The following is a 55404-nucleotide window of genomic DNA, read 5'->3' as shown; positions in this document are numbered from 1 at the left end:
AAGTCGGCTGCCTGGGCGTGCGCTCAATGCTCGCCGCCCTGGCGCAGCGCCCGCACAAGCCGCGGCTGTGCCTGATCGGCGAACCCACCGAACTCAAGCCGGTGCTTGGCCACAAGGGCAAGCTGGCCATGCGTTGCCAGGTACATGGCGCCGCTTGCCACTCGGCCTATGCCCCCTACGGCGTCAACGCCATCGAGTACGCGGCGCGGCTGATCGGCAAGCTGGGCGAGATCGGTGACGACCTGGCGCGTCCCGAGTACCACGACGAGCGCTTCGACCCGCCGTTCTCCACAGTACAGACCGGTGTGATCAAGGGCGGTCGTGCCCTGAACATTGTCCCCGCCGAATGCGAGTTCGATTTCGAGGTGCGTGCCTTGCCCGGCTTCGAGGCGCAGGTCGTGGCCGATCGGCTGCAGGCCTACGCCGAGACACAGTTGCTGCCGCGCATGCGCGCGGTGAGCGGAGCGAGCGATATCTGCCTGCGACCGTTGAGTGCCTACCCAGGCCTGGCCACGCCTGCCGACAGCGAGGCAGCGCGCCTGGTGGCCTTGATCAGTGGTTCGAGCGACTTTGGCACGGTGGCCTTCGGCACCGAGGGCGGCTTGTTCGACCAGGCCGGCATCCCCACCGTGGTCTGCGGGCCGGGAAGCATGGAGCAGGGGCACAAGCCCGACGAGTTTGTCAGTGTCGAGCAGCTAAAGGGATGCGATGCCATGTTGCGTCGGCTGGTGGATCATCTGCGACAGGACTGACTGCGCATGCCCGTCCGCTCCCACCCAAGGGCAGGAGCGGGCGTCGTTGGCGGCTTATGCCGGCACCATCGCAAAACCTACGCCGAATCGGTTCCAGGCATTGATGGTGGCGATGGCCAGGGTCAGGTTGGCGACCTCCTTGGCGCTGAAGTGCTCCAGCAGCGCCTGGTACTCGTCCTGCGGCGCGCCACGCTCGGCCAGGCGGGTCAGGCTCTCGACCCAGGCCAGGGCGGCCCGCTCGCGCTCGCTGAAGTAGCGTGTCTCGCGCCAGACGCTCAGGGTCTGCAGGCGCGCCTCGGTTTCGCCGGCCTTGCGCGCATCGTTGGCGTGCATGTTGACGCAATAGGCGCAGCCATTGATCTGCGAGGCGCGCAGGCGGATCAGCTCGAGCAGCGAGTGCTCCAGGCCCGAGGCGACCAGCGCCTGTTCGAGGCCGATCATGGCCTTGTAGGCTTCCGGCGAGTGTTTGGCCCATTCGATACGGTCGTGCATGGTGAGACTCCAGGTCGGCAAGAGGTAAGTGGCACTACCTTAGCGCCAGGCCGCGCCGCGCCGAATAGCCAATCCCGCGCTTTGCCAGGAGGCCAATCGGTCATTCGGATGAGCACTGACAGGCATCCAATCTCTTCATTTCTGCCAGGGCGGTCGAGTCGGGATAATGGGCGGGTCAACACCTGAGAACCGTTTCATGTCCGCAGATCGATTCATGCGCGAGGCCCTTGAGCTTGCCCGCGCCAATATCCAGGCCGGTGGCCGCCCCTTCGGCGCCGTGCTGGTCCATCAGGGGCAGGTGATCGCCCGTGCCGTCAACGAGATCCACGATACCCAGGACCCGACCAGCCACGCCGAGATGCAGGCCATCCGCCAGGCCGCCCAGGTGCTCGGCCGGGCGCGCCTGGACGGCGCCGAGATCTACGCCAGCGGCCATCCGTGCCCGATGTGCCTGGCCGCCATGCACCTATGTGGCATCGAACGCGCCTGGTTCGCCTACGACAACGACGAGGGCGAGCCCTATGGGTTGTCCACCGCCGCGGTGTATGCGCAGATGGCCCGCCCGCCTCAGCAGCAGAGCCTGCCCCTGCGCCCGCTGAAACCGGCGGGTGAAAGCGGCCTGTACCGTGAATGGCAGCAGGTCGGCGAAGCATGAGAGGCACGTTGAACCTGTTGCTGGTAGTGCTGCTGGCGTTGAACCTAAGGCCGATCCTCACCAGCATCGGCCCGCTGCTCGAACCGATGCGCCATAGCACTGGCCTGGGCTACCAGCAGGCGGCGCTGCTGACCGCGTTGCCGGTGCTGTGCATGGGCCTGGTGCCGCTCCTGCAACCCTGGCTGCGGCGCTGGTTGAGCGAGCATGGCGGCATGCTGGCGGGGCTGGCGGCCATCGCCCTGGCATGTCTGTGGCGCCTGCAACTGGACAGCGCCTGGGCGCTGATCGCAAGCGCGGTGGTCGCCGGGCTGGGCGTCGCCGTGGTGCAGGGCATGATGCCAGGCTTGGTCAACCGCTGGTTCCCCGGCCGCCTGGCAGCGACCATGGGGCTGTATTCGGCGGCGTTGATGAGTGGCGGTGGCCTGGCGGCGGTGTTGGGCCCATCGATCACCGCGCACTTTGGCCATTGGCAGTTCGGCCTTGGCCTGTGGGCGCTGCCGGCGCTGCTGGCTATCGTGGCGTGGGTCGCCCTGCGCCCGCGCCAGGACACGCCGTCCCTGGCCGGTGGCGGCGGCGGGCACTGGTTCGGCAACCGTCGGGCCTGGCTGCTGGCGCTCTACTTCGGGCTGATCAACGGCGGCTACACGAGCATGGTCGCCTGGTTGCCGGCCTATCACCTGGAGCACGGCGGCACGGCCCAGGGTGGCGGCGAGCTAGTCGGGTTGATGACCATCTTCCAGGTCTGCGGCGCCCTGGGCCTGCCGTTGCTGCTGCGGCGCCTGGCCGATCGCCGGCCGGGGCTGTGGCTGGCCTTGCTCATCCAGCTGGCGGGCTTTCTTGGCTTGCTGCTGGCGCCGACCAGCGCCATGGGCCTGTGGGTGGCGCTGATCGGCCTGGGCCTGGGCGCGTGCTTCAGCCTGAGCCTGACGCTGACCCTGGAGCACCTGCGCACGCCCGGTGAAGCCGGCAGCTTGGCGGCTTTTGTCCAGGGCGTGGGTTTCATCATCACCGGTATCGTGCCGTACATCACCGGCTGGCTGCGTGATGTCAGCGGCGACTTCCAGGCGTCCTGGACCCTGCTGACCTGCACGGTGCTGGCGATGCTGCTGGTGACCGTGCGTTTCGCCCCCAACGGTTATGCCCGGGCCATCGCCGGTGAGCGGCGAGCGCCTGCGGCGGCGCTCAACTGAGGCGTTGCAGGGTATCGCCGACCCGGTCCAGTGCCGGGTCGATGTCCAGCAGTTCGATGGCACCGAAGCCGAACAACAGGCCTGGCCTGACCGGCGCTTCGCTGAAGAATGGCGCCAGGGAGTAAATACCGACCTCCACCTTGCGCGCCAGGTTGATCAGCAGCTCGACGTCCACCCCGGGCTTGGCCAGCGCGCTCAGGTGAAAGCCGGCGCTGGCCGGCACCGCGTCGAACCACGGCGCCAGGTCGCCACCCAGGCGTGCCAGGATCCGTTCGCGGCGGGCGCTGTACACCTCGTGGCAACGGCGGATGTGCTTGTTCAGGTGACCTTCGCTGATGAACCGCGCCAGCGCCCACTGCTGCAGGCTAGGGCTGTGCCAGTCGCTCAGGTGCTTGGCCACGCAGGCGGCCTGCAGCACGGTCGGCGGCAGCACCGCGTAACCCAGGCGCAGTTCCGGCAGCAGGGTCTTGGAGAAGGTCCCGACATAGGCCACCAGGCCATGTCGATCCAGGCGCTGCAGGGCTTCGGCGGCCGGCCCCTGGTAGCGGAACTCGCAGTCGTAGTCGTCCTCGATGATCAGCGCGCCAAGCTCCGCGGCCCGCGCCAGCAGCGCCTGGCGCCGTGGCTCGGCCATGGGCATGCCCAGCGGGAACTGGTGCGAGGGTGTCACGTAGATCAGCCGGGTGCCGTCCTCGATCTGCTCGACGCACAGCCCCTGGTCGTCCACCGGCACCGACTGCAGGCGCGCGCCGAGGGCCAGGAATAGTTGGCGTGCCGGTGGGTAGCCCGGGTCCTCCATGGCCACCTTGCAGCCGGGTTCGACCAGTACCCGGACGATCAGGTCCAAGGCCTGCTGGGCGCCATTGCACACCAGCACATCGCTGGCCGCGCACTGGATGCCGCGGGTGAAGGCGATCTGGTGGGCGATGGCCTCGCGCAGCTCCGGCAGGCCCTGGGCGGAAAACTGCCGGTCGGGGTGGCGCTGGCTGCGGCGCAGGGCGTAGTTCATGCAACTGCGCCAGTGGTCGTAGGGGAACTGCGCCTTGCTCGAGGCGCCGCCGATGAAGTCATAGCGCGACGGTGCGTCCAGCGCCCGCCGGCCCAGCACCGTGGCGCGCTGGCGCCAGCGTTCGAGGGTGTCGGCGGCGGCCAGCGGGATGTTGTCGCAGTCGCTCTGGCGCGGCGTGTGGCGCGGGGTGATGAACGTGCCGCGACCGACCACGCCGCTGAGCAGGTTGTCATAGGTCAGGCGCGAATAGGCTTCGGCCACGGTCTTGCGCGAAACCCCCAGTTGTTCGGCCAAGAGACGCGTGGGTGGCAGCTGGGTGCCGGCGGCCAGGTGGCCGCTGTCAATACCGGCGCGCAGTTGCTGGTAGAGCTGTTCGGCCAGGCCTTTGCGGCCTTCGAGGCGGATGTGCAGTTCCATCGGGGGAGGGTGTCCGAAGCGCAGGGGGATAAAAGCTTCGGGGTTTATTGCGTTGGCTGCAAGGGGACCGCTCTGCGGCCCATCGCCGGCAAGTCGGCTCCCACAAGGACCGTGTTCACCCTGTGGGATCTGGCTTGTTGGCGACGAGGAGTCAAAGTCGGGCGGTACTGATGGTGATGTAGCCTTTTTCCGGCAGTGCGATGCGGATCACCGTCTCGTCTTCGCAGGCCTTGCGTTTCTGCTGGATGCACACGCCGTCCACCGCGGCTTCGCGCATGCGGGCTGGGATGGCGCGGCCCTTGGCATCGAAGAAGGCTTCGCTGGCGAGCAGCTCGACCCGCTCGATCAGCTGGCGGGTGTGCTCGTCGGTGGCACAGAAGAACCGCACCCCGGACAGGTGCGGATTGTCATCGGGGTTGCTGACCTCGTGGGCCAGCAGTTGGCGCAGGGTATGGCGCAGTTCACGGGTAGGGTGATCAGCGTTTGCGGGCATGGCATGGCCTCGTCTGGATGGGGTTGGCCGCGCCGGGGCGGCGGTCACGTCTCCAGGTCGGATGATGTTTTGCCGACGGTGTGGCAACAATCTAGAAGCTTCCGTGTTTTCGGTAGGAGGGTTCCGAAATTACAGGTGCCAGGTTGAACATCGCCTTGATCCGCGTCAGGGGCGGGGCACAATTTCCGTCGCCTCGACAGCGCCGGGCTCAAGCGCCGCCTCGACGATTTCGATCCAGTGCCGCACCGGCGTGCGCCCGGCACCGCCGAGGTGCAGCTGGCAGCCGATGTTGGCGGTGGCAATGAGCTGCGGGTTGCCGCTTTCCAGGGCGTTGAGGCGGTTGTCGCGTAGCTGGCGCGCCAACATCGGCTGGGTCAGCGAATAGGTGCCGGCCGAGCCGCAGCACAGGTGGCCATCGGGCACCTGGGTGAGGTGGAAGCCCAGGCGCTGCAGCAGGCCTTCCACCGCTCCGCCGAGCTTGAGGGCATGCTGTAGGGTGCAGGGGCAGTGGAACGCCAGGCGCTGCTCGGTGCAGACACCCAGTCGCTCCAGTGGCTCGGCCTGCAGCACCTGCACCAGGTCGCGGGACAGGGCACTGACCGTGGCGGCCTTGGCGGCGTAACGCGGGTCTTGTTCCAGCAGGTGGCCATAGTCGCGGACGAACGCACCGCAGCCGCTGGCGGTCTGCACAATGGCCTCGGCGCCGGCCTCGATGGCCGGCCACCAGGCGTCGATGTTGCGCCGGGCACGGTCGAGGCCACGCGCCTGGGCATCCAGATGATAGTCCACGGCGCCGCAGCAGCCGGCCTCATGGACCGGTTTGACGCTGATGCCGAGCCGGTCAAGCAGGCGCGTGGCGGCGGCGTTGGTGTTGGGTGAAAGGGCCTGCTGCACGCAGCCTTCGAGCAGCAGCACATGTCGGGCGTGGCGCGGTGTCGGGCGTTGGCGTGGGGCTACAACATGCGCCGGCAGCTTGTCCTTGAGGCTGGCCGGGAGCAGGGGGCGCAGGGCCTGGCCGGCGCGCACCAGGGCCTTGAATGCGCCAGGCCGTGGCACCACGGCGCGCAGGCCGACGCGCAGCAGGCGTTGCCCCGGTGGTCGGGGGACTTGCCGGTCGACCACGGCGCGGCCGATGTCGAGCAGGTTGTGGTACTCCACCCCCGACGGGCAGGTGGTCTCGCAGTTGCGACAGCTCAGGCAACGGTCCAGGTGCGCCTGGGTGCTGGTGCTCACCGGCTCGCCTTCGAGCACCTGCTTGATCAGGTAGATGCGCCCGCGAGGCCCGTCCAGTTCATCGCCGAGCAACTGGTAGGTGGGGCAGGTGGCGGTGCAGAACCCGCAGTGCACGCAGGCGCGCAGGATACGTTCGGCCTCGTCGGCGCGGGGCAGTTGGCGGGCGGATTCGCTCAGGTGTGTGTGCATGCCGTGGCCTCACAGGTCGGCGTACAGGCGGCCAGGGTTGAACACGCCCTGGGGATCGAGTTGGCGTTTGAGCGCCTGGTGATAGCGCAGCGTCAAAGGATCAAGCGGGGCGCTGCTGTCATCACCGGGCCGGTAGGCGGTGGCATGACCGCCGGCCTCGGCCGCCAACGCCCGGATGACGGACGCCGGGGCATCAGACTTTAGCCAGCGCTGGGCGCCGCCCCAGTCGAGCAACTGACGCCCCGGAAGGTCGAGGGCGCCGCAGGCAAGGGGCAGGGAAAGCCGCCACAGCGTCGCGGGTGCGGCGAAGAAGGCCAGGCGCTGCTCGCGCAGGTCGTGCCAGAAGTTCGTGTCGAGCGCTTCGCCACCCAGGCGCTCGCGGGCCGAGCGCACCGAGCCTTCGCCGCCTTCCAGGCGCAGATGCAGCGTCTCGCCGTCATGGCAGGCAGCGCTGATCGGCAGCGCTTGCCGGCCCCATTCGACGAGTTCGGCCAGGGCCTGGCCTACGTTCATCTCCAGGCGCAGGCCCAGGCACTGGCGTGGTCGCGGCAGTACCTTCAACGACACCTCGGTGAGCAGCCCCAGGCAGCCGAAGCTGCCCGCCATCAGCCGCGATACGTCGTAGCCGGCGACATTCTTCATCACCTCGCCGCCAAAGCGCAGGTGCTTGCCGTGGCCGGTGATCAGCCGGGTACCGAGGACGTAGTCACGCACCGACCCGGCCCAGGGTCGGCGTGGCCCCGACAGCCCGGCCGCGACCATGCCGCCCAGCGTTGCCTCGGGGCCCAGGTGTGGTGGTTCGCAGGCCAGCATCTGCCCGGCCTCGTGCAGCGTCGCCTCGACCTCCCGCAGGGGCGTGCCGGCGCGGGCGGTGAGTACCAGTTCGGTGGGGTCGTAGCCGACGATGCCCCGGTGGCCGCGGATGTCGATGACCTGCCCGGTTACCGGGCGACCGAGCATGGCCTTGCTGTTGCCGCCCTGGATGCGCAGCGGAGTGCGCATCTCCAGCGCCTGGTTGACCTGCTCTCGCAGGTCCTGGCTCAAGTCCCTGTCCATCAGAAACGCTCCAGGTCGGGGAAGGGCAGTTGCCCGTTGTGCACATGCAGCGCGCCGAACTCGGCGCAGCGCTGCAGGGTGGGGATGTTCTTGCCCGGGTTGAGCAGGCCCCGTGGGTCGAAGGCGGCCTTGACCGCGTGGAACAAGGTGATCTCGTCGCTGTTGAACTGCGCGCACATCTGGTTGATCTTCTCCCGGCCCACGCCGTGTTCGCCGGTGATGCTGCCGCCGACGGCCACGCACAGTTCGAGGATCTTGCCGCCGATGGCCTCGGCGCGCTCCAGTTCGCCGGGCAGGTTGGCATCGAACAGGATCAGCGGGTGCAGGTTGCCGTCGCCGGCATGGAACACGTTGGCCACCCGCAGGCCGTACTGCCGGGAAAGCTCGCTGATGCCCTTAAGCACTCGTGGCAACTCCCGGCGCGGGATGGTGCCATCCATGCAGTAGTAGTCCGGGGAAATGCGCCCCACCGCCGGGAAGGCATTCTTGCGCCCGGCCCAGAAGCGCGCGCGCTCGGCTTCGTCACAGGCCAGGCGCACCTCGCGGGCGCCGGCCCTGCGCAGCACGGCATCGACCCGTGCGCAGTCGTCCTGCACGTCGGCCTCGACACCGTCGAGCTCGCACAGCAGGATCGCCGCTGCGTCCAGCGGGTAGCCGGCATGGATGAAATCCTCGGCGGCGCGAATCGCCAGGTTGTCCATCATCTCTAGTCCAGCCGGGATGATCCCGGCGCCGATGATTTCGGCCACCGCGCCCCCGGCATCCTCGACGCTGTCGAAACTGGCCAGCAGTACCCGTGCCACCTGCGGTCTGGGCAGCAGCTTGACGGTGACTTCGGTGACGATACCGAGCATGCCTTCGGAACCGGTGAACAACGCCAGCAGGTCGAATCCGGGGCTGTCCAGGGCATCGCTGCCCAGCACCAGGCGTTCGCCTTCGACGGTGAGGATTTCCACCTTGAGCAGGTTATGCACGGTCAGGCCGTATTTCAGGCAATGCACGCCACCGGCATTCTCGGCGACATTGCCGCCGATCGAGCAGGCGATCTGCGAGGACGGATCGGGCGCGTAGTACAGCCCATGGGGCGCCGCCGCCTGGGAGATCGCCAGGTTGCGCACACCAGGCTGGACCCGGGCGAAGCGGCCCTGGGGGTTGACCTCGAGAATGCGCTTGAAGCGCGCCATTACCAGCAGGATGCCCTGGCTCAACGGCAGGGCGCCGCCGGACAGGCCGGTGCCGGCGCCGCGCGCCACCACCGGCACGCCGTGCTGGTGGCAGAGCCGCAGCAGCGCCTGCACCTGCTCGATGCGCTCGGGCAGCGCCACCAGCAGCGGTAGCGTGCGGTACGCCGAGAGGCCGTCGCACTCGTAGGGCCTGAGGTCTTCGCCGCGGTGCAGGATCTCCAGGTCGGGCAGGGCCTCGCGCAGGGCGGCCAGCAGTGCCGGCTTGTCCACGGCTGGCAACGGTCCGTCGACACGTTCGTCGTAAAGGATATTCATGAAGACTTACTGCGCCAGGTGCCGGATCATCGCCACCGTCAGGTACAAGCGTGGCGCCACGCTGGCGATCTCCATGTATTCGTCGTCGCCATGCAAGCCGGCGCCGACCACGCCGAGGGTCTCCAGCACCGCCGGCTTGTCGTTGTCGGGCACGTAGGCGTAGCCGGCGTCGGTGCCGAAGCGCATGGCGATCGGCTGCAACTGCCGGTCGATCTTGCTGTAGAGCTGCCGCGCCGTTTGCGCAAGTTCCGTGGAGGCGTCGTTCCTGGCCAGCGGCGGACGGCCTTTTTCCATGACCAGCTCGACCTGGGTATCGGCCACCAGCTGTTTCTTGATGATCCGCAGGGCATCCTCCTGCACCCGCTCGGTCTCGCTCAGGTCGGAGTAGCGCATGTCGGCCTCGGCGCTGGCCTGGGCGGGAATGATGTTGGCTTTTTCCCCGGCCTTGGCCAGGGTCCAGTTGACGGTGGTGCCCTTGCTCTTGTCGCCGAGGTTGTTCAATTGCAGCAACTGGTGCGCCAGCTCCAGCAGCGCGTTGCGCCCGGCCTCCGGTGCGGAGCCTGCGTGGGAGGCGCGGCCCTTGACCTCGAGCTTGAGGCGATTGATGCCGTTGGTGGCGACGGTGACCGCGTCCTTGTCGGGCGGCTCGTAGGAGAAGACGAAGTCATGCTTGCGCGCCAGTTCGGCAATCAGCTGCCGCGAGCCGGTCGAGCCCATTTCCTCGTCCGGGTTGAACAGCACGGTGAGGGTGCGGTATCCCTTGTACTGCTGGTCCTGCAGCAGTTTCAGCGCATGCAGGATCATCGCCACGCCGCCCTTGGCATCGGCCACGCCGGGGCCGTAAGCGCGGTCGCCGTCGATCCGAAACGGGCGCTTGGCCACGGTTCCGGGGCCGAACACCGTGTCGTAGTGGACCATCAGCAGGAAGTCCTTGTCGCCACTGCCCTTGAGCGTTCCAACGATGTTGTCGCCCACCGAAGGCGTGGCCGGCTGCGTCGTGACCTTGGCGCCGAGAGCCTCCAGTCGTTTCACCAGTTCGTTGCCAACCTGCTTCAGGCCGGGCTCGGTACCGGTGCCGGTGTCCACGGCCACCAGGGTCTTGAGGGTTTCCAGGTAGTGAGGCTGTTCGGCCTGGGCCTGGCTGAACAGGGCCTGGGGCGTCGGGTCGGCGGCCTGGGCGGTGGCGCAGGCCAGGGCAAGGGCCAAAGAGCAGAGTCGCAAGGGCATGGGCAGGGATCTCGTTGTCGTGAACCCTTTAGCGTAGACCCTGTCACGCAATCATCGCCAAGGCCAGACCGTGCCCCGTTGCTCAGAACCAGCGGTCGTTACGTTTGCGGCCACGGGTCAGCGCCGGCAGGATCAGCCCCGCCAGCAGCCCGGCGCCGGCGATGCTGCCGCCATACACCATGTAGCGCATCATCACCTGCTTGTTCTCGTCACCCAGGCGTGCCTGGGTGTCGCGCAGGGTCGACTGGCTCTGCTCGAGCTGTTCGTTGAGTGCCTTGTTGCGGCTTTCCAGCTCGTCGATCAGCGCCTTGCGCGAGTCGAGGGTCTCCTGCATGCCCTGCACGCGGTTCTTCCAGCTGTCGTCGATGGTCTTGAGCTGGCCGGACAGTTCGGCCACCTGGGCGTCGAGCTGCGGCAGGCGCTCGCTCTGGCCGGGCACCGCCTGCAAGTCGCTGGTGAGGATCCACACCAGGTCGCCGCTCTGCCCGCGTACCTGGCTGTAGTTGCCCTGGCTGGTGACCAGGGTGACCTTCTGCCCCGACTTGAGCGTGCCGACGATGCGGTGGCCGTCGGTGGGGCCGCTGCGGACATAGGTGCTCAGGCTGTCGCTGACCCAGCGCGCATCGCTGGCCGGCTCTTCGGCGTGGGCTGGGGCGGCAAGGGCGATCAGGGCGGCGATCAGGCCGCTGCGCAGGACGGTGAGGGCAGGAGGAACGGGCTGGATGTCTGGCATGCTGGTCTTCGCTGAAACAGGACGAATGAAGGCCCGATGACTGGGCCGGCGATCCGGTCGGGTGGATTGACCGTCAGCGAAAGACCGTTTTTTTGTAGGCAGGTTCACTGCCTGGCTTGGGAAATGTCTGCAGGATGTTGCGGGAAGTGGTGTGTAACTTGCCCCTGTGAGCGCCGGCATGCCAGCAAAGGGGCCGCAAGGCGGCCCCCCGAGGTCTCAGGCTACCACCTCATAGCACGGCACATACGCCGCCCCGCCGGGCAGCTTCATGCGGTGTTGGTCGACGAACGCCTGCAGCAGGCGCCCGAGCGGATCAAGGATCGCCGCGTCGCCACGGATCTGGTACGGCCCGTGCTCCTCGATCAGGCGAATGCCCTTGTCCTTGACGTTGCCGGCGACGATCCCGGAGAACGCCCGGCGCAGGTTGGCCGCCAGTTCGTGGGGCGGCAGGTTGCGGCGCAGGGCCAGGTTGGCCATGTTCTCGTGGGTCGGGTCGAACGGGTGCTGGAAGCCTTCGTCGATTTTCAGCAGCCAGTTGAAGTGGAAGGCGTCGTTACGCTCGCGGCGGAACTGCTTGACCGCCTTGAGCCCCTCGACCATCTGCCGGGCGACTTCGGCCGGATCGTCGATGATGATCTGGTAATGACGCTGGGCGGCCTCGCCGAGGGTGGCCCCGACGAAGGCGTGCAGTTGCAGCAGGAAGGCTTCGGCGCTACGCGGCCCGGTGAGTACGACCGGGAACGGCAGGTCCTGGTTTTCCGGGTGCATGAGGATGCCGAGCAGGTACAGGAACTCCTCGGCGGTGCCAGCGCCCCCGGGGAAGATGATGATGCCGTGGCCAACGCGGACGAAGGCTTCCAGGCGCTTCTCGATATCCGGCAGGATCACCAGTTCGTTGACGATCGGGTTGGGCGCCTCGGCGGCGATGATGCCCGGCTCGGTCAGGCCCAGGTAGCGGCTGCCGTGCATGCGCTGCTTGGCGTGGGCGATGGTGGCGCCCTTCATCGGGCCTTTCATCACGCCCGGGCCGCAGCCGGTGCAGACATCCAGCTTGCGCAGGCCCAGCTCGTGGCCGACCTTCTTGGTGTACTGGTATTCCTCGCTGCTGATCGAGTGACCGCCCCAGCACACCACCATCTTCGGCTCGACGCCCGGGCGCAGGGTGCGGGCGTTGCGCAGCAGGTGGAAGACGTAGTCGGTGAGGCCCTGGGAGCTCTCGAGGTCGATGCGCTGGCTGGCCAGCTCGCTCTCGGTGTAGACGATGTCACGCAGGGCGCTGAACAGCATCTCGCGGGTGCTGGCGATCATTTCGCCGTCGACGAAGGCGTCGGCCGGGGCGTTGAGCAGTTCCAGGCGCACGCCGCGGTCCTGCTGGTGGATGCGTACCTCGAAGTCCTTGTAGGCCTCGAGGATGGTCTTGGCGTTGTCGACATGGGCGCCGGTGTTGAGGATGGCCAGGGCGCACTGGCGGAACAGGGTGTAGAGGCTGCCGGTACCGACTTCGCTCAGTTGCTGGACTTCACGTTGCGACAGCGTCTCCAGGCTGCCCTTGGGGCTGACGGAGGCGTTGATGACATTGCGTTGGGGCATCTGGTCTTTCCTGTGCGGGTAAAACATCCTTCTTGGACAACACCATACAAGCAAATGTGCGTGGCAACGAGGGCCTTGGTGAAAAACCTTGGACGCAGTGCCTACCCCGTGGGAGCCGACTTGCCGGCCAAAGGGCTGCGTAGCAGCCCCGGGGTTATTGGACGTTGAACACATGCCGCAGGTACGCCACGAAATTCTCGTCCCGGCACTGGGTCTTGCCCGGACTGTCGGAGATCTTCGCCACCGGCGCGCCGTTGCAGGCGGTCATCTTGATCACCATGTTCATCGGCCTGACCCCGGGGATGTCGCAGGTCAGGTTGGTACCGATACCGAAGCTGACGTTGATCCGCCCGTGCAGGGCGCGATAGAGCATCAGCATCTTCTCGAAGTCCAGGCCGTCGGAGAAGATCAGCGTCTTGCCACGTGGGTCGATGCCCAGTCGCTGGTAGTGGGCGATGGCTTTCTCGGCCCAGGCCAGCGGCTCGCCCGAGTCATGCCGTAGGCCGTCGAAGAGCTTGGCGAAGTACAGGTCGAAGTCCTTCATGAATGCATCCATGCCGATGCAGTCGGTCAGGGCGATGCCCAGCTGGCCACGGTACTCACGTACCCAGCATTCCAGCGCGGCGGCCTGGCTGTCGACCAGGCGCGGGCCGAGCTGCTGGTGGGCCATGAACCATTCGTGGGCCATGGTGCCGATGGGCTTGATCTGGTATTCGCGGGCCAGGTGCACGTTGCTGGTGCCGACGAAACGCCCGGGGAAGTCGCGTTTGAGGATATGCACCACCTCTTCCTGTACCCGATAGGAGAATCGCCGGCGGGTACCGAAGTCGGCCAGTTGCAGACCGGCCAGTTCGTCGTCGCTGGCTTCTGCCCTGAGCCAGTCGAGCTTCTGGTACAGGCGCTCGCCGACCTGTTCGATCAGCACCTCGCGATAGCGGTAGCGGTTGCGTACCTCGCTGATGATCGCCAGCAGCGGGATCTCGAACAGGATCACGTGCAGCCACGGGCCGCGCACGCGGATCGCCAGTTGCCCGGCATCGTCCAGGCCGACCTGCACATAGCGCAGGTTGAAGCGGAACAGGCTGAGGAAGCGGATGAAGTCCGGCTTGATGAACGGGATCTTTTCCAGGTAGGCCAATTGGTCGTGGGTGACCGAGACATCGGCCAACTGCTCGACCTGGTAGCGGATCTCGGCGAGGTAGGGCGCCAAATCCTCGTCATTGCGGCAGCGGAACTCCCATTCCACTTCGGCGTTGGGGTAGTTGTGCAGCACCGCCTGCATCATGGTGATCTTGTAGAAGTCGGTGTCCAGCAGGTTCTGGATGATCCGTGGGCCGAAGACGCTGTCGCTCATGGGTGGTCCTCCTTGAGTAAGTCGAGCCGGGTATCGAGGGCCTGTTCGTCGGCACACAGATGGATGCCGGTGCTGGCCATTTCATCGCAGGCCGCCTGTGCGCCCTCGGTGCTCAGGGCGCGGCAGGCCGGCAGGTACAGCAGCACCTCGAAGCCGGCGCGGCGCAGCTGCAGGGCGGTGGTGCGCACGCAGTAGTCCAGTGCCAGGCCACCGACGATGATCGCCTGCACCTGTTGCACCTTGAGGAACTCGATGACGCCGGTAGAGCGGCGCTCGGCCAGGTCGTGGTAGCACGCCCCATAGGGGTGCAGGTCAGGCTCGACGCCTTTCCAGACAAAGTAGTCGTAGTCGATGGGAGCAGGCAGGCCGGGCAGCAGCTCGAAGCCCGGCGTACCGGGGACGCAGTGGCTGACCCAGGTCAGGTCGGCATTGGCCAGGGGCAATGCTTGCAGCATCTGGCCCGGCTCGGCGACCACCCAGGCGGCGTTGGCCGGGTGCGCGTCCTTGCTGCCCAGGCGCAGCGAGGCGCGTTGGGCCATGGCGTTGAGCGCAGGGGCGATCAGGTGGCCGCCGGGCACCGGCAGCTCCTGGGGGGCGTTGGCGGTGAAGCCGTTCTGCGCGTCGACATCGAAACTGGCGATTTTCATTGGAGGAAACTCCTCGGCTGGAATGGCTATATATTCCACCTGGTGAATTAAGTGTGTCAAGGTCATTTTATCCAGGGATTCAGGGTTGCTCTATTTAATCGCTCTGATGGAATATAGGCGTATGTTGATTAAGGATCCGTTCCGTGAGCACAGCTGAAGTCCTGGCCAGTGTCGATATCGTCACCCTGCGCCTGTCACCCCACAGCCAGCGCCTGGAGGTGTTGCTGTCCCCGCGCGAACGCGAGCCCTACAAGGGGCAGTGGGCCTTGCCGGGTGTCATCGTCAATGGCAGTTCCGCGGACAACAACCTGGATGCCGCCGCCTGCCGGGCGCTCTCGGAAAAGGCCAAGGTGCGCCCGCGCCACCTGGAGCAGGTCGGCACCGAGGGCAATGCTTCCCGCGACCCTCGGGGCTGGACCTTGAGCACTTACTACCTGGCGTTGCTCGATCCTGCGGTTGTGGTCGAGGAACCGCAGATTGCCTTTTTCGATCTGCAACGCGTCCTGGACAACGAACCGCCGTTGCCGTTCGATCATCGCCTGCTGGTCGAGCGTGCCCATGAACGGCTGGTGGCCAAGGCCGTGTACACCAACCTGCCGTTGTACCTGGCACCCGAGCGGTTCACCGTGCTGGATGCGCTGGCCGCCGCGCAGGCGTGCCTGGGGCAGCCGGTCAACAACACCTCGATGCGCAAACGTCTGGAGCGCATGAAGCGCGAAGGCTGGGTGCAGGACACCGGAGAAAAGAACCAGCCCAGGCTGGGGCGTCCACAGCAACTGTACCGGCATACCCCGCAGGGGAGCGGGGCGTTCATGTTCGACCGGAGTCTGCTGGCGGGAGGATAGTCAGGACCGATCGCGGCCTCTTCCTGCAGTTGTCGAGTAGCGACTATCCTTGCCCCCATGACCAACCTGCCTCCTTTACGCCATCCTTGTCCACCGGGCGCCTGCGACTGCGGCCGCGAACGCCTGGCCGACGGCCCCGAGCGACGCATCCTGCTGCTCACCCGCGAGGAGGAGAAGCGCCTGGTCGAACGCCTGGAGAACCTGAAGGATCTGGAGGACCTGCAGCGCCTGCAGTCACGCCTCTACGAGCAACTGGGCATCCGCGTGCATATCGCCCCGGGCTTCAACGAAGTGCGCACCATGCGCGGCATCGTCATCGAGCTTGCGGCGCAGCCGGGCCTGTGCCGCAAGACCCGCCAGTCGATCCCCGCCGCTATCCGCCGGGGACTGGAGCGCAATCCGCAGGTGGCCTTCCGCCTGCTCGACGCCCATGACCTGCTGCGTGATGCCTGAACATCAACGCATCGCCGCCAGCTTGATGCCGAAGCCTACCAGGCAGGCGCCGGCCAGGCGTTCGAGCAGGTTAGTGATGCGCGGGCTAGCGCGCATGCGCTCGGCCAAGCGGTGGGTGAGCAGCACCGCCACCAGGCCGTAGAGCAGGGTCAGGCCAGCCACGGTCAGCGCCATGAAAGCGAAGGTCACCACGCCTTGGTGGCGTACCGGGTCGATGAACAGCGGGAAGAACGCCATGTAGAACATGATCGCCTTGGGGTTGAGCAGGGTGATCATCATGGTCTGGCGCAGGTAGCGGCCGCTGGCCATGCCGCTGTCGCGCGGCGCGCCGCCGGGCTTGCTCAGCACCATGCGCAGGCCGAGCCAGGCCAGGTAGGCGGCGCCGGCCCACTGCACCACATGGAAGGCGGCCGGATAGGCGGCCAGCAGGGTGGCGACGCCCGCCACCGCCAGCCACATCAGCACCTGGTCGCCGAGGATCACTCCGAAAGTAGCGGCCAGGCCGCCCTTGATGCCGCCCTTGCCGGTGGCGGTGATCAGGGCGAAGTTGCCGGGCCCGGGGATCGCCAGGAGGATAAGGAACGCGATCACGAAAGCGCCGTAGTCGGTCACGCCGAGCATGGGTAGTCTCCTGGGGAGGGCGGGCTGATCAGGATATATGCCATTATTCGCAACACTTGCAAAGCCACGACGGCACAGGGAGGTGGAGATGGCGTTCAATGCGCATGAGCGGGCAGTGTTGCTGGCGGTCAAGGGCGTGGGGCCGACCGTGGTGCAGCGGCTCGAGCAGTTGGGTTATGACTCGCTGGCGCGACTGGCCGGGGCCGACGCCCTGCAGATCGTCAGCGAGGCGGCCGGTCTGGTGGGCAGCAGTTGCTGGAAGAACAGCCCCCAGGCGCGAGGGGCAATTCAGGCGGCGATTGCCCGGGCCAGGGAGCATGTCCTGCAGGGCACCTGTCCCGCCAATGGCACATAAAAAAGCCCCGAAGACCAAGGCCTTCGGGGCAAACGGTTGGGGAGGAACCAACCAAAGGAGTCTTCACATCAGGGGGCGGTCAGCGCGAGCTGGCCACCACGTCGGGTTGCCAGCCGCCGCCCAGCGCCTTGTAGATCGCGACGATGCCGCTGTACAGCTCGACCTCGCCCTGGGCCTGGGCGTCTTCGGCGCTCAGGCGCTCGCGTTCGGCGTCGAGCAGCACCAGGTAGTCCACCGTGCCTTCGCGATAGCGCACCGAAGCCAGTTCCGCCGCCTTGCGGCTGGCGTCGCTCTGGCGCATCAGCGCCAGCAGGCGCTGTTGGCGCTTGCCATAGTCGCTGAAGGCGTTGGAGGATTCCTCCAGGGCCAGCAGCACCTGCTGTTCGTAGTTGGCCAGGGCGCCCTCGGCATCGGCCTTGGCCCCGCGCAGGCGGGCGCGCACGCTGCCCAGGTCGAAGGCCGCCCAGGTGATGCTCGGGCCCAGCGCCCAGGCGTTGGCCGCTGAGGAGCCGATCTGCGAGCCGCGCGCGGCGGTGAAACCGAGGAAGCCGCTGAGGCTGACCCGCGGGAACAGGTCGGCGGTGGCCACGCCGACGTTGGCCGTGGCCGCAGCCAGCTGGCGTTCGGCGCTGCGGATGTCCGGGCGGCGACGCAGCAGCTCGCCGGGGTCGCCCACCGGCAAGGCCTTGGCGATGGCCGGCAGGGCCTTGGGCGCAAGATCGACGCTCAGGGCGTCCGGACGCTGGCCGAGCAGGGTGGCGATGCGATTCTTCGCCCGCACCTGTGCGGCCTGCAGCTGCGGCACGGTGGCTTCGACACCCGCCAGGCGGGCGTCGGCGCGGACCACATCGAGTTCATTGCCGACACCGGTGTCGCGCAGGGTCACGGTGATGTCCCGCGACTGCTGCTGGGTCTTGAGGTTGGCCACGGCGATCTGCTCGCGCAGCTGGGCGCCGCGCAACTGGCCGTAAGCGTCGACCAGCTCGGCGATCAGGCTGACCTGCAGTTGTTGCAGGTCGGCTTCGGCGGCGGCTTCCTGGGCTTCGCTGGCCTCGATCTGGCGCTGGATGCGGCCAAACAGGTCGAGCTCCCAGGCCATGTCCAGGCCCAGGTCATAACGCTCGCTGTTGACCCGGCGTTCAGTTTGGCCGGGCACCTGGCCCTTGCCCAGATCGCTGCTGGCGCGGCTGGTGACCACGGGGATCTGGTCATTGGACACGTCCTCGCGAATCGACCGCGCCGCTTTCAGGCGGGCAAAGGCCACGCGCAGGTCGCGGTTGCCGTCCAGCGACGCCTGCACCAGTTGGTTGAGCACCGGGTCGTCGAACTGCTTCCACCACACGCTTTCGAAGCGGCTGCGGTCGAAGGCCTTGGCCTCCAGACCGCTGTCCAGCTTGGCCGGCGCGGTGTCCGGCGTCTTGTAGTCCGGGCCCACGGCGCAGGCCGCCAGGGCCAGTGCCAGCAGGCTCGGGGTCAGGTGTTTGAGCAACTTCATGCGTGGGTCTCCAGCGCGACGGCGTGCTCGGCCTTGCGGGCCTGGCGACGCTCGACGAAACGGCGGATCAGGAAGAAGAACACTGGGGTCAGGAACAGGCCGAACACGGTCACCCCGATCATCCCCGAGAACACCGCCACACCCATGGCGTGACGCATTTCCGAGCCGGCGCCGGAGCTGAACACCAGCGGCACCACGCCCATGATGAAGGCGATCGAGGTCATCAGGATCGGCCGCAGGCGCAGGCGGCAGGCTTCCAGTACCGCAGCCAGCGGGTCGAGGCCCTTGGCCTGTTCATCCTTGGCGAACTCGACGATCAGGATCGCGTTCTTGCACGCCAGGCCCACCAGTACGATCAAGCCGATCTGGGTGAAGATGTTGTTGTCGCCACCGGAGACGATCACCCCGGTGATGGCCGACAGCAGGGTCATCGGCACGATCAGGATCACCGCCAGCGGCAGGCTCCAGCTCTCGTACTGGGCGGCCAGCACCAGGAAGGCCAGCAGCACGCAGAGCGGGAACACGAACAGCGCGGTGTTGCCTGAGAGGATCTGCTGGTAGGTCAGGTCGGTCCATTCGAAGGTCATGCCGTTGGGCAGTTCCTCCTTGAGCAGTTTCTCGATCGCCGCCTCGGCCTGGCCGGAGCTGTAGCCGGGGGCCGCGGCACCGTTGATCTCGGCGGTGATGAAGCCGTTGTAGTGCATGACCCGGTCAGGCCCGGAGGTGTCGCTGACCTTGAGGAACGTCGCCAGCGGGATCATCTCGCCCAGGTTGTTGCGCACCTTCAACTGGCCGATCTGCTCGGCGTCGAGGCGGAACTGCTGCTCGGCCTGGACGTTGACCTGGTAGGTGCGGCCAAAGCGGTTGAAGTCGTTGGTGTACAGCGAGCCCAGGTAGACCTGCAGGGTGTCGAAGATGTCATTGATCGCCACGCCGTGGGTCTTGGCCTTTTCCCGGTCGATGGCGGCATCGACCTGCGGCACGTTGACCTGGTAGCTGGTGAACAGGCCCGCCAGTTCCGGCACGTTGTGGCTCTTGGCGATGATGTTCTGGGTCTCTTTGTACAGCGCTTCATAGCCCAGGTTGCCGCGGTCCTCGATCTGCAGGCGGAAGCCGCCGATGGTGCCCAGGCCTTGAACCGGCGGAGGCGGGAAGATTGCGATGTAGGCGTCCTGGATATCGGCGAACTGGGCGTTCAGGGCTGCCGCGATGGCCGCCGCCGACTGACTCGGGTCCTTGCGCTCGTCGAACGGCTTGAGCGGGGTGAACACGATGCCGCTGTTCGGGCTGTTGGTGAAGCCGTTGATCGACAGGCCAGGGAAGGCCACCGAATCGGCCACGCCCGGTTGCTTGAGGGCGATCTCGCTCATCTTCTTGATCACAGCCTCGGTACGGTCGAGGCTGGCGGCGTCAGGCAGCTGGGCGAAGGCCACCAGGTACTGCTTGTCCTGGGCCGGGACGAAGCCGGTCGGGGTGGACGAGAAGCCCAGGTAGGTCAGGCCCATGAGCCCGGCATAGACGAACAGGGCGATGCCGCTGGAGCGGATGACCCGGCGCACGCCGCCGACATAGCCATGGCTGGCGCGGTCGAAGAAGCGGTTGAACGGAGCGAACAGCCAGCTGCCCAGCAGCTTTTCCAGGAACCGCGAGAAACGGTCCTTGGGCGCATGGTGGTCCTTCAGCAGCACGGCGGCCAGGGCCGGCGACAGGGTCAGTGAGTTGAACGCCGAGATCACGGTGGAGATGGCGATGGTCAGCGCGAACTGCTTGTAGAACTGCCCGGTAAGCCCCGAGATGAACGCGGCGGGTACGAACACGGCGCACAGCACCAGGGCGGTGGCGATGATCGGGCCGGTCACTTCGCTCATGGCCTTCTGCGTGGCTTCCAGCGGTTTCAGGCCAAGCCCGATGTTTCGCTCGACGTTCTCCACCACGACGATGGCGTCGTCCACCACGATACCGATGGCCAGCACCAGGCCGAACAGCGATAGCGCGTTGAGCGAGAAGCCGAACAGGTGCATCACCGCGAAGGTGCCGATCAGCGAAACCGGCACGGCCATCAGCGGGATGATCGAGGCGCGCCAGGTCTGCAGGAACAGGATCACCACCAGCACGACCAGGATCAGCGCTTCGAACAGGGTGTGTACCACCGCTTCGATGGAGCCACGGACGAACACGGTCGGGTCATAGACGATGCTGTAGTCCATGCCTTCCGGGAACTCTTTCTTCAGCTCGGCCATTTTCGCCCGCACTTCGTCGGAGATCTCGATGGCGTTGGAGCCCGGGCGCTGGAAGATCGGGATGGCCACCGCCGGCTGGTTGTTCAGCAGCGAACGCAGGGCGTACTGGCTGGAGCCGAGCTCGACCCGGGCGATGTCCTTCAGGCGGGTGATCTCGCCGTTGGCGCCGGCACGGATGATGATGTTCTCGAACTCTTCCTCGTTGACCAGGCGGCCCTGGGTGTTAATCGACAGCTGGAAGCTGGTCGAACCCGGGGCGGGCGGGGCGCCCAGTTGGCCGGCGGCGACCTGGCGGTTCTGCTCGCGAATGGCGGCCACCACGTCGCTGGCGGTCAGGTTGCGCGAAGCGGTCTTGTTCGGGTCGAGCCACACCCGCAGCGAGTAGTCGCCCATGCCGAACAGCTGCACGTCACCGACGCCACCGAGGCGCGCCAGCTCATCCTTGATGTTGAGGATGGCGTAGTTGGACAGGTAGAGCATGTCGTAGCGGTTGTCCGGCGAGGTCAGGTGCACGACCATGGTCAGGTCGGGCGAGGCCTTGTCGACGGTAATGCCGATACGGGTGACTTCCTCCGGCAGCTTGGGCTGGGTGCGGGTCACGCGGTTCTGCACCTGCACCTGGGCGTTGTCCAGGTCGGTGCCGAGGGCGAAGGTGATGGTCAGGGTCAGCTTGCCGTCGGCGGTGGACTGCGAGGACATGTACAGCATGTTCTCGACACCGGTGATGGCTTGTTCCAAGGGCGCTGCGACGGTTTCGCCGATCACCTTGGGGTTGGCGCCGGGGAAGTTGGCGCGCACCACCACGGTGGGCGGCACCACTTCGGGGTATTCGCTGATCGGCAGCTGGAACAGCGAGATGGAACCTGCGATCAGCAGCACCAGCGACAGCACCGCGGCGAAGATCGGCCGGGTAATGAAGAATTTCGAAAAGTTCATCGGTGTTGTCCCTTAACCGCGCGGCGCTTGGGCGCTGGCGACTTTGACATTGGCGCCGGCAACCTTCGGCGCCGGGTTGCTGGCCTCCAGGGCCTGGCGTTGCTGGGCGAGGGCGGCAAGGGTCTGTTCGCTGGCCATCGGCGTTTCCTCCGGGGTGACCGACGAGCCCGGGCGCACGCGCTGCAGGCCCTTGACCACGATGCGGTCGTCCTTGCCCAGGCCGCTGCGCACAATGCGCAGGCCTTCGAGCTTGGGCCCCAGTTCCACGGCGCGATAGGCGGCCTTGTTGTCCTTGTCCATGACCAGCACGAACTTCTTGCCAAGGTCGGTGCCGACCGCTTCGTCGTTGATCAGCACGGCGTCGTACTGGGCGCTGCCGACCAGCTTCAGGCGCGCGTACAGGCCGGGGGTGAACTGGCCGTCACGGTTGTCGAAAACGGCACGGCCACGAATGGTGCCGGTGCGCGGGTTGACCTGGTTGTCGACGAAGTTCATCTGGCCCAGGTGCGGATTGCCGGTCTCGTTGGTCAGGCCCAGGTACACCGGGGTGCTCTGGCCGCGCTGGCCGTCGCGGGCGAGCTGGCTGTACTTGAGGTACACGCGCTCGTCAGCGTCGAAATAGGCGTAGACCTTGTCGGTGGAGACCACGCTGGTCAGCGGGGTGACATCGGCAGTGACGATGTTGCCGGCGGTGAACTGGGCACGGCTGACCCGGCCACTGATCGGCGCGGTGACACGGGTGAAGCTCAGGTTCAGGCGGGCCAGGTCGAGCTGGGCCTGGATCGCGTCGACTCCGGCACGGGCCTCGGCGGCGGCGCTGCTGCGCGACTCGGCCAGTTCGGCAGAGATGGCGTTGCTGTCGCGCAGGCGTTCGCCGCGGCGGGCTTCGTTGGCGCTGCGGATGGCGGTGGCCTTGGCTTGTTGCAGCTGGGCTTCGAGACGGCGGACTTCTGCCTGGAACGGGCGCGGGTCGATCTGGAACAGCAGGTCGCCTTTCTTCACCTGGGCGCCTTCGGTGAAGGCCACCTGGTCGATCTGGCCGGACACCCGTGGGCGCACTTCGACGGTTTCCGGCGCTTCCAGGCGGCCGGTGAACTCGTCCCATTCGTTGATCGGCTGTTCGATTACCTTGGCTACGCTGACCTTGGGCGCGGCGGGAGCCTGCACGGCGTCGGGGGTGCGACCGCAAGCGCTGAGCACCACCACTGCCAGGGCAGCGAGGGGAAAGCGCAAGGGTTTGAGTGAGTGATCCATGGAGAACTCCGCCAATGTATTAGTAGTGGGCGGAGTGTGAGTGTCTTGCGCGTGGCGCACGAATCAAACGGAGCGAAGGTCATTATCACGCGCAATGATATGTCGGGTGCCGTCATCGATCCGGACGCATGATTTCAAGGCAGCTCCCACAGAGGGATGGTGTAATTCGGCAGTCAGCGTGGCCCGCCGGATGCCTTTTCGCGCAACGCCTTGGCCACCTGCGCCTCGATCTCGTAGGCCGGCCCCTCCAGCGCCTGGTAATCCCGGGTATAGCGCTTGGCGAATTCCTCCACCCCCAGTTCTTGGTACTGCTGCACATGCTTGAGTTCATGGGCCCACAGCGCCACGTTGTCCTCGGCATCGGCGCTGCGGCGGAAGATGATGGTGTCGATCAGGGTCACCGCGTTGACGTCCGGGTTCTGCAGCAACGCATTGGCGGCGCTGATCTGCTGTTCATCGCCCACCCGGTACCGCGCCGCGTCGAGCACGGCGAAGTCGTACCAGGGTTCGAGCTGGGCGCGGATATGCAAGGGGATCGGCTGGCTGCCGCTGGCGGTCGCCTCATCGCGGGCCTGGCGCAGGGCGAACACCAGGCTGCCGGTGGCCATGCGCTCGACATCCTGCAGCACCTGGCCGCCCTGGTTGGGGTCGACGGGCGCGCAGAAACACACCACCAGGCACACTTGGTATTGCCCGGTCGGGCAACTTTCCTGGGCGAAGACGGGCAGGGTCAACATCAGTCCGAGCAGCGTACTAGCGAACTTCATCGAAGACCCGTCCGACCAACTGGCGGCTGGCGTCCAGCACCTGCGCCTGCACCGGCTCGCTGGCCAGCATGCGGCCCACCACCAGCGCGCCGACGCACTGGCTGAGCAGGGCCCAGGCCAGCTCGGGATCGTCAAGGGTCTCGCTCCACGCCTGGTGCAGCTCCACCAACCAGTGCTCGGCCTGTTCGCGCACCGGTCGCTCGGCGCGGGCGATCTCCACCCCCAGCGGCGGCAGCGGACAGCCGCCCTCGGCATTGTGCAGGTGGGCCAGGCTCAGGTACTGCTCGAGCAGGCGCCTGAGCCGGGGGCGGTCGGCGCCGCGCTCGACCAGGCGCGCCAACGGGCTGTTGGCCAGCTCGCGGCGGACGATCTCGCTGAACAGGTCGTCCTTGGACGGGAAATGGTTGTAGAAGGCGCCGCCGGTCAGGCCGATGGCCTTCATCAATCCGGCCACGCCGGTGGCGGCGAACCCACCGCGTTTGGCCAGGGCGCCGCTGCTGGCCAGCAGCTTCTCGCGGGTTTGTTGCTTGTGGTCGGTGCTGTAGCGCATGCGCGGAACCTCTTGGCGCGGGCTTGACGTTCAGCTGATCGTAGCATAGCGTTCGTTTACTAAACGATCATTCATCAATGGGGCGGTCCATGGCAGAACAACAAAAGGTCGTGCTGGTGATCGGCGCGGGTGACGCCACCGGTGGCGAAATCGCCAAGCGTTTCGCCCGTGAGGGGTATGTCGCCTGTGTCACCCGGCGTCAGGTGGACAAGCTGCAGCCGCTGGTCGATGAGATCCGCGCCGCAGGCGGTCAGGCTCATGGTTTCGGGTCGGATGCGCGCAAGGAAGAGGAGGTGGTAGAGCTGGTCGAGACCATCGAGCGCGATATCGGCCCGATCGAAGCATTTGTCTTCAACATCGGCGCCAATGTCCCGTGCGGCATCCTCGAGGAAACCCCGCGCAAGTACTTCAAAATCTGGGAAATGGCCTGCTTCGCTGGTTTTCTCACCGCCCAGGCAGTCGCCCGGCGCATGGTGACCCGCGAGCGCGGCACCCTCCTCTTTACCGGTGCCACCGCTGGTACCCGTGGCGCGGCCGGTTTTGCCGCCTTCGCCGGGGCCAAGCATGGTTTGCGCGCCCTGGCCCAGAGCATGGCGCGCGAGCTTGGGCCGCGAAACATCCATGTGGCTCATGTGGTGGTCGACGGGGCCATCGACACCGCGTTCATCCGCGACAGTTTCCCCGAACGCTATGCGCTCAAGGACCAGGACGGCATCCTGGACCCTGTACACATTGCCCACAGTTACTGGTTCCTGCACGCCCAGCCACGGGACGCCTGGACCTTCGAACTTGACCTGCGCCCGTGGATGGAGCGCTGGTAAGTCCCATCCTCATACAAGGAACGAATCATGAGCAAGACCGTCGAGTTCTTCCTGGACCTGGGCAGTCCGGCCACTTACCTGGCCTCGACCCAGCTACCCGCCCTGTGCGCGCGCCACGGGGCGCAGTTGGTGTACAAACCGATCCTGTTGGGCGGGGTGTTCCAGGCCACCGGCAACGCCTCGCCGGTCATGGTGCCAGCCAAGGGGCGCTACATGCGCATCGACCTCAAGCGTTATGCCGATCGCTATGGGGTGCCCCTGACCTTGCCGCCCGGGTTTCCGGTCAACACCCTGAACCTGATGCGCGGGCTGATTGGCGTCCAGTTGTTTGCCCAAGCACGGTTCGAGGCGCTGTTGAAGGTGCTGTTCGAAGGGCTGTTCGTGCACGGGCGCAATCTGGCAGACCCGGCGGTGCTGGGTGAAACATTGGCCGCGGGTGGCTTCGATGCCGGGATGTTGCATGAACTGGCCGCCCGGCCCGAGGTCAAGGACGCCTTGCGTAAAGCTACCGAGGAGGCGGTCGAGCGTGGCGTGTTCGGCGCGCCGACGTTCTTCGTCGATGGGCAGATGTTCTTCGGCCAGGATCGGCTGGATTTCGTCGAGCAGGCTTTGGTCAGGCGGGCATGAGGGACAACAAGGTTCTTGCAGACTGCGATTCCAAAAACCTTGGGTGCTATTGCTTCATGGCCTGTACGTCGTCAGGGTTGCAGCGCTCGATCGCGCAGGCGCTGAAACCCTTTTGCCGGATCAGAAGTTCGCCGGGGTATTGGCGCTGATGATCTCGGCCTCGTCGGGGCCGATGTTCTTGAAGCTGTGGGGCAGGGTGGTGGGGATGTAGTAGCCGTCGCCGGCGTTGAGCACGCTGACCTGGCCATCGACCCACAGCTCCATGGTGCCCCGGGTGACCAGGCCGCATTCCTCGCCTTCGGCGTGGACGATCGGCTCGCCGGAATCGGCACCCGGCGCGTACAGTTCGCGCAGCATGCGCATCTGCCGGCCTTCGACGCTGGCACCGACCAGCAGCATGCGCAGGCCGTTGCGGCCCAGGTCGGGCTGCTCTGCGCCACGGAACACGTAGCGCTCCTCGCGCACCGGCTCGTCGAAACTGAAGAATTCCGCCAGGGACATGGGGATCCCTTCGAGCAGTTTCTTGAGGGAACTGACCGAAGGGCTGACCCGGTTCTGCTCGATCTGCGAGATCGTCGAGTTGGTCAGGCCGCTGCGGCGGGCCAGTTCCCGTTGGGAGAGGTTGTTGCGTTCACGCACCAGTTTGAGTCGTGTCCCCGTGTCCATAGCCGCCTTGTTTGCAGAGGTGTCAAAAATAATGGGCGAGGCATTAAAACACACTCTGCAGGCTTGCGCGCTGTGCGTCTCAGTGACGCTGGTCGGTCGCCAACGGCCACAGCCCCACCAGCAACAGCAGGGCACCCACGGCGAGGAACGGCAGGCGCGGGTCGAGGGCATAGACCAGGGTGCCCGCCAGTGGCCCGATCACCGCGCCCATGCCCTGGGCGGCGCCGATCGAGCCCGCAGTGGCGCCTTGTTCGCCGGCCTGCATGGCGTTGGCCGCCAGGGCGGAAAATGCCGGGAATACAAAGCCCATGCCGAACGCGGCGACGAAGAACGCGCCCCACAGCCAGGGCGCTTGGGTGGCCAGCGCTGCGGCGGCAAAGCCCAGCCCGGAGATGCTGGCGCCGATACGGATCATTTTCGCTGGCGGCCACTCGAGCCTGCGCAGGAACACCTGTGCCAGCATCAGCGCCACGCCCACGCAGGTCAGGGCGATGCCCGCGGCCTGGGCGGCGTCGCCGGCCTCCAGGCGCAGGCGGTCGAGGGCGAAGAAACCGACGGCGATCTGCGACACGGTGATGCTCAGCATGGCGCTGAAGGCCACCAACAGCGGGCGGCGCAGGCGTGGGTCGGACAGGCGCACCGGATTGGGCGCATGGCTTTGCGCCAATGGCTGGGGCTTGAGCTTGAACAGCAGCACCACGAACGCCGTGGCCGGCAGCAGCGACATGGCATAGAACGGCAGGCTCAGGCTGTAGCGCGACAGCAGCGCGGCCAGTGCCGGCCCGACCACCAGGCCGACGGCATTGGCCGCGCCCAGCGAAGCCATGGCCCGGGCCCGACGCTGGGGTTCGACATGGTCGGCGATCAGGGCGTTTCCACCCACCGGCAGCGCGGCATAGAAGGCGCCGATCAAGCCGCGGGCCAGCATCAGCCCGAAGAACGCCACGCTCGCGCCCGGCAGCCAGCGCAACGCACCGTCGATGAACAGGCACAGCACCCAGTAGGCCAAGGTGAAGCCGCCACTGCCCAGCAGCAGCACGCGGCGCCGGCCATAGCGGTCGGCCAGGCGCCCCCAGGGCCGGGCCAGCAGCACCCAGACCACGCCTGCCACGGTCACCGCCGCGCCGGCCTGCCAGGTGGCCATGCCCAGCAGTCGGGCGATGGGGCCGATCAGGGCGACGAAGGCCATCATCGCCATGGTGCAGGCCATGTTCACCAGCATCAGAGGACGCAGGTCCAAGGTGTTGGCGGGGGTCAATGCGGCAGGGTCCTTTGCAACGTTCATGGGGCAGTCCGGGGCAGTTCGACGAAATGAGCGCCAATGTTAGTAATAATTATTTACATGTGTCGACCCTGGCAATGCTCATTCACTGCGGCGCAACGGGCCTGGCCACATGCTACGCAAGACGCCGTCGCGGCGCACCAGGGCATGCACCAAGGCCGCGCCCAGGTGCAGCAGCACGGTGGCGAACAGCAGGTAGCCCGCCCAGCCGTGGGCCTGGCGCAGCACGGCGTACAGCTGCAGGTCGTGGGGCGCGATGGCGGGCAGTTGCAGGGGCCGTGGATAGCCGCCGGCCGAGAGCATGGCCCAGCCGAGCAGCGGCATGGCCAGCATCAGGCCGTACAGCAACAAGTGCGAGGCGCCGGCGGCCAGCCGCTGCAGGCGGGGCAGGTCGCGGGGCAAGGCCGGGTGCGGCAGGCCCAGGCGCAGGGCGATGCGCAGGATCACCAGCACCAGCAGGGCCAGGCCGGTGGCCTTGTGCAGCTCGACCAGCAGCGGATGCCGTGGCGACAGGTCGCCGACCATGTTCACGCCGATGAACAGCATGGCCAGGATCAGCGCGGCCATCAGCCAGTGCAGCAGGCGGGCCAGGGGGTGGAAGGCGGTGGCGGTCATGGGCGGGCTCCTTCGCTCAGCGCTTCGTGGCTGCGGCGGTTGAACGACACCGAATAGGCGGCCGAGCGGGCGGCGAGGATCGGGTCGGCGGATGGTTCGATGCCCTGGGGCAGGATCAGCGGGTCGAAGTTCAGGTCGCGGCAGGCGCCTTGCTCGGGGCCGTCGACCCGTTCCAGCACCAGGGTGCCGGCGTCGATGCTGCGGCGTTCGGCGGGCCAGGGCCGGGCGGGGTCGTCCACCGGGTCGCCGGGCTCGGCCAGGGTCAGGCGCAGGGTCCAGCGCAACGGGCCTTGCGCCAGGCGCTGCTGCAGGTCGTGCTGGAGGAACTGCTTGTCATCGACCTGGGCGGGCAGGGCGGTGAACGCGGTCTGCGGCTCCAGGGCCCAGCGCACCGGCTGGGCGTTGCCGTGGGCATCGATCAGGCGAAAGGCGTTGATGCTGTTGTAGGCGGTACTGGCGAAGCTGTCGCTGGGCTTGTAGCTGGCCGCCCACTGGCGAAACGCCGCGCTTTCCGGGTGGCTGGCGAAGAACGCCTGCAGTCTGGCCGGGTCCGGCTTGCCGGTGGCCGGGTCGGGGGCCCCGGCCAGTACCTGCTGGTAGAACGCCTCGGGCGTGCTCACCGCCAGCACCGGCGGGTTGTTCATGCCGGTGCGCCAGACCTGTCCGTCATCGCTGCTCAACTGGATGGCCAGGCTGCGTACGGGTATGGCGGTGTCCGGGGCGAACGGGTTGGCGCCGCCGATGGCGAATCGGCCGATCACTGGCACCTGGGCCTGGCTGAAGACGCGGGCGCTGGACAGCGCCGCGGCCTGGCCGCTGGCCTGGAAATAACCGCTGACGCACAGGCCCTTGGCATGGTTCTTCCGGTAACCGGGATAATGACCTGCCTGGGCCTCGAAGGTGTCGATGATGCGCTGCGGGGTCAGCCCTGGCGAGCCGATCCAGCCGGCGGCATAGGCGAAGCCCGCACCCAGGGCGGCGAGGGTGGCGCCGATGGCGGCCAGGCGCAGGGCCTTGGCGGGGCCGTGCAGGGGAGGGGTCATGGGGACGCTCCGGTCAGTTGGAATGAGCCGGTATGACGTAAGGGCGAACGATTTATTCCCGCCGAGGGAATAGATTTCGTGCTGGGCCGTCTGCCCATTACACTGTCTGCCCATTGGGGCCTGGAACCCGACCATGCACGATCTGGACGACCAACAATGGCGCGAGCTGCTGCAACGCCTGCGCCGCTTCGCCCTGTGGCTGACCCGCGAGCCCGGCGGCGCCGACGATCTGGTCCAGGCCACGGTCGAGCGTGCCCTGAGCCGCCGTGGCCAGCAGCGCGATGCCGACAGCCTGCGCCCCTGGCTGTTCACCATCCTTTACCGGCTGTTTCTCGACGGCAAGCGCCGTGAGCGCCTGCATGCCCGTTGGCTTACCTGGTTCGGTCGGGGCCAGGCCGAGGAGCCGGCCGGTGGCGAGATCGAGAGCATTGTCCTGGCCCAGGCCGACTTGCGCGCCTTCGCCCGGCTGTCGGCGGAGCAGCGGGCCCTGTTGTTGCTGGTCAGCGTCGAGGGCCTGAGCTACAAGGAGGCGGCCGACACCCTCGGCATTCCCATCGGCACGGTGATGTCGCGCCTGTCGCGCGCCCGCGCCGCCTTGCGTGAACTGACCGAGGGCAACCCCACGCCCCCGGCCTTGCGGAGACTCAAATGACACGTCTGATCCCCACCGAGCACGAGTTGCACGCCTATGTCGACGAGCGCCTGGAGCCGGCGCGCCGGGTCGAGGTCGAGGTGTGGCTGGCGGCCAATCCACAGGAGGCGGCGCGAATCGAGGCCTGGCGCGGCGATGCCCGACGCCTGCGGGCGGCCCTGGCGGGCTTCGGCGAGCAGCCCAGCGACCCGGCGCTGGACCTGGCGCCCTTGCGTCGCCGCCTGCGCCAGCGCCGGCAATTGCGCATGGCACAGGCGGCGGCGCTGTTGCTGGCGGTAAGCCTGGGCGGCTTGGGCGGCTGGCAGGCGCGTGAGGCGACGCTGTTCGCCGGTATGCTGCCCATGGCCGACGCGGTAGAGGCCCACCGGCTGTTCGCCGACGCGGCCGCGCTGGATATCCAGGCCAGCGATCCGAAGCGGCTGCAGGAATGGCTGGGGCGTCATTTCAACCGTGTTGGCCAGCTGCCGGACCTGTCCGGTTATGGCCTGCAGCCGGTCGGCGCGCGCCTGCTGAGCAACGAGGCGGGGCCAGCGGCGCTGCTGGTGTTCCAGGACCGCCAGGGGCAGCGCATCAGCCTGTTCCTGCGTTCGCCCGGCGAGCATTTCGAGCGCATGCCCAGCGGCCAGCGCACCGACGGCCAATTGCAGGCCCGCTACTGGTCCCATGGCGACTACAACTTTGCCCTGGTCAGCGCGGCGGATGACGCTCGCGGCGAGTCGTTGCGCCGGACGCTGGGTGTCAGCCTGTAGGCAGGTCGAGGCCGGCGCATCGACCTGCACGGTTTCAGACCGTGCGCAGGCGGGCCTTTTCCACTTGCTGCATTTCCACGCCGTCGAGCAATGCCTCGACCACCGCCTTGGCCGCATCCAGCCCGTGATCGTTGCCCAGCAGCAGGTCGTGGCAGGTGCCGGTCGCCAGTTCCATGGCCTTGAGGTTGGTGGCGAACGCGCCCTTGAGCAGGGTGGACAGGTGCACCAGTGCGTCTTCGAAGTCCACGCCTTCGCGCACGGCGAACAGGGAAGGGTGGCTGCATTCGCAGTTGCCGAAGCTGGAGTGCGCCGTGGTGGCGCGGAACGGAGGATCAGGTAAGCCTTTTGTCATTGTGTCGCTCCTTGATTCAATGGAGCCGCCACTCGACGTGACCAAACGAATGGGTGGCGACTGTACGCGGGTTGGTCAACCGGGAATCAAGGAAACCGGCGCGCACGGAGGCGCCCCACGCACAGCCGCCATAGAACGAGACAGCGGGCACAAAAAAAGCGCCAACTGAATCGCAGTGCGGGCGCTTGTGCGCCTTGATGTTCGCGGGTGACCAAACCCGGCTGCTGGACTTACAGCAACGCGCAAAGGTTACCGGGCTCGGATAACCGTTTCAAGGCACGTTCATGTATGGATACACTTCGCGTACTTCTACCCACACAAGGATGTGCATGATGCCCGAACCCTCCAACCTGCTGGCCTTCGCCCTGATCAGCCTGGGCATGGTGCTGACCCCGGGCCCCAACATGATCTACCTGATTTCCCGCTCCATCTGCCAGGGGCGTGGTGCCGGGTTGATTTCGCTGGCGGGGGTGGCCCTGGGTTTCGTCTTCTACATGCTCTGCGCCGCGCTGGGCATCACCGCCCTGGTCATGGCCGTGCCGTTCGCCTACGACGCACTGCGCATCGGCGGTGCGCTGTACCTGCTGTACCTGGCCTGGCAGGCGCTGCGCCCGGGTGGACGCTCGCCGTTCCAAGTCCGCGACCTGCCGGCGGACAGCCCGCGCCGGCTGTTCATGATGGGCTTTCTGACCAACCTGCTGAACCCCAAGATCGCGGTCATGTACCTGTCGCTGATGCCGCAGTTCATCGAGCCCGGCCACGGCAGCGTGCTGGCGCAGTCGCTGGTGCTGGGCGGCACGCAGATCGCCATCAGTGTCACGGTCAACGCGCTGATTGCGTTGATGGCCGGCTCCATTGCCGTGTTCCTGGCCGGCAGGCCGGTGTGGCAGCAGGTCCAGCGCTGGCTGATGGGCACGGTGCTGGCGGCGCTGGCGCTGCGCATGCTGGCCGAAGGGCGCCGCTGATCGTCGGCGTCAATCTGATGGAACGTTTTGCCAGCGGGCGATTTCTTACCCTCATAGGAAAGAAAACGTGCCCGGGACTGCCGAGACATGAAAGTGCGCCAGCAGAGCAAGACCGTCAACCTGCAAGCACTGCCGAGCTTTCTGGACGGCGGTGGCGAAGTCAGCTGCCTGTTGCAGGCGATGGACTGGCGGCAATCCCCGCTCGGGGCGCCGGACAGCTGGTCGCCCGTGCTGCAGTCGGTGGTGGCCATGCTGCTGCCGGCGCAGGCGCAGATTGTGTTGTTCTGGGGGCCGCAGTACATCGCGCTGTACAACGATGCCTACGGGCCAACCATCGGCAGCAAGCATCCCGGGGCGCTGGGCCGGCCTGGGCAGGAGCATTGGAGCGAACTGTGGGACGATCTCGAGCCGCTGTTGCGCGGGGTGCGTGAAACCGGCATAACCTTTTCGGCGCGGGACCGGCCGTTCTATATCGAACGGCATGGGTTGGGTGAAACCGCCTTTTTCGACGTCTCCTACTCCGCTGTGCGCGAGGCTGACGGTGGGGTGGGTGGTGTATTGTGCATCGTCACCGACACCACCGAGCGGGTACGTTTCCAGCAACGCCAAGCGTTTCTCCAGGAGCTGCGCCAGGCCTTGCCAGGCCTGGGCGAGGCCGAGCGCATCGAGGCCCACGCGGTGCGCCGGCTGGGTGAGGAGTTGGGCGCGGCGCGGGTCTGTTTCGGTGAGGACCTGGGCGATGGCCGGCGCTACCGGGTCGCCCAGGAGTGGGCCACCGAGGTGCCCTCGATGGTCGGCTTGAACCGGTATTCGGCCCTGGACCCGGTGTTGCACGAGGCGCTGCTGGCCGGTCAGGCGGTGCAGCGCAACTATGAGCCAAGCAAGAGCGCACCGGCACGGTTCAAGGGCTTGTGTGCGACATTGCACGTGCCGGTGCTGCGCGCCGAGCGCCTGGAGGCGGTGCTCGCGGTGCATTTCCATACCCCCCATGCCTGGGCCGAGAGCGAGTGCCTGCTGGTCCAGGAGGCCGCCCGCCAAGTCTGGTCGGCGGTCACCCATGCCCGCGCCGAGCGCGCCTTGCATGCACTCAACGAAAACCTGGAAGACCGGGTGGCCAAGATGCTTGCCCAGCGCGAAGCGTCGCTGTCGCTACTGCACGAAGCGCGCAAGATGGAGATGATTGGCCAGCTCTCCGGGGGCATCGCCCACGACCTCAACAACATGTTGACGCCGATCATCGCCTCCCTCGAACTGCTGCGCCGCCATCCTCAGTCGGAGCGCGCCGAGCGCCTGATCGATGGCGGCCTGCAGGCGGCCGAGCGGGCGCGCAACCTGGTCGGGCGCCTGCTCAGCTTTGCCCGGCGCCAGACCCTCAAGCCCACGACGGTATCGCTGGCGGCGCTGGTGGAGGAAATGCGAGAGCTGATCGTCCGCTCGTTGGGGCCTACCATTGCCATCGAGGTCAGTGTCGAGGCGGCGTTGCCAGGCGTGCTGGTGGATCCGCACCAGCTGGAGCTGGCGTTGCTGAACCTGGTGGTCAACGCCCGCGATGCCATGGGCGAGGGTGGCAAACTGACCATACGTGCCGGTCTCGACGGCGACGGTACGCCGAGGCCACCCGGCCTGCAGACAGGCCCGTTGGTGTGGCTGCAGGTTGCCGATAACGGCTGCGGCATGAGCGAGGACGTGCTGACGCATTGCATCGAGCCATTCTATTCGACCAAGGGCGTCGGCCGCGGCACCGGGCTGGGGCTGCCCATGGTGCAGGGCCTGGCGTTGCAGTCCGGCGGTGGCTTTGGCATTCGCTCGCGGGTAGGCGGGGGCACCGAAGCGACCCTGTGGCTGCCGGCCAGCGAGCAGGACGCGGTAGATGAAGTGGCCATGCCGGTCGAGGTCTCGCGGGCGCGACGCCCGACGCGCGTGCTGCTGGTGGATGACGAGCCGCTGGTGCGCCAGGCCACGCTCCTGCAACTGCGTGCCCTGGGGTACGAGGTGACCGAGGCCGAGGGCCCGGCCCAGGCCCTGGCGTTGCTGGACAAGGGGCTGTTGCCCGATGTGCTGCTGACCGACCATGTCATGGCCGAAACCACCGGCGTGCGTTTCGCCCAGCAGGTGCGCGAGCGGCTGGCGCAACTGCCGGTGTTGATCATCACCGGCTACGCCAACCTGACGCCACACGAGCTGCATGGCTTCGAGGTGCTGCGCAAGCCATTTCGCCAGGACGAGCTGGGACAGAGCCTGGCGCGACTGCTCAAGTCCTAGCCAACACATCCCCGAGCATCTGGCACACCTGTTCGGCCGAATAGGGCTTGGCCAGGAAGGCGAAACCCTGGTGGCCACCCTCGGCGATCGCCTCGCTGTAGCCGGAGGTGAGGATCACCGGTAGCTGCGGCTGGCTGTGACGCAGCTCCCTGGCCAGGGCAAGGCCGCCCATGCCCGGCATGACCACGTCGGAGAACACCGCATCGAATCCGCCCCGGGCGGCCGCGAGTTGGGCCAGCGCGTCCTCGGCCGAGGTCGCCCAACTGATCTGGTAGCCATGGTCGCGCAGGATCTGCGCGGTGAAACTGCCGACATCCGGGTTGTCCTCCACCACCAGGATGCGCTTGCGGTCGCCCTGTGGCGCCAGCTGCGCGGTCACGCCGGGCTCCTCGGCGTCAGGCTGGGACACCTGTGGCAGGTACAGGGTGAAGGTGGTGCCTTGTCCTTCGACGCTGACCACCCGCACATCGCCACCGGACTGCTTGACGAAGCCGAACACCTGCGACAGGCCCAGGCCGGTGCCCTGTCCGGAGGCCTTGGTGGTGAAGAACGGGTCGAAGATGCGCTCCAGCAGGTGCGGGGCGATGCCCACGCCGCCGTCGATCACCGAGATCGCCGCGAAGCGGTCGTCCTGTGCCGGCTGGCCGCGAATCTCAGGCAAATGCTGGTCGCCTTCAAGGCGCAGGCGCAAGGTGCCGACCCCGGCCATGGCGTCGCGGGCATTGATCATCAGGTTGATCACCGCGGTTTCCAGTTGGCCGAGATCGGCATGCACATGGCAGGGCGTGTCGGGCAACTCCAGGCTGACCTGGATACGTGCGCCAGTGGCGGTGTCGAGCATCTCGGCCATGGCCTTGAGCTGTGGGCCAGCATCGAACACCTGCGGACTGAGGGCCTGGCGCCGGGCAAAGGCGAGCAGTTGCCCGGTGAGCTTGGCGCCGCGGTCGACGGTGTCGGACACGATCTTGAAATAGCGGCTGCGGCGCGTTTCGTCGAGATCCGGGCGCTGCAGGAAGTGGAGGGAAGAGCGAATGATGGTCAGCAGGTTATTGAAATCGTGGGCCACGCCTCCGGTCAGCTGGCCGATGGCCTCGAGCTTCTGGGCCTGGCGCAGCACGGCCTCGGTGTGCAGGAGCTGCTCGGTACGCTCCTCCACACGTTGTTCGAGGGTGGCGTTGAGCGCCTCCAGGGCCGTCAGCGCCTCGCGCACCTGTGCGTTGGCCTGGACTCGCTGGATATGTGCCCAGCAGCGTCCGGTCACCTCGTTGAGCAGGGTCTGTTCGTAGCGGGTCCAGGTCCTTGGCAGCTTGTCGTGGATGGCCATCAGTGCGGTCAGGCGGCCTTCCTTGATCAATGGCATGCAAAGTGTCGCGGTGATGCCGATGGCCTGGAACGTCGCCGATTCGCAGGCCGGCAACTGCGTGAGGTTGTCGTTGATCACCAGCCCCAGTCCGGCGCGCAGGCGGCTGACGGCCAGCTCGCCGAAGTCGCCCAGGCGATATCGGCCGAGCTGGCGTGGTGAGCCAGGCGCGACCCAGTCGCCGCAGATGGTGAAGCCGTCCTGGTCAGGGTCCATAACGGCGTAGGCGCAGCTTGAAAGGTGCAGGTGCTCGCCCAGCAGGCGCGTGGTGATAGCCATGATCCGCTCCGGATCTGTGGCATTGGCCGCCGCTCGGCTGAGGGTGTCAAGAAAGTTCAGGCGTTGGTTGGCGACCACGCTGGCGGTGGTCTCGGTGACCGTGTCGATCATGCCGACCACCTGGCCGTCATGGTCGCGAATGGGGCTGTAGCAGAACGTGAAGTAGGCGCGCTCCGGGCTGCCGTGGCGCTCGATCAGCAGGGGAAAGTCCTCTATGTACACGGCTTCGCCATCGAGGGCGCGTTGTGCCAGATGGCGGATATCGCTCCAGGCTTCCTGCCAGACCGCGCTGAAGGGGCGGCCCAGGGCCGAGGGCTTGTTGCCGAGGATCTCGCTGAAAGCATCGTTGTGCAGGGTGATCAGCTCGTCGCCCCAGAGCACGGCCTGGGGAAAGCGCGAGGCCAGGCACAGGGCGACCGTGGTCTTGAGCACGTCAGGCCAGCTGGCCAGGGGGCCCAGGGGGGTAGACGACCAGTCGTGGTTGCGGATGCGCTCGGCCATGAGGCCGCCGCCGTCGAGCCATTTCGCCATGAGCGGTGCGGGTCCTTGTGCGTGAGAGCATCAGGGTGCACCGAGACGCGGCGCTTGGCGAGGGATTTTGTATGGGCCGTGCTGGCCCGCTTCCACTGATGCCGGCGTTCAATTGTGGGAGCGGGCTTGACCCAAGAGGCTATTCAGACCTTGAACTGCGCGATCAGGCCGTTCAGCTCCAGCGCCAATTGCGACAGGTCCTGGGCCGAGGCGCTGGTCTGGTTGGCCCCGGTCGTTGTCTGCAGCGCCAGGTCGCGGATGTTCACCAGGTTGCGATCCACTTCGCGCGCCACCTGGGCCTGTTGCTCCGTGGCACTGGCGATCACCAGGTTGCGCTGGTTGATCGAGGCGATGGTCCGGGCGATGAGCTCCAGGGCCTGACCGGCCGCTTGCGCCACCTCCAGGGTACCGCTGGCGCGGCCCTGGCTGCTGTGCATGGCGCTGACCGCACGCTCGGTGCCGCCCTGGATACCCCCGATCATCTGCTCGATTTCGGCGGTCGACTGTTGGGTGCGATGTGCCAAGGCACGCACCTCGTCGGCAACCACCGCAAAACCACGACCGGCCTCACCGGCGCGAGCGGCTTCGATGGCGGCGTTGAGGGCCAGCAGGTTGGTCTGTCCGGCGATCGAACCGATCACATCCAGTACCCGGGTAATCTCGTTGGCGCTGTTGGCCAATTGTTCGATCTCTTCCGCCGTGCCGGTGACATCGTCGACCAGGTGCTGGATCGAGGCGAGTGCCTGGTTGACCTGGTCTCGGCCTTCACGGGTGGCCTGGTCGGCGCCCTGTGAGGCCTCGGCAGTGCTCACGGCATTGCTTGCCACTTCCTCGACGGCGCTGGTCATCTGATTGACCGCTGTGGCGGCCTGGTCTATCTCGGTGCTTTGCTGCTGCAGGCCGCGGCTTGTGTCCTCGGTGACGGTGTGCAGCTCTTCGGAGGCCGAAGCCAGACGATCGGAGGACGCGGCGATCTTGCCGATGGTCTCGCGCAGGCTCTGTTGCATGCGCCGCAGGGCGTGCAGCAGCATCGCCGGCTCGTCGTGGCCGACCACCGCGATCTTTTGGGTCAGGTCACCGGTGGCGATACCCTCGGCCACGGCAACGGCCTCGGTCAGGGGCGCAACCAAACTGCGGGTGAACAGCACGGCGATGACGACCAGTACCAGGATGATCAGCACCAGTGAAACGACGAGTACGCGGAAGGCATCGTCGCCGACATCGCTGCTTCGCTGTGAGGCGGCTTGCGCACCTCGGTAGTTGAAGGCCACCAATGCCGCCATTGTCTCCATCATCTGGTCGGCCCGCTGGAGCAGCGGGCCGCTGATCTGCCGCCTGGCTTCAGCCATGCGGCCCTCGCTGATGTGTCCCAGTACCTGCTGCTGCAGGTCGGCGTACCGTTTGCGCGCCGCGATGAAGGCATTGAACAGGGCACGGTCCTCTTCGCCGTCGATAGTCGCCTCGTACGCCCGCAGGCTCTGGCGCAAAGCCTCGTCGATGCGGTTGAGCAACTGGATGCTAGCCCCCTCGCTGGTGCCATCCTCCAAGGCTGTGCGCAGGGTGGCGGCGCGTTCCTGGGTGAGGCTGGCGCCGACCTCGTTGAGTGCGATCACGGCCGGAAGCCAGTTGATACGGATTTCGTCGGTGGCGCTGTCCATCTGCTGGGTCTCATAGAGCGCGACGCTTCCCATGGACAGGACGAGAGCAGCCAGTAGGGTGAACAGGCAGGCTGCCCGTTTGCCGATTTTCATGTCTCGTAGAAGCATTGATGTTCCTTGATGTAAGAGAAATGCGTACATCAAGAGCATGATGGGATCTTGTGGGGGGCGAGTAGTCGGCGGGTATCACACCGTGTAACGGTTTTTTCCTATTTCTCACTCGCGTGAAACCCGCTGTGGGCGTGATCGCGGGACCCGCCGTCGGGGCCCGCGATGCTGTCCGAGACGCTTCAGACCTTGAACTGCGCCACCATCGCGTTCAGTTCCACCGCCAGGCGCGACAGGTCCTGTGCCGCCGCGCTGGTCTGGTTGGCGCCGGCCGAGGTCTGCATTGCCAGGTCGCGGATGTTCACCAGGTTGCGGTCCACCTCCCGCGCCACCTGGGCCTGCTGCTCGGAGGCGGTGGCGATGACCAGGTTGCGCTGGTTGATGGTGGCGATCGCTTCGGCGATCAGCTCCAGCGCCTGACCGGCCGACTGCGCCACGGCCAGGGTGCCGCTGGCGCGACCCTGGCTGTTGTGCATGGCGCTGACTGCGCGTTCGGTGCCAGTCTGGATGCCGTCGATCATCTGTTCGATTTCAGCGGTGGACTGCTGGGTGCGATGGGCCAAGGCGCGCACCTCGTCGGCGACCACGGCGAAGCCGCGGCCGGCCTCACCGGCGCGTGCAGCCTCGATGGCAGCGTTGAGTGCCAGCAGGTTGGTCTGCCCGGCGATGGCGCCGATCACATCCAGCACCTGGCTGATCTGGTTGGCGTGGCTGGCCAGTTGCTCGATCTCCCCGGAGGTACCGGTCACGTCATCGACCAAGTGCTGGATCGAGGCCAGCGCCTGGTTGACCTGGTCGCGACCATCACGAGTGGTGCGATCTGCGCCCTGGGAGGCGTCGGCGGTGCTCACGGCGTTGCTCGCTACTTCTTCGACGGCGGCGGTCATCTGGTTGACCGCGGTGGCGGCCTGGTCGATCTCGGCGCTCTGCTGGTGCAGGCCGCGGCTGGTGTCTTCGGTGACGGTGTGCAGCTCTTCGGAGGCCGAGGCCAGCTGATCGGAAGACGCGGCAATCCTGCGCAGGGTGTCGCGCAGGCTATGCTGCATGCGGCTCAGGGCGCCCAGCAGCAAGGCCGGCTCGTCGCGGCCGAGCACGACGATCTCGCGGGTCAGGTCGCCGGTGGCGACCCGCTCGGCCACGGCAACGGCGTCGGCCAGGGGCACGACGATACTGCGGGTGAGCAGGGTGGCGATGCCGATCAGCGACAGGGAAATCACGGCAATGGCGGCGATGATCAGGCTGAAGGCTTCGTCGGAGGCCGCGCTGCTGCGCAGCGAGGCTTGCTCGGCGCCCTTGGTGTTGTAGTCGACCAGCGCGGCCAGGGCTTTCATCATGCTGTCGGCGTACTCGGCCAGCGGGCCGTTGACCAGGCGTCGGGCCTCGTCCAGTCGGTCATTGCCGGCGGCGGCGCGGATGGCTTGCTGCAATGCGTGATAGCGTTCGCTCAGGCCCATGAAGGTGTCGAACAGGGCGCGGTCATCCGCAGCGTTGATGGTGCGCTCGTAAGCCTTGAGGTCGCTCTCGAGCTGCTGGTTGATCTGGACGATCTTGTCCAGGGTGGCGTGGCGGGCGCTGCTGCTGTCCTCCAGGACACTGCGCAGGGTCAGGGCGCGGGCCCGGCCGAGGTTGCTGCTGACCTCGCCCAAGGCGAGTACGGAGGGCATCCAGGTGAGACGGATTTCGTCGGTGGCGCTGTCCATCCGCCGGGTTTCGTAGAGGGCGATCAGGCCCAGGGCCAGGACCAGGACCCCGAGCAGGGTGAACATTCCTGCTGCCCGAATACCGATCTTCATGTTCCGTAACTGCATGCGACGCTCCTTGACGGTGGCTGGCAGGCGTCAAGAGCGCGGACTGACCGGGCTCGGCTGGAAAGGCTCTCGATGCACTGCGAAAGGGGTTATATCCTCACGGTTCATGTTGTTTTTTCTGAATGATGACATAACGCCACTATTATTGACCAGTCGTTCAATGTAATGACGCATGCAAACAGGCCCGTCACTTCCGGGACGGGCCTATTATTTTCGTTCATGCGACGATCGGAATCAGCGGGTCGGCCGCCGCCAGGGCCTGGGCGCGGTCAGCGGCTGGTGGGTAGATCCATACCGAGTTGATCTGGCGCTTTAGGTCCTTGCCTTCCTGGCCCTGCAGCTTCAGTTCGCGGGTCCAGCCTTCGCTGTACGCGGCGCCCCAGTCGCCAAGATCCAGGCAGGTGACGTACTTGGGCTGGCGGTACGCCACCGGCGCCACGCCCAGCAGGTCGGCCATGGCGTTGTTGCCGCTGTGGCGGCCCATGGGGATGGCGTGCTGGCAGGTCATCAGGGCGTGGTTGCCCAGTTCGTCCACCGCGGCCCAGGCCATGTCGCCGGTGGCGTAGATGTGCGTCTGGCCGATCACCTTGAGGTGTTCGTCGACCCGCAGGCGACCGAAACCGTCACGCTCGCCGGCCACCTGCGCGGTCAGCGGGCTGGCCTTGACGCCGGCAGTCCAGATCACGGTCTTGCTGGCGATGTACTCGCCGTTGTCCAGGGTCACGCCGCCAGCATCCACCGCCATCACCGAGGTGCCGGTCAGCCATTCGACACCCGCCTGTTCGCTGGCGGCGACAATGGCCGGGGTGATTCCGGCGCCGAGGGCGGCACCGACGCTGGCGCCACGGTCGATCAGCACCACGCGGGCCTGGCCTTCACCGAAGATGGCGCGCAGGCGCGACGGCATCTCAGTGGCGGTCTCGATGCCAGTGAAGCCGCCGCCGCAGACCACCACGGTGTTGCGTGCCGGCGAGGCGGGGAGGCTGGCCAGGCCGTGCAGGTGCTGTTCCAGGCGCATGGCCGATTCCATCTGGTCGACATCAAAGCTGTGCTCGGCCAGGCCCGGCACGGCGGGGCGGGCCACCTGGCTGCCGGCGGCGAGAATCAGACGGTCGTAGGCGAGCTGCTGCGGCAGGCCATCGGCATCGCGATAGCCGACCTGGCGGGCAGCACTGTCGATGCTGTCGGCGGTGCCATGGATGAATTCCACGCCCACCACGTCGAACAGTGCCTCCAGCGGTGCCTGCATGCCGTGGACAGCGGCTTCGTAGAAGCGTGGACGGATGCGCAGTTGCGGCTGTGGGGCGAGCACGCTGATGCGCACGTCGTCGCGCTGGGCCTGGTCAAGCAGGCGGGCGGCGCTCAGGGCGCTCCAGACACCGGCAAAGCCGGCACCGATGATCAGGATACGAGAGGTCATGTAGGTGCTCCGCAAGGGTAGGAAAAAGGGCTTCGATGAGGCGTTCACTGCCTGCCGCATAACTACGACTTTATTGGTCGTAGTTTTATTCGGCAAGTGTTTTTTTCCGGGGCGTGTTTTCGCAAGCGTTGATGTATCGGCTGTAGCTAGCGTGTTTATTGGCTTATGTGGGGGTGTTGATGTACTTGTGCGGCGACGACCGGCTTTGCCTGTCATCAATGAAGAGCGTACTATTTGCGACAGATTTGGTCGGAGATTGATATGTCCCTTTACAGCGCCGGCGTCGAATACGGCATCCACTGCCTGCTATTTTTGGTGGACGAGCGCGGCGATAGTCGCGAGTCCAGCGTGCGCGACCTGGCTGAGTTGCAGGGCGTACCCCAGGAATACCTGGCCAAGGTTTTTACCAAGCTGGCTCGTGCCGGACTGGTGGCGGCGACCGAAGGCGTGCGCGGTGGCTTCCGTCTGGCGCGACCCTCCGACGAGATCACCGTGCTGGATATCGTCACGGCTATCGACGGGCCGAAGAAACTCTTCGATTGCCGGGAGATCCGCGAGCGTTGCGCGGTGTTCGAAGGCACCGCGCCGACCTGGGCCACCGAAGGCACCTGCGCGATCCATGCGGTGATGCTGGGGGCGCAGAAGCGCATGGAGGAGGCGCTGGCCCAGCAGACCATCCTCGACCTGGCGCGGCGTTTCGGGCGCAAGGCGCCCGCCGAGTTCGGGCAGAAGGTCAATGACTGGATGAGCGAGCGGCGCGACGGCAAGGGCGGTGCCGGGGAGATTCCGTTGCAGACCGTCTGACGACTGGGGTCGGTTTGGCGGCGCAACGGAAAATTATACTCAACCTCAAGGTAAATCCTTGGCTGGGCGATCGGCGCGTAGGCGTCAAGCCGAGGTAAGCTGGCAGAAAAGATCCCGCGAGAGGTCAACGTGGCTTCCTATACCTTGCGCCAACTCAGATACTTCGTCACCACGGTGGAGGCCGGCAGCGTCGCCGAGGCCTCGCGCCAGCTGTATATCGCCCAGCCGTCGATTTCCACTGCGATCAAGAGCCTGGAAGAGAGCTTCGGCGTGCAGCTGTTTATCCGCCATCACGCCCAGGGCGTGTCGCTGACGCCCAGCGGCAAGCGCTTCTACGCCAAGACCCGGGCCCTGCTGCAAATGGCCCATGAGTTCGAGCAGAACGCCTTGGCCGACAACGACACGGTGGCCGGGCAGATCGACATCGGCTGTTTCGAGACCGTGGCGCCTTTGTACCTGCCGCGGCTGATCGCCGGTTTCCGCCAGCGTTATCCGGGGGTGGATATCCGCCTGCGCGACGGCGAACAGCAGGACCTGATCCAGGGCTTGACGGCGGGCACTTTCGATCTGGCGTTCCTCTACGACCATGATCTGGACGGCACCATCGAAACCGAGCCGCTGATGCCGGCGCAGAAACCCTATGTGCTGCTGCCGGAAAAGCACCGTTTTGCAGGGCAAACCCAGGTATCGCTGCGCGACCTGTGCCCGGAGCCGATGATCCTGCTCGATGTGGCACCAAGCCGCACCTACTTCGTCAGTCTGTTCAATGAGCTGGGACTGACGCCGAACATTGTCTTCAGTTCGCCGTCCATCGAAATGGTCCGGGGCATGGTGGGGCAGGGCTTCGGCTTCTCGTTGCTGGTGACCCGGCCGCACTCCGAGTTTACCTATGACGGGCAGCGCCTGGTGACCCTCGACATCACCGAGCCCGTGGCCCTGTCGGGCTTGGCGGCGGCGCACCTCAAGCGGGTGCAGCTGACCAAACCGGCGCAATTGTTCGTGGAGTTCTGCCGTGAGGAGCTGGCGCAGCTGTAGGTGGCGACCACCCGTCGCGAAATTGACGTTGACGATCGAACGTCGACCTGCCGGTGCTTTCTTCCACTAAGGTGCTAGAGGTACTTCGACGAAGTCATTGCCTGGGCGAATGGACCTGTACCCAGGCATGGGCAATATCAATTGGCGACACGCTAGTCGAGGGCGTACCACACCCAACAGGCCATCCAGTACAGAGAGGGTCGTACCATGTCGTTGATTGGCGTTTCAATGCTTGAGATGCGGCAGATGATCGAACAGGCCTGCCTGCCTGACCGCTGCGAGGTGAGCTGCCCGGACGGCGAACACCTTACCATTCGCCTGGGACAGGGCGAGAGCCTGGACAGCTGCCTGACCGTGACCGGCGTGCCTGTGGCCAGTCTCAATTCCTGCCATGATTTGTTGGGATTGGTCGCTCGTGTGAAAGCACAGCGTGACGTTCAGCCAAGTGTGCGTAAGGCTATCGCTTAGCGTAAGGTTTATTGCAGCTCAAGTAGCAGGTTGATTCCGCCATCGCCGCATTTGACGGAGTCGCGGACCAATCCGCGGTAGCTACGCCCCTCCCAGGCGAAGGCGACACTGTGGGCCTTTTCCATCTTCACCGGCAAAGGTGGTTGGATATGCAGGCGCAAAGCTGCGCGGCCTTGCAGATTGATGGCCGCCAACTGAACCTGGCATTCGGCGCGCTGGGCCATCGGTCCGAACAGGGTATCGCGGACGAAGTCCAGTTCCAGCAAGACGCAGGGGGCGCGGCAGGGCATCTTCATGGTGGCTTTCCGGGGGCAGAGGCATACCTCGAACGTTGGAAGCTTAAAAGCACAAGACGTTCAAAATATTTCAGCCTGTGCCTTTGCTGGACGCCGAGGAGCGGCCTTTTGCCGACGGCGATCCGCTATGGCGCGCCGAGAATCTCCAGCACTTTATCGCGCAGCTGATCGATGCTGAACGGCTTGCCAATCAGGTGCATGCCCTCGGGCACAGTAAAGCTCTCGGCATAGCCGCTGGCGAACAGCACCGGCAGCAGGGGCCGGACCTCGCGCACCTTGGCGGCCAGTTCCTCGCCGCGCAGGTCGGGCAGGCCGACGTCGGTCATCAACAGGGCCAGGGGCTGGTCGGGATCCTCGATGATCTTAAGGGCCGCGCCGGCGCTGTCGGCCTCGATGGCGGTGTAGCCCAGTTCGTCGAGCACTTCGACTATCAGCATACGTACGATGTCGTCGTCTTCGACTACCAGAAGGTGCATGGTGCGGGTCCTGTTTCGATGGATTGTCTCTACTCTGTGCGCAAGGCGATGGCAGAAGTTCCCAAGCTTAACGGCATGGGCAAATAGATGGAACGATTGCTGCAGACAGGCTTCAAATACTGGCTAAATGCCCTGCCAGATCCACCAAAGCTGGTTAGACTCGCTGTATTCTCCGGCCAGTCTGGCACAGGCAGTATTTACAAGACGTAGCCGTCGGACTGTTCAATGGATTTTTTTCACTCGGGCACTTTCAGATGATTCAAGCAGCCTCGATGGACCAACGCAGCTTTCGCAAACTGCTGAGCCGCAACGTCGGCCTGCCCCTGGGCGTGGGGCTACTCGGTGCCGTGGCGTTTGTCGCGGTGATCAACTACCTGCTCTCGGCCATGCAGTGGGTCGAGCACACCGACCGGGTGATCGGCAATGCCAACGAGGCGATCAAGCTGTCGATCGACATGGAGACCGGCATGCGCGGCTTCCTGCTGACCGGCGAGGAGCGCTTTCTGGACCCTTACGAGGTGGCCAAGCCACGTATCCTGGGTAGCCTGGACACGTTGAAGGTGATGGTGGCGGACAACCCTCAGCAAGTCGACCGTATCGACCGCATCGCGGCCTTGCAGCGCGAGTGGAACACCTTCGGCAACGAAATGATCAGTCAGCGCCGCAACCAGGGCGACGTAACGTCGTCGATCGGTCGTGGGCGGGGCAAGCGCCTGACTGACGAGATCCGCAGTGAATTCGACGCCTTCATCAACTCCGAGCAGCAATTGCGCACGACGCGCAACGAGACGGTGAGCACGGTTACGGTCACGGCGATCTCGGCCTTCATATTGTTCATCGTCACGCTCAGCGCCTTGCTCGCCTACCTGGGGCGGCGCGACCTGCTGGCATTGTCGTCCAACTACGTGGCGAACCTGGAGGCCCAGCAACGCGCCGCCGAGCGCCTGGAACACCAGGCCTGGCTGCGCGCCGGACAGACCCAGCTGGCCGAGCAGGTACTGGGGCAACTGACGTTGCCCATGCTCGGCGACAATATCCTGCGCTTCTTCGCCGGCTATCTGGGCAGCGTGGTCGGCGCACTGTACGTACGCGACGAACATGGCCAGTTGGTGCGCGTCGCCACCTATGGCCTGGACGCCGAACAGCAGGGTAGCGAGCCGCGCCTGGGCGATCATGCCGGCTTGTTGGGCGAGGCGGTGGTTCAAGGGCGCATGATGCGCCTGGACGCGTTGCCCGAGGACTACTACCGTTTGAGCTCGGGCCTGGGCCAGGGCCTGCCACGCAGCGGCGTGCTGGTGCCGTCCCACGACGATGGGCGGGTCAATGGTGTACTGGAACTGGGCTTCCTGCGCGCGCTGCAGGACCGAGACGTGGAGCTGCTGGAGCGGATCACCGAGAACCTGGGTATCTCCATCGAGAGCGCGCGCTACCGCCAGCGCCTGCAAGAGGTGCTGGCCGAGACCCAGCAGCTCAACGAGGAACTGCAGGTGCAGCAGGAGGAGCTCAAGACCGCCAACGAAGAGCTCGAGGAGCAGTCGCGGGTGCTCAAGGAGTCCCAGGCGCACCTGGAAACCCAGCAGGCGGAACTGGAGCAGACCAACGAGAAATTGGCCGAGCGCACCGAGGCCCTGGACCGCAAGAACAGTGAGCTCAACCAGGCCCAGGTCGAACTGCAGGCCCGTGCCGACGACCTGCAGCGTTCGAGCAAGTACAAGTCTGAGTTCCTCGCCAACATGTCCCATGAGCTGCGCACGCCGCTCAACAGCTCGCTGATCCTGGCCAAGCTGCTGGCCGAGAACGCCGAGGGCAATCTCAGCGGGGAGCAGGTCAAGTTTGCCGAGTCGATCTATTCGGCCGGCAACGACCTGCTGAACCTGATCAACGATATCCTCGATATCGCCAAGGTCGAGGCCGGCAAGATGGAGGTGCGCGCAGAGAGCACCCCGCTGGAACGCCTGGTCGAAGGCCTGCGGGGCATGTTCCAGCCGTTGGCCCAGGACAAGGGCCTGGGCTTCGAGGTGAAGCTCGAGCAACCTTTGCCGGCGACCCTGTTCACCGATCGCCAGCGCCTGGAGCAGATTCTGAAGAACCTGCTGTCCAACGCCATCAAGTTCACCGAGCGCGGCCAGGTCAGCCTGGGCATCAGCCACCAGGCCGGCCTGGGCATCGTCTTCGCGGTGCGCGATACCGGTATCGGCATCGCCGCCGACCAGCAGAAGGCGATCTTCGGCGCCTTCCACCAGGTCGACGGCACCAGCAACCGTCGTTACGGCGGCACCGGGCTGGGCCTGTCGATCTCCCGCGACCTGGCGCACCTTTTGGGCGGGCAGATCAACGTCGACAGCAGCCCGGGGCAGGGCAGCGTGTTCAGCCTGATCCTGCCCGAGCACTTCGAACCGTCGGCGCAGCAGGTCGAGGTGCACAGCCTGCGTCCTGCGGTCGATGAACTGCCGCCGGCACCGCCGGTACCGGCGCCGGTGCACACCGAGCGTCCGGCCCCGACCTTCGCCGACGACCGCGCCCAGGCGCCGTTCGACAACCGCTGCATCCTGGTGATCGAGGACGAGCCGAACTTTGCCCGCATCCTTTTCGACCTGGCCCACGAACTGGGCTATAGCTGCCTGGTCGCCCATGCCGCCGATGAAGGCTTCGAGCTGGCCGCGCAGTACCTGCCTGACGCCATCCTGCTGGACATGCGCCTGCCCGACCATTCCGGGCTCACCGTGCTGCAGCGCCTGAAGGAACAGGCCGCTACCCGGCATATCCCGGTGCATATCATCTCGGTCGAGGACCGCGTCGAGGCGGCCATGCACATGGGCGCGGTGGGCTACGCGGTCAAGCCCACCAGCCGTGAGGAGCTCAAGGCGGTGTTCGGTCGCCTGGAGGCCAAGCTCACGCAGAAGCTCAAGCACATCCTGCTGGTGGAGGACGATGACCTGCAGCGCGAGAGCATTGCCCGCCTGATCGGCGACGACGATATCCAGATCACCGCGGTGGCCATGGCCCAAGACGCCCTCGCATTGCTGCGCGAGAACATCTACGACTGCATGATCATCGACCTCAAGCTGCCTGACATGCTCGGCAATGAGCTGCTCAAGCGCATGACCGCCGAGGATATCCGCAGCTTCCCGCCGGTGATCGTCTATACCGGGCGCAACCTCACCCGCGAGGAGGAGGCCGACCTGCTCAAGTACTCGCGCTCGATCATCATCAAGGGCGCCCGTTCGCCCGAGCGCCTGCTCGATGAGGTGACGCTGTTCCTGCACAAGGTCGAGTCGCAGCTGTCCAACGAGCGCCAGCGCATGCTCAAGACCGCGCGCAGTCGCGACAAGGTGTTCGAGGGGCGCAAGATCCTGCTGGTGGACGACGACGTGCGCAACATCTTTGCCCTGACCAGCGCCCTGGAGCACAAGGGCGCCATCGTCGAGATCGGCCGTAATGGGCGCGAGGCCATCGAGTGCCTGGAGGCCAACGACGACATCGACCTGGTGCTGATGGACGTGATGATGCCGGAGATGGACGGTTACGAGGCCACCCGCCTGATCCGCCAACAGCCACGCTGGCGCAAGCTGCCGATCATCGCCGTGACCGCCAAGGCGATGAAGGACGACCAGCAGCGCTGCCTGCAGGCCGGGGCCAACGACTACCTGGCCAAACCGATCGACCTGGACCGCCTGTTCTCGCTGATCCGGGTTTGGCTGCCGCAATTGGAGCGAATCTGAAATCTTGACCAGTGAACGCAACACCGATATCGAGATCCGGCTGCTGATCGAGGCGATCTACCTCAAGTACAGCTACGATTTTCGCGATTACTCCGGCGCCTCGATCAAGCGCCGGATTCTCCACGCCGTGCGCCAGTTCGACTGCCGCACGGTGTCGGCGCTGCAGGAGCGGGTGCTGCACGACCCGGGCATGTTCCTCGAGCTGCTGCAATACCTGACGATCCCGGTCAGCGAGATGTTCCGAGACCCTGGTCATTTCCTCGCCCTGCGCAACGAAGTGGTGCCATTGCTGCGCACCTGGCCGTCGCTGAAGATCTGGATCGCCGGCTGCAGTACCGGCGAGGAAGTGTACTCAATGGCTATCCTGCTGCGTGAGGAGGGCCTGCTGGAACGCACCATCCTTTACGCCACCGACATCAATCCGCACTCGCTGGAGCGCGCCAAGCAGGGCATCTACTCGATGCAGGTCATGAGCGAGTATGAGGAGAACTACCGCAAGGCCGGTGGTCGACGGGATTTCTCCGAGTACTACACCGCCGCCTATGGCAACGCCATCATGGACTCCAGCCTGCGTGACAACGTGACCTTCGCCGACCACAGCCTGGCCACCGATAGCGTGTTCTCCGAGACCCAGCTGGTGTCGTGCCGCAACGTGCTGATCTACTTCAACAAGGGCCTGCAGGACCGTGCCCTGGGCCTGTTCCACGAGTCGCTGTGTCACCGCGGCTTCCTGGTGCTGGGGAGCAAGGAGTCGGTGGACTTCTCGGCCTACAGTGAAGGCTTCGAGCCGCTGGTGCGGCCCGAGCGGATTTACCGCAAGACATGAACGGCGTGCGCGCAATCGTCATCGGCGCCTCGGCGGGCGGCGTCACGGCGCTGTTCAGCGTGCTTGGCGCGTTGCCGGCGGATTTCGCCATTCCGGTGCTGTGCGTGTTGCACCTGCCGGACGACCGCCACAGCCAGCTCGCCGAGGTGCTGCAGCGGCGTCTGCAGCGGCCGGTGCACGAAGCCCTCGACAAGGCGCGGATCGAACCGGGCCAGATCTACGTGGCGGGACCGGGCTATCACTTGTCGGTCGAGCGCGACTTCAGTTTCTCGCTCAGCCAGGAAGCGCCAGTGCATTTTTCGCGTCCGGCGATCGATTTTCTTTTCGAGTCGGCCGCCGATGCCTATGGCACGGGCCTGCTTGGCGTGCTGTTGACCGGGGCCAACGAAGACGGCGCCCGCGGACTGTTGCACATCAGACAAAGCGGAGGCCGGACAGTTGTCCAGGACCCCCGCGACGCACAGGTCGCGTTGATGCCGGAAGCCGCACTGGCCCTGCACGACCCCGACCATATCCTTTCCCTTGGCGGTATCGGGCAGTTGCTCGCTACCCTGGAATCCAGCGCATGCTAAGCCACATTACCGCGAAACTGCTGATCGTCGACGACCTGCCGGAGAACCTGCTGGCCCTCGACGCCCTGATCCAGGGCGAGGACCGCGAGGTGCACCAGGCGCAGTCAGCCGAGCAGGCCTTGTCGCTGCTGCTCGAACACGAATTCGCCCTCGCCATTCTCGATGTGCAGATGCCGGGCATGAATGGCTTCGAGCTGGCCGAGCTGATGCGCGGCACGGAAAAGACCCGCAACATCCCCATCGTCTTCGTCAGCGCCGCCGGGCGCGAGATGAACTATGCCTTCAAGGGTTACGAGAGCGGCGCCGTGGACTTCCTGCACAAACCTCTGGAACCCCTGGCGGTGAAGAGCAAGGTATCGGTGTTCGTCGACCTGTTCCGCCAGCGCAAGGCCCTGGATCGCCAGTTGCAGGCCCTGGAGCAGAGCCGCCAGGAGCAGGAGCTGCTGCTGGCCCAGCTGCAGCTGGCGCGTGGCGAGCTTGAGCGCGCGGTGCGCATGCGTGATGACTTCATGTCGATCGTCTCCCACGAGGTGCGCACGCCGCTCAACGGCTTGATCCTGGAAACCCAGCTGCGCCGCCTGCACTTGTCCCGTGGCAACCTGGCGGCGTTCAGCGAGGACAAGCTCAAGGCCATGGTCGAGCGCGACGAGCGCCAGATCAACAGCCTGATCCGCCTGGTCGAGGACATGCTCGATGTCTCGCGGATCCGTACCGGCAAGCTGTCGATCCGCCCCCGGACCTTCGACCTCGGTCAGCTTGTACGGGGGCTGGTGGAGAACTTCGCCGCCCAGGCTGGCGCGGTGGACACCCCTCTCGAACTGCAGCGCTGTGACGCCCTGCAGGGCGAGTGGGACGAGTTTCGGATTGAACAAGTGGTGGCCAACCTGTTGTCCAATGCCTTGCGCTATGGCGATCGCAAACCGGTACAGGTGCGGGTGTTCGAAGAAGCCGACATGGCCTGTGTGCAGGTGCAGGACCATGGCATCGGCATCGATGCCCAGCACCTGCAGCGGATCTTCCAGCAGTTCGAGCGCGTCGCCGCGCAGCAGGCCACGGGCGGTCTGGGCCTGGGCCTGTACATCTCCGAGCAGATCGTCCTGGCCCATGGCGGGCGGATCCAGGTCGACAGTCAGGCCGGTGTCGGCTCGACCTTCACCGTGCATCTGCCGCTGTCGGCACAGTCGCAACAATGTGACCCCGCCCGCGCAACCTCTGCGTAGCGCTGGGGTCTGATGGCCAACCTGTTGAATTTGAAGGCGTTGTCATGAGTGAAGATGCACAAGATGTAGTACTGGTGGTCGAGGATGAGCCGGCTATCCGCATGATCCTGCGCGATTACCTGGCCGGCGAGGGCTACCACGTGCTGGTGGCCGAGGACGGGGAGGAGGCGTTCGCGATCCTGGCGAGCAAGCCGCACCTGGACCTGATGGTCACCGACTTCCGCTTGCCTGGCGGGATTTCCGGGGTCGAGATCGCCGAGCCTGCGGTGAAGCTGCGCCCGGACCTGAAGGTGATCTTCATCAGTGGCTACCCCGCGGAGATCGCCGAGTCGGGCAGCCCGATCGCGCGCCAGGCACCGATCCTGGCCAAACCGTTCGACCTTGATACCTTGCACGAGCAGATTCAGGCGTTGTTGCGCTAGGCCAGGCACTTGGCATCGGCGTTGCCGGTGTTCGCGGGCAAGTCTGCTGCAACGGGGAGCGTAGGACAGCCGCCCTCAGGCGAAAATGCATGCGTCAGGGGGAGCCGGCTTGCCGGCGAAAGGGCCGCTGAGCGGCCCCATTGCGACAAGTGGTATCTCAACCAACCTGCGTGCGCAACAGCGCCATGGCCCGGTCGACCTGCTGCTCGTCATTGAGCAGGCTCGGCGCAAAGCGGATTACCGGCCCGACATCGCGGTCCACGGCATCGACCATGACCTTGTTGGCGTTGAGATAAGCCGCCACGGCGTCGGGGTCGCGGTCCTTGATACTGAAAAAGGTGAAGCCGGCGGAGAACTCGCGGCTGGTAGGCGTCACCAGCTCGATGGCGCGGTGCTCGGCCAGGCGCGCCTTGAGGTAGTCGTTGAGCTGGTGGATGCGCGCCTGGATATCGGCCTTGCCAAGCGCCAGGTGCAGCTTGAAGGCCTCGCCTAGCGCCCAGCGGTGCTCGAAGGCGTGATAGCCGCCCGGCGTCATGATGGTGCCGAAGTCTTCGTTGCGCGAGAAGGTGGCGAAGGTCGGCGTCAGGTGCTGCATCTGCTCCGAGGCTGCGCAGATGATTCCCGTGCCCCGCGGGCCGAACATCCACTTGTGGGTGCCGGCGATGAACCAGTCGCAGTTGAAGTCGGCAAAGCGCACGTTTTCCACGCCAAAACCATGCACGCCATCGACCACGTAGAGGATGCGCTCGGCCTCGTCGCGGTTGCGGTTGTGCTGGCGTACCAGCTCGCCGATGGCGCCCACTGGCAGCTTGACGCCGCTGCCCGAATGTACCCAGGTCATGCCCAGCACCCGAGTCTCGGGGCGGATGCTGCGGTCGATCAGGCTCAGTACGCGGTCGGTGGAAACCTCGCCGGGCTTGTCGAACAGGCGCAGCTTGCGCACCTGGGTACCGTGCTGGCGCTGGCGAAACGCCAGGCAGTTGTGGGTCGAGTAGTGCTCGTGCTCGGTGGTGAGGATCTCCTGGTGCGGCGCCACGTGCAGGCCGCCGTAGATCATGCCGAGGCCCTCGGTGGTGCTGCCGGTCAGGGCGATCTGGCGCGGGCGCACCTCCAGGTAGCGGCCTGCCCATTCACGGACCTCATCCTCGCGCTGCCATTCGTACTGGCTTTCCCAGTCCATGCACAGGGCCGGGTTGCGGTCCAGGGTGGCGCGATGACGGTTGATCGCCTCCTGCACCGGGCGTGGGTGGGCGGTGATCAGGAAGTTGGCGAAGTGCGCGACATCGGGCGCCAGGGGGAACAGTTGGCGCAGTTGGCGCCATTTGTCCGGGCCTTGCAGTGTCGGTGACGTCGGATCGGCGGCCAGGGCGCTGGGCAGCAAGGGCAGGCTGGCCGCCAGGGCGGCGGCCTGCTTGAGGAAGGCGCGCCGGTCAGTCATGGCGGGCTTCCCGGTTTTTGTCAAGCAGGGCCACCGGGTTGGCGGCTTTTTGCACCTGCCCCCACACACGCAGGAAGTTGCCCGCCCAGAGCTTGGCGATATCGGTTTCGGAGTAGCCGCGGGTCAGCAGCTCCGCGGTCACGTTGCGGATCTCGCCGACATTCATGAAGCCTGTGACGCCGCCGCCATCGTTGAAGTCGGAGCTGATGCCGACATGGTCGATGCCCATCTTCTTCACGGCGTAGTCGATGGCGTCGACGTATTCCTTGAGGCCGGCGCGGGGCTCCTCGTCGACGATGGCGTAGAGGCTGCTGGCATATTCGCCGAAGCGCGCCTCGGGCCAGATGGCGATGATCGGATCGCCCGGCATCAGCGCGTTGGTCAGGCCTTGCAGCGGTTGCAGGTCGAAGCGTGCGCGCAGGGCCTCGAGTTTTTCCAAGGTCGGCTTGCTCAGCGGCTTGAGGTAGGTGGTGAAGGCCACGACTTGCAGCACGCCGCCGCTGTCCTTGATCAGCTGCATCTCCTTGTCGGAGAGGTTGCGAGGGATGTCCACCAGCGCCCGCGGCGCCGAATGCGAGGCGACGAACGGCGCGCGGCTCAGGCGGGCCACATCTTCCAGGGCAAGGGTGGACATCTGCGAGACGTCGATGATCACGCCCAGGTCGTTGAGCCGCTTGACCGCCTGTTCGCCCAGGGGTGACAAGCCGCCGAGGGCGTCGGGGGTGTCGTTGAAGAACGGTAGCGGGCGCGATGAGTCGGCCCAGGCGTTGTTGCCGGTGTAGCTGAAGCCGAACATGCGCATGCCGCGCTTGCTCCACAGGTCGAGCTGAGACAGGTCGCTGCCTAGCGGGTAGGCGTTGAGCATGCTGATGAAGATGGCGAACTTGCCTTCGCCGTTCAGGCGGCGGAAGTCGTCGGGGGTGTAGGCGATGCCGACCTGATTGGGGAAGTCGCGCACGATTCCGCTGATGATCTTGTAGCGCACTTCCTGCTGGTTGCGGGCCTCGTCGACGAAGCCCGGGGTTGGGCGGTGCGGCGCGTTCGGGCCGTTCCACAGCTCGGGCCAGCCGAAGATGGTCAGTGCCGCGCCCGACAGCCGACCCTTGGCCGCTTTGGCCAGGTCGAACTGGCCACGACCGTCCTTGTCTGCCTCGTAGCCGTCGCTGCCGTAGCCCAGCGGCACGGTGACATGGCTGTCGAAGGAAAGCATATGTTCGTGCAGGTCGTTGGCTTGCTGCACGATCGCACGGGGATAGCCGCTGTCCTGCTTCCAGAAGTAGTAGCCGGCGGCTGCGCCCAGGGCGGCCACCAGGGCCAGGGGCAGGCCGATGTACAGGGCTTTGCGGGAACGGGTCTTGGTCATTGCCATCTCGTTGCGGGGCTGATCGGGTCGGTCTGCCGGCGGGGCAGGGCCTGGGTATCAGGTGGACGAACGAGTGGTGGGCAAATTTACTTCGAGAGGTGAGCGCCGCCGGTCAGGCCTGTTTTCACTGATTGATGATTTAAGAACGAGGAGGCCTGGCCGATAACTGTCATGTAAGAATTCACCTCAAGGAAGGTAAGAAATGGTTGGAATAACCGCAGCCAATCTCAACATCCCCAGCGTTGCTGGCGCCACGTCTTCGGGCGCATCGGCCAACTCGAACGCCTCGCCCGGCACACCCTCGGTCGACGAGCGGGGCGGCCTGGTGTTCAAGGGCGACACATTCAAGAACGAGACCAAGGCCGCAGAGATCGAAAGCAGCCTGGAAAGTAATGAAGATCCGGCCATCAAGGAGCAGCGCGAACAGATTAAGCGCCTGCAGAAGCAGCTGGCCGAAGAGCAGAAACAACTGGCCCAGTTGATGGAACAAGCCAGGCGCGACCCGTCCAAGATGGCGGCGGTCACGGCCAAGCAGGCCAGTATCGCCACCCTCACCGGACTGATCATGGCGGCAACCGCGCAACTGCTCGAAGCGCTGCGCCAAGCCGGGGGCACCAGCGCCGGCGGCTCGGTCGACACCAGCGCCTGAGGCGAGGGTCAACGCTACAGGGGCTGCCTTGCAGCCCCTTGGTCAGGTCTTCAGTCCACCGCCACGCGGGCGCGGTTCTGCCGCTCGCTCTTGTACTGCATGGCCACTGCCGGCGCCGGCTTGGCCGCGCCGGTCTCCAGCCACTGACGCATGCGGCTGGCGTCGGCGAAGTGGGTGTACTTGCCGTAGGCGTCGAGAATCACCATGGCCACCGGACGGTTGTCCATCTTCGTCAGCAGCACCAGGCAATGCCCCGCTTCGTTGGTGAAGCCGGTCTTGGTCAGGGCGATGTCCCAGTTGCTCTTGTTCACCAGATGGTCAGTGTTACGGAAGCCCAGGGTGTAGTTAGGCTTACGGAACGCCACGGTCTTCTCGCGGGTGGTCGACAGCTCGCTGAGCATCGGGTACTTGCGCGAGGCCATCAGCAGCTTGGCCAGGTCCTGGGCGGTGGACACGTTCAGGGTCGACAGGCCGGTCGGCTCGACGTAGCGGGTGTGGCTCATGCCCAGGCTGCGGGCCTTGGCGTTCATCGCCTTGATAAACGCGCCATAGCCGCCGGGGTAGTGGTTGGCCAGGGTGTTGGCCGCGCGGTTTTCCGACGACATCAGGGTAATCAGCAACGTCTCGCGACGGTTCAGCTCGCTGCCAAGGCGCACCCGCGAGTACACGCCCTTCATCTCCGGGTTATTGGCGATGGTCATGCTGAGCATTTCGTCCATGGGCAGCTTGGCGTCGAGCACGACCATCGCGGTCATCAGCTTGGTGACCGAGGCGATGGGCCGCACGCGATCGGCGTGGCTGGCGTACAGCTCCTTGTTGGTGTTGAGGTCGATCAACAGGGCGCTGCCGGAGGCCAGGTGCAG

The 55404-nt window shown here is 66.0% G+C and carries 52 protein-coding genes (2 of these 52 running past the window's edge); 21 read left to right on the top strand and 31 right to left on the bottom strand.

The genetic code is table 11. The features are described from left to right. Positions 1-752 carry the 3' portion of an acetylornithine deacetylase gene (argE, locus tag AC25M7_RS04305; RefSeq protein WP_236179432.1) on the top strand. It extends 409 nt beyond the left edge of the window, so 752 of the gene's 1161 nt are visible here — the last part of the coding sequence; the start codon falls outside the window, past its left edge; it ends in the stop codon at positions 750-752. Positions 753-806: 54 nt separating this feature from the next. Here argE and AC25M7_RS04300 read toward each other — a convergent pair whose 3' ends face one another. Beyond that, the gene (locus AC25M7_RS04300; protein WP_062364339.1) at positions 807-1244 is read right to left on the bottom strand and encodes a carboxymuconolactone decarboxylase family protein; all 438 of its coding nucleotides are present in this window, start codon (positions 1242-1244) and stop codon (positions 807-809) included. Between the two features lie 196 nt (positions 1245-1440). On the opposite strand from AC25M7_RS04300, the gene AC25M7_RS04295 reads away from it, so the two are divergent. Further along, positions 1441-1899, top strand: a complete 459-nt coding sequence (locus tag AC25M7_RS04295; RefSeq protein WP_486970763.1) for a nucleoside deaminase — start codon at positions 1441-1443, stop codon at positions 1897-1899. Further along, positions 1896-3089 carry a cyanate transporter gene (locus AC25M7_RS04290; protein WP_241411037.1) on the top strand — a complete coding sequence of 398 codons (1194 nt, stop codon included), beginning with the start codon at positions 1896-1898 and terminating at the stop codon, positions 3087-3089. Before AC25M7_RS04295 ends, AC25M7_RS04290 begins: the two co-directional genes overlap by 4 nt. Here the strand turns inward: AC25M7_RS04290 and pdxR are convergent. The 10 genes from pdxR to AC25M7_RS04240 form a co-directional block, all read right to left on the bottom strand. Next, positions 3082-4515: a MocR-like pyridoxine biosynthesis transcription factor PdxR gene (pdxR, locus tag AC25M7_RS04285; protein ID WP_486970762.1), complete on the bottom strand. Its 1434-nt coding sequence runs from the start codon at positions 4513-4515 to the stop codon at positions 3082-3084. The genes AC25M7_RS04290 and pdxR overlap by 8 nt on opposite strands. Positions 4516-4666: 151 nt before the next feature. Beyond that, complete coding sequence (locus AC25M7_RS04280) at positions 4667-5008, bottom strand: hypothetical protein (protein ID WP_028689365.1); 342 nt, start codon at positions 5006-5008, stop codon at positions 4667-4669. A 165-nt stretch (positions 5009-5173) separates the two neighbouring features. After that, positions 5174-6430: a glycolate oxidase subunit GlcF gene (gene glcF, locus AC25M7_RS04275; protein WP_486970761.1), complete on the bottom strand. Its 1257-nt coding sequence runs from the start codon at positions 6428-6430 to the stop codon at positions 5174-5176. A 9-nt stretch (positions 6431-6439) separates the two neighbouring features. After that, positions 6440-7486, bottom strand: a complete 1047-nt coding sequence (gene glcE / locus AC25M7_RS04270; protein WP_247284425.1) for a glycolate oxidase subunit GlcE — start codon at positions 7484-7486, stop codon at positions 6440-6442. Further along, positions 7486-8985 carry a glycolate oxidase subunit GlcD gene (glcD, locus tag AC25M7_RS04265; protein ID WP_062364327.1) on the bottom strand — a complete coding sequence of 500 codons (1500 nt, stop codon included), beginning with the start codon at positions 8983-8985 and terminating at the stop codon, positions 7486-7488. Before glcD ends, glcE begins: the two co-directional genes overlap by 1 nt. Positions 8986-8991: 6 nt before the next feature. Continuing rightward, on the bottom strand, positions 8992-10212 hold the full coding sequence (locus AC25M7_RS04260; protein ID WP_028689368.1) for a M20/M25/M40 family metallo-hydrolase: 1221 nt from the start codon (positions 10210-10212) through the stop codon (positions 8992-8994). A gap of 82 nt (positions 10213-10294) precedes the next feature. Beyond that, positions 10295-10945 carry a TIGR04211 family SH3 domain-containing protein gene (locus AC25M7_RS04255; RefSeq protein WP_486970760.1) on the bottom strand — a complete coding sequence of 217 codons (651 nt, stop codon included), beginning with the start codon at positions 10943-10945 and terminating at the stop codon, positions 10295-10297. A gap of 216 nt (positions 10946-11161) precedes the next feature. Beyond that, positions 11162-12535 carry a nucleotide 5'-monophosphate nucleosidase PpnN gene (gene ppnN, locus AC25M7_RS04250; RefSeq protein ID WP_028689370.1) on the bottom strand — a complete coding sequence of 458 codons (1374 nt, stop codon included), beginning with the start codon at positions 12533-12535 and terminating at the stop codon, positions 11162-11164. Positions 12536-12689: 154 nt separating this feature from the next. Continuing rightward, the gene (gene pncB, locus AC25M7_RS04245) at positions 12690-13889 is read right to left on the bottom strand and encodes a nicotinate phosphoribosyltransferase (RefSeq protein ID WP_062364323.1); all 1200 of its coding nucleotides are present in this window, start codon (positions 13887-13889) and stop codon (positions 12690-12692) included. Beyond that, complete coding sequence (locus tag AC25M7_RS04240) at positions 13886-14536, bottom strand: nicotinamidase (RefSeq protein WP_028689372.1); 651 nt, start codon at positions 14534-14536, stop codon at positions 13886-13888. The genes pncB and AC25M7_RS04240 overlap by 4 nt, the downstream gene beginning before the upstream one ends. Before the next feature lie 143 nt (positions 14537-14679). Between AC25M7_RS04240 and AC25M7_RS04235 the strand changes: the two genes are divergently transcribed. Further along, complete coding sequence (locus AC25M7_RS04235; protein WP_486970759.1) at positions 14680-15381, top strand: NUDIX hydrolase; 702 nt, start codon at positions 14680-14682, stop codon at positions 15379-15381. Between the two features lie 57 nt (positions 15382-15438). Then, positions 15439-15834, top strand: coding sequence for a hypothetical protein (locus tag AC25M7_RS04230; RefSeq protein WP_028689374.1), 396 nt, complete (start codon positions 15439-15441; stop codon positions 15832-15834). 3 nt (positions 15835-15837) lie between these two features. Here AC25M7_RS04230 and AC25M7_RS04225 read toward each other — a convergent pair whose 3' ends face one another. Next, a complete protein-coding gene (locus AC25M7_RS04225; RefSeq protein ID WP_028689375.1) occupies positions 15838-16455 on the bottom strand; it encodes a LysE family transporter in 618 nt (205 codons plus the stop codon). Between the two features lie 88 nt (positions 16456-16543). Between AC25M7_RS04225 and AC25M7_RS04220 the strand changes: the two genes are divergently transcribed. Next, positions 16544-16810, top strand: coding sequence for a Pathogenicity locus (locus AC25M7_RS04220; RefSeq protein WP_088852099.1), 267 nt, complete (start codon positions 16544-16546; stop codon positions 16808-16810). Positions 16811-16889: 79 nt separating this feature from the next. Here AC25M7_RS04220 and AC25M7_RS04215 read toward each other — a convergent pair whose 3' ends face one another. The 5 genes from AC25M7_RS04215 to AC25M7_RS04195 all read right to left on the bottom strand — a co-directional run bounded on the left by AC25M7_RS04215 (position 16890) and on the right by AC25M7_RS04195 (position 24052). After that, positions 16890-18305, bottom strand: a complete 1416-nt coding sequence (locus tag AC25M7_RS04215; RefSeq protein ID WP_207851341.1) for an efflux transporter outer membrane subunit — start codon at positions 18303-18305, stop codon at positions 16890-16892. Next, complete coding sequence (locus AC25M7_RS04210) at positions 18302-21481, bottom strand: efflux RND transporter permease subunit (RefSeq protein ID WP_182322636.1); 3180 nt, start codon at positions 21479-21481, stop codon at positions 18302-18304. Before AC25M7_RS04210 ends, AC25M7_RS04215 begins: the two co-directional genes overlap by 4 nt. Positions 21482-21493: 12 nt before the next feature. After that, entirely contained in the window at positions 21494-22735 is a 1242-nt protein-coding gene (gene mexE / locus AC25M7_RS04205) for a multidrug efflux RND transporter periplasmic adaptor subunit MexE (RefSeq protein ID WP_062364315.1), read from the bottom strand. A 173-nt stretch (positions 22736-22908) separates the two neighbouring features. Beyond that, complete coding sequence (locus AC25M7_RS04200) at positions 22909-23502, bottom strand: eCIS core domain-containing protein (RefSeq protein ID WP_182322638.1); 594 nt, start codon at positions 23500-23502, stop codon at positions 22909-22911. After that, positions 23489-24052, bottom strand: coding sequence for a TetR/AcrR family transcriptional regulator (locus tag AC25M7_RS04195; RefSeq protein WP_084942354.1), 564 nt, complete (start codon positions 24050-24052; stop codon positions 23489-23491). Before AC25M7_RS04195 ends, AC25M7_RS04200 begins: the two co-directional genes overlap by 14 nt. Positions 24053-24141: 89 nt before the next feature. On the opposite strand from AC25M7_RS04195, the gene AC25M7_RS04190 reads away from it, so the two are divergent. Continuing rightward, on the top strand, positions 24142-24873 hold the full coding sequence (locus AC25M7_RS04190; protein WP_486970758.1) for an SDR family oxidoreductase: 732 nt from the start codon (positions 24142-24144) through the stop codon (positions 24871-24873). A 27-nt stretch (positions 24874-24900) separates the two neighbouring features. Next, positions 24901-25500, top strand: a complete 600-nt coding sequence (locus AC25M7_RS04185) for a 2-hydroxychromene-2-carboxylate isomerase (protein ID WP_062364310.1) — start codon at positions 24901-24903, stop codon at positions 25498-25500. Positions 25501-25620: 120 nt separating this feature from the next. On the opposite strand, the gene AC25M7_RS04180 is transcribed toward AC25M7_RS04185, so the two are convergent. The 4 genes from AC25M7_RS04180 to AC25M7_RS04165 form a co-directional block, all read right to left on the bottom strand. Then, positions 25621-26166 (bottom strand): cupin domain-containing protein, encoded by a 546-nt coding sequence (locus AC25M7_RS04180; protein ID WP_062364308.1) that lies wholly within the window; start codon positions 26164-26166, stop codon positions 25621-25623. Positions 26167-26245: 79 nt separating this feature from the next. Next, entirely contained in the window at positions 26246-27451 is a 1206-nt protein-coding gene (locus tag AC25M7_RS04175; RefSeq protein ID WP_028689385.1) for an MFS transporter, read from the bottom strand. 78 nt (positions 27452-27529) lie between these two features. Further along, the gene (locus AC25M7_RS04170) at positions 27530-28063 is read right to left on the bottom strand and encodes a cytochrome b (RefSeq protein ID WP_062364306.1); all 534 of its coding nucleotides are present in this window, start codon (positions 28061-28063) and stop codon (positions 27530-27532) included. Then, positions 28060-29106, bottom strand: coding sequence for a catalase family peroxidase (locus AC25M7_RS04165; protein ID WP_062364304.1), 1047 nt, complete (start codon positions 29104-29106; stop codon positions 28060-28062). The genes AC25M7_RS04170 and AC25M7_RS04165 overlap by 4 nt, the downstream gene beginning before the upstream one ends. A gap of 133 nt (positions 29107-29239) precedes the next feature. Here AC25M7_RS04165 and AC25M7_RS04160 point away from each other — a divergent pair, with 133 nt between their 5' ends. Next, complete coding sequence (locus AC25M7_RS04160) at positions 29240-29758, top strand: sigma-70 family RNA polymerase sigma factor (RefSeq protein WP_028689388.1); 519 nt, start codon at positions 29240-29242, stop codon at positions 29756-29758. Continuing rightward, complete coding sequence (locus AC25M7_RS04155; RefSeq protein ID WP_486970757.1) at positions 29755-30507, top strand: anti-sigma factor family protein; 753 nt, start codon at positions 29755-29757, stop codon at positions 30505-30507. Before AC25M7_RS04160 ends, AC25M7_RS04155 begins: the two co-directional genes overlap by 4 nt. A 34-nt stretch (positions 30508-30541) precedes the next feature. Here the strand turns inward: AC25M7_RS04155 and AC25M7_RS04150 are convergent, their stop codons facing one another. After that, on the bottom strand, positions 30542-30775 hold the full coding sequence (locus tag AC25M7_RS04150) for a hypothetical protein (RefSeq protein ID WP_028689390.1): 234 nt from the start codon (positions 30773-30775) through the stop codon (positions 30542-30544). 416 nt (positions 30776-31191) lie between these two features. Here AC25M7_RS04150 and AC25M7_RS04145 point away from each other — a divergent pair, with 416 nt between their 5' ends. Together AC25M7_RS04145 and AC25M7_RS04140 are read left to right on the top strand one after the other, a co-directional pair. Then, on the top strand, positions 31192-31824 hold the full coding sequence (locus AC25M7_RS04145; RefSeq protein WP_062364300.1) for a LysE family translocator: 633 nt from the start codon (positions 31192-31194) through the stop codon (positions 31822-31824). An 87-nt stretch (positions 31825-31911) separates the two neighbouring features. Beyond that, entirely contained in the window at positions 31912-34086 is a 2175-nt protein-coding gene (locus tag AC25M7_RS04140) for an ATP-binding protein (protein WP_028689392.1), read from the top strand. Here the strand turns inward: AC25M7_RS04140 and AC25M7_RS04135 are convergent. From AC25M7_RS04135 to AC25M7_RS04120, 4 genes are all read right to left on the bottom strand, one after another. Beyond that, a complete protein-coding gene (locus AC25M7_RS04135; RefSeq protein ID WP_028689393.1) occupies positions 34076-36256 on the bottom strand; it encodes an ATP-binding protein in 2181 nt (726 codons plus the stop codon). The genes AC25M7_RS04140 and AC25M7_RS04135 overlap by 11 nt on opposite strands. 143 nt (positions 36257-36399) lie before the next feature. Further along, positions 36400-38022, bottom strand: coding sequence for a methyl-accepting chemotaxis protein (locus AC25M7_RS04130; RefSeq protein WP_028689394.1), 1623 nt, complete (start codon positions 38020-38022; stop codon positions 36400-36402). A gap of 182 nt (positions 38023-38204) precedes the next feature. Further along, complete coding sequence (locus tag AC25M7_RS04125; RefSeq protein WP_425048710.1) at positions 38205-39788, bottom strand: methyl-accepting chemotaxis protein; 1584 nt, start codon at positions 39786-39788, stop codon at positions 38205-38207. A gap of 259 nt (positions 39789-40047) precedes the next feature. Further along, positions 40048-41250, bottom strand: a complete 1203-nt coding sequence (locus AC25M7_RS04120) for an NAD(P)/FAD-dependent oxidoreductase (protein WP_307945465.1) — start codon at positions 41248-41250, stop codon at positions 40048-40050. Positions 41251-41511: 261 nt separating this feature from the next. On the opposite strand from AC25M7_RS04120, the gene AC25M7_RS04115 reads away from it, so the two are divergent. From AC25M7_RS04115 to AC25M7_RS04105, 3 genes are all read left to right on the top strand, one after another. Next, a complete protein-coding gene (locus tag AC25M7_RS04115; RefSeq protein ID WP_028689397.1) occupies positions 41512-42054 on the top strand; it encodes an RrF2 family transcriptional regulator in 543 nt (180 codons plus the stop codon). Between the two features lie 129 nt (positions 42055-42183). After that, positions 42184-43089, top strand: a complete 906-nt coding sequence (locus AC25M7_RS04110; RefSeq protein WP_028689398.1) for a LysR family transcriptional regulator — start codon at positions 42184-42186, stop codon at positions 43087-43089. Positions 43090-43296: 207 nt separating this feature from the next. Then, complete coding sequence (locus tag AC25M7_RS04105; protein WP_028689399.1) at positions 43297-43557, top strand: DUF1652 domain-containing protein; 261 nt, start codon at positions 43297-43299, stop codon at positions 43555-43557. Positions 43558-43565: 8 nt separating this feature from the next. Here AC25M7_RS04105 and AC25M7_RS04100 read toward each other — a convergent pair whose 3' ends face one another. Together AC25M7_RS04100 and AC25M7_RS04095 are read right to left on the bottom strand one after the other, a co-directional pair. After that, entirely contained in the window at positions 43566-43853 is a 288-nt protein-coding gene (locus tag AC25M7_RS04100) for a hypothetical protein (protein ID WP_028689400.1), read from the bottom strand. A 125-nt stretch (positions 43854-43978) separates the two neighbouring features. Beyond that, the gene (locus AC25M7_RS04095; protein ID WP_028689401.1) at positions 43979-44329 is read right to left on the bottom strand and encodes a response regulator; all 351 of its coding nucleotides are present in this window, start codon (positions 44327-44329) and stop codon (positions 43979-43981) included. A gap of 254 nt (positions 44330-44583) precedes the next feature. Here AC25M7_RS04095 and AC25M7_RS04090 point away from each other — a divergent pair, with 254 nt between their 5' ends. Genes AC25M7_RS04090 through AC25M7_RS04070 form a run of 5 tightly spaced genes read left to right on the top strand, consistent with a single transcriptional unit; the run spans position 44584 to position 51091 of the window. Next, on the top strand, positions 44584-48051 hold the full coding sequence (locus AC25M7_RS04090; RefSeq protein ID WP_197866679.1) for a response regulator: 3468 nt from the start codon (positions 44584-44586) through the stop codon (positions 48049-48051). A gap of 4 nt (positions 48052-48055) precedes the next feature. Next, positions 48056-48877: a CheR family methyltransferase gene (locus AC25M7_RS04085; RefSeq protein WP_028689403.1), complete on the top strand. Its 822-nt coding sequence runs from the start codon at positions 48056-48058 to the stop codon at positions 48875-48877. Beyond that, complete coding sequence (locus AC25M7_RS04080; RefSeq protein ID WP_028689404.1) at positions 48874-49449, top strand: chemotaxis protein CheB; 576 nt, start codon at positions 48874-48876, stop codon at positions 49447-49449. The genes AC25M7_RS04085 and AC25M7_RS04080 overlap by 4 nt, the downstream gene beginning before the upstream one ends. Next, entirely contained in the window at positions 49443-50669 is a 1227-nt protein-coding gene (locus tag AC25M7_RS04075; protein ID WP_028689405.1) for a hybrid sensor histidine kinase/response regulator, read from the top strand. Before AC25M7_RS04080 ends, AC25M7_RS04075 begins: the two co-directional genes overlap by 7 nt. Before the next feature lie 44 nt (positions 50670-50713). Continuing rightward, entirely contained in the window at positions 50714-51091 is a 378-nt protein-coding gene (locus tag AC25M7_RS04070; RefSeq protein WP_028689406.1) for a response regulator, read from the top strand. 157 nt (positions 51092-51248) lie between these two features. On the opposite strand, the gene pvdN is transcribed toward AC25M7_RS04070, so the two are convergent. Next, on the bottom strand, positions 51249-52529 hold the full coding sequence (pvdN, locus tag AC25M7_RS04065) for a pyoverdine-tailoring periplasmic protein PvdN (protein ID WP_197866678.1): 1281 nt from the start codon (positions 52527-52529) through the stop codon (positions 51249-51251). Further along, positions 52522-53892: a pyoverdine-tailoring dipeptidase-like protein PvdM gene (pvdM, locus tag AC25M7_RS04060; protein ID WP_036985841.1), complete on the bottom strand. Its 1371-nt coding sequence runs from the start codon at positions 53890-53892 to the stop codon at positions 52522-52524. The genes pvdN and pvdM overlap by 8 nt, the downstream gene beginning before the upstream one ends. 202 nt (positions 53893-54094) lie before the next feature. Between pvdM and AC25M7_RS04055 the strand changes: the two genes are divergently transcribed. After that, the gene (locus AC25M7_RS04055) at positions 54095-54541 is read left to right on the top strand and encodes a hypothetical protein (protein ID WP_028689408.1); all 447 of its coding nucleotides are present in this window, start codon (positions 54095-54097) and stop codon (positions 54539-54541) included. 50 nt (positions 54542-54591) lie between these two features. Here AC25M7_RS04055 and pbpG read toward each other — a convergent pair whose 3' ends face one another. Beyond that, on the bottom strand, positions 54592-55404 hold the 3' portion of the coding sequence (gene pbpG / locus AC25M7_RS04050; protein ID WP_028689409.1) for a D-alanyl-D-alanine endopeptidase. 114 nt of this gene lie beyond the right edge of the window; the window shows 813 of its 927 coding nt (coding positions 115-927); the start codon falls outside the window, past its right edge; it ends in the stop codon at positions 54592-54594.

The sequence above is a fragment of the Pseudomonas sp. P106(2024) genome, from assembly GCF_057480815.1.
Note: the sequence above shows the minus strand (reverse complement) of the source record. Positions and strands in the feature narration are given on the sequence as shown.

What these genes read in the sequence shown, in the direction of transcription:
- AC25M7_RS04070 (WP_028689406.1), top strand. Translation starts at nt 50,714, where the DNA reads ATGAGTGAAGATGCACAAGATGTAGTACTGGTGGTCGAGGATGAGCCG.
- mexE (WP_062364315.1), bottom strand. Translation starts at nt 22,735, where the DNA reads ATGGATCACTCACTCAAACCCTTGCGCTTTCCCCTCGCTGCCCTGGCA.
- AC25M7_RS04115 (WP_028689397.1), top strand. Translation starts at nt 41,512, where the DNA reads ATGTCCCTTTACAGCGCCGGCGTCGAATACGGCATCCACTGCCTGCTA.
- AC25M7_RS04230 (WP_028689374.1), top strand. Translation starts at nt 15,439, where the DNA reads ATGACCAACCTGCCTCCTTTACGCCATCCTTGTCCACCGGGCGCCTGC.
- AC25M7_RS04180 (WP_062364308.1), bottom strand. Translation starts at nt 26,166, where the DNA reads ATGGACACGGGGACACGACTCAAACTGGTGCGTGAACGCAACAACCTC.
- AC25M7_RS04175 (WP_028689385.1), bottom strand. Translation starts at nt 27,451, where the DNA reads ATGAACGTTGCAAAGGACCCTGCCGCATTGACCCCCGCCAACACCTTG.
- AC25M7_RS04295 (WP_486970763.1), top strand. Translation starts at nt 1,441, where the DNA reads ATGTCCGCAGATCGATTCATGCGCGAGGCCCTTGAGCTTGCCCGCGCC.
- AC25M7_RS04210 (WP_182322636.1), bottom strand. Translation starts at nt 21,481, where the DNA reads ATGAACTTTTCGAAATTCTTCATTACCCGGCCGATCTTCGCCGCGGTG.
- glcD (WP_062364327.1), bottom strand. Translation starts at nt 8,985, where the DNA reads ATGAATATCCTTTACGACGAACGTGTCGACGGACCGTTGCCAGCCGTG.
- AC25M7_RS04290 (WP_241411037.1), top strand. Translation starts at nt 1,896, where the DNA reads ATGAGAGGCACGTTGAACCTGTTGCTGGTAGTGCTGCTGGCGTTGAAC.
- AC25M7_RS04105 (WP_028689399.1), top strand. Translation starts at nt 43,297, where the DNA reads ATGTCGTTGATTGGCGTTTCAATGCTTGAGATGCGGCAGATGATCGAA.
- AC25M7_RS04055 (WP_028689408.1), top strand. Translation starts at nt 54,095, where the DNA reads ATGGTTGGAATAACCGCAGCCAATCTCAACATCCCCAGCGTTGCTGGC.
- AC25M7_RS04135 (WP_028689393.1), bottom strand. Translation starts at nt 36,256, where the DNA reads ATGGCGAAATGGCTCGACGGCGGCGGCCTCATGGCCGAGCGCATCCGC.
- AC25M7_RS04075 (WP_028689405.1), top strand. Translation starts at nt 49,443, where the DNA reads ATGCTAAGCCACATTACCGCGAAACTGCTGATCGTCGACGACCTGCCG.
- AC25M7_RS04165 (WP_062364304.1), bottom strand. Translation starts at nt 29,106, where the DNA reads ATGACCCCTCCCCTGCACGGCCCCGCCAAGGCCCTGCGCCTGGCCGCC.
- AC25M7_RS04145 (WP_062364300.1), top strand. Translation starts at nt 31,192, where the DNA reads ATGCCCGAACCCTCCAACCTGCTGGCCTTCGCCCTGATCAGCCTGGGC.
- AC25M7_RS04255 (WP_486970760.1), bottom strand. Translation starts at nt 10,945, where the DNA reads ATGCCAGACATCCAGCCCGTTCCTCCTGCCCTCACCGTCCTGCGCAGC.
- AC25M7_RS04300 (WP_062364339.1), bottom strand. Translation starts at nt 1,244, where the DNA reads ATGCACGACCGTATCGAATGGGCCAAACACTCGCCGGAAGCCTACAAG.
- AC25M7_RS04215 (WP_207851341.1), bottom strand. Translation starts at nt 18,305, where the DNA reads ATGAAGTTGCTCAAACACCTGACCCCGAGCCTGCTGGCACTGGCCCTG.
- AC25M7_RS04120 (WP_307945465.1), bottom strand. Translation starts at nt 41,250, where the DNA reads ATGACCTCTCGTATCCTGATCATCGGTGCCGGCTTTGCCGGTGTCTGG.
- pncB (WP_062364323.1), bottom strand. Translation starts at nt 13,889, where the DNA reads ATGAGCGACAGCGTCTTCGGCCCACGGATCATCCAGAACCTGCTGGAC.
- AC25M7_RS04100 (WP_028689400.1), bottom strand. Translation starts at nt 43,853, where the DNA reads ATGAAGATGCCCTGCCGCGCCCCCTGCGTCTTGCTGGAACTGGACTTC.
- glcE (WP_247284425.1), bottom strand. Translation starts at nt 7,486, where the DNA reads ATGGACAGGGACTTGAGCCAGGACCTGCGAGAGCAGGTCAACCAGGCG.
- AC25M7_RS04090 (WP_197866679.1), top strand. Translation starts at nt 44,584, where the DNA reads ATGATTCAAGCAGCCTCGATGGACCAACGCAGCTTTCGCAAACTGCTG.
- AC25M7_RS04095 (WP_028689401.1), bottom strand. Translation starts at nt 44,329, where the DNA reads ATGCACCTTCTGGTAGTCGAAGACGACGACATCGTACGTATGCTGATA.
- AC25M7_RS04220 (WP_088852099.1), top strand. Translation starts at nt 16,544, where the DNA reads ATGGCGTTCAATGCGCATGAGCGGGCAGTGTTGCTGGCGGTCAAGGGC.
- AC25M7_RS04195 (WP_084942354.1), bottom strand. Translation starts at nt 24,052, where the DNA reads ATGCGCTACAGCACCGACCACAAGCAACAAACCCGCGAGAAGCTGCTG.
- AC25M7_RS04200 (WP_182322638.1), bottom strand. Translation starts at nt 23,502, where the DNA reads ATGAAGTTCGCTAGTACGCTGCTCGGACTGATGTTGACCCTGCCCGTC.
- AC25M7_RS04160 (WP_028689388.1), top strand. Translation starts at nt 29,240, where the DNA reads ATGCACGATCTGGACGACCAACAATGGCGCGAGCTGCTGCAACGCCTG.
- AC25M7_RS04240 (WP_028689372.1), bottom strand. Translation starts at nt 14,536, where the DNA reads ATGAAAATCGCCAGTTTCGATGTCGACGCGCAGAACGGCTTCACCGCC.
- AC25M7_RS04170 (WP_062364306.1), bottom strand. Translation starts at nt 28,063, where the DNA reads ATGACCGCCACCGCCTTCCACCCCCTGGCCCGCCTGCTGCACTGGCTG.
- AC25M7_RS04280 (WP_028689365.1), bottom strand. Translation starts at nt 5,008, where the DNA reads ATGCCCGCAAACGCTGATCACCCTACCCGTGAACTGCGCCATACCCTG.
- AC25M7_RS04125 (WP_425048710.1), bottom strand. Translation starts at nt 39,788, where the DNA reads ATGTTCACCCTGCTCGGGGTCCTGGTCCTGGCCCTGGGCCTGATCGCC.
- pvdN (WP_197866678.1), bottom strand. Translation starts at nt 52,529, where the DNA reads ATGACTGACCGGCGCGCCTTCCTCAAGCAGGCCGCCGCCCTGGCGGCC.
- AC25M7_RS04260 (WP_028689368.1), bottom strand. Translation starts at nt 10,212, where the DNA reads ATGCCCTTGCGACTCTGCTCTTTGGCCCTTGCCCTGGCCTGCGCCACC.
- AC25M7_RS04185 (WP_062364310.1), top strand. Translation starts at nt 24,901, where the DNA reads ATGAGCAAGACCGTCGAGTTCTTCCTGGACCTGGGCAGTCCGGCCACT.
- AC25M7_RS04080 (WP_028689404.1), top strand. Translation starts at nt 48,874, where the DNA reads ATGAACGGCGTGCGCGCAATCGTCATCGGCGCCTCGGCGGGCGGCGTC.
- glcF (WP_486970761.1), bottom strand. Translation starts at nt 6,430, where the DNA reads ATGCACACACACCTGAGCGAATCCGCCCGCCAACTGCCCCGCGCCGAC.
- AC25M7_RS04155 (WP_486970757.1), top strand. Translation starts at nt 29,755, where the DNA reads ATGACACGTCTGATCCCCACCGAGCACGAGTTGCACGCCTATGTCGAC.
- AC25M7_RS04225 (WP_028689375.1), bottom strand. Translation starts at nt 16,455, where the DNA reads ATGCTCGGCGTGACCGACTACGGCGCTTTCGTGATCGCGTTCCTTATC.
- ppnN (WP_028689370.1), bottom strand. Translation starts at nt 12,535, where the DNA reads ATGCCCCAACGCAATGTCATCAACGCCTCCGTCAGCCCCAAGGGCAGC.
- AC25M7_RS04140 (WP_028689392.1), top strand. Translation starts at nt 31,912, where the DNA reads ATGAAAGTGCGCCAGCAGAGCAAGACCGTCAACCTGCAAGCACTGCCG.
- pvdM (WP_036985841.1), bottom strand. Translation starts at nt 53,892, where the DNA reads ATGACCAAGACCCGTTCCCGCAAAGCCCTGTACATCGGCCTGCCCCTG.
- AC25M7_RS04130 (WP_028689394.1), bottom strand. Translation starts at nt 38,022, where the DNA reads ATGCTTCTACGAGACATGAAAATCGGCAAACGGGCAGCCTGCCTGTTC.
- AC25M7_RS04190 (WP_486970758.1), top strand. Translation starts at nt 24,142, where the DNA reads ATGGCAGAACAACAAAAGGTCGTGCTGGTGATCGGCGCGGGTGACGCC.
- pdxR (WP_486970762.1), bottom strand. Translation starts at nt 4,515, where the DNA reads ATGGAACTGCACATCCGCCTCGAAGGCCGCAAAGGCCTGGCCGAACAG.